General features: G+C 40.7%; 57 protein-coding genes and 2 pseudogenes (1 of these 59 running past the window's edge). 48 read left to right on the plus strand and 11 right to left on the minus strand.

All coding sequences use genetic code 11. From position 1 onward, the window contains the following. Nucleotides 1-257 precede the first annotated feature (257 nt). From P0M11_RS12590 to xerA, 3 genes are all read right to left on the minus strand, one after another. Nucleotides 258-1,118: an AadS family aminoglycoside 6-adenylyltransferase gene (locus P0M11_RS12590; protein WP_025069680.1), complete on the minus strand. Its 861-nt coding sequence runs from the start codon at nt 1,116-1,118 to the stop codon at nt 258-260. A gap of 172 nt (nt 1,119-1,290) precedes the next feature. Next, nucleotides 1,291-2,877 (minus strand): ribosomal protection-like ABC-F family protein, encoded by a 1,587-nt coding sequence (gene abc-f, locus P0M11_RS12595; protein WP_275625997.1) that lies wholly within the window; start codon nt 2,875-2,877, stop codon nt 1,291-1,293. Nucleotides 2,878-3,143: 266 nt separating this feature from the next. Next, nucleotides 3,144-4,187 carry a site-specific tyrosine recombinase/integron integrase gene (gene xerA / locus P0M11_RS12600; protein ID WP_275625998.1) on the minus strand — a complete coding sequence of 348 codons (1,044 nt, stop codon included), beginning with the start codon at nt 4,185-4,187 and terminating at the stop codon, nt 3,144-3,146. Nucleotides 4,188-5,235: 1,048 nt separating this feature from the next. On the opposite strand from xerA, the gene P0M11_RS12605 reads away from it, so the two are divergent. The 6 genes from P0M11_RS12605 to P0M11_RS12630 all read left to right on the plus strand — a co-directional run bounded on the left by P0M11_RS12605 (nt 5,236) and on the right by P0M11_RS12630 (nt 10,024). Further along, the gene (locus tag P0M11_RS12605) at nt 5,236-5,751 is read left to right on the plus strand and encodes a hypothetical protein (protein WP_275625999.1); all 516 of its coding nucleotides are present in this window, start codon (nt 5,236-5,238) and stop codon (nt 5,749-5,751) included. A 245-nt stretch (nt 5,752-5,996) separates the two neighbouring features. Next, the gene (locus P0M11_RS12610) at nt 5,997-6,755 is read left to right on the plus strand and encodes a ParA family protein (RefSeq protein ID WP_275626000.1); all 759 of its coding nucleotides are present in this window, start codon (nt 5,997-5,999) and stop codon (nt 6,753-6,755) included. Further along, the gene (locus P0M11_RS12615) at nt 6,752-7,306 is read left to right on the plus strand and encodes a hypothetical protein (RefSeq protein WP_275626001.1); all 555 of its coding nucleotides are present in this window, start codon (nt 6,752-6,754) and stop codon (nt 7,304-7,306) included. Before P0M11_RS12610 ends, P0M11_RS12615 begins: the two co-directional genes overlap by 4 nt. Nucleotides 7,307-7,388: 82 nt before the next feature. Beyond that, nucleotides 7,389-7,643, plus strand: a complete 255-nt coding sequence (locus P0M11_RS12620) for a hypothetical protein (protein ID WP_158065589.1) — start codon at nt 7,389-7,391, stop codon at nt 7,641-7,643. Then, nucleotides 7,640-8,770: a hypothetical protein gene (locus tag P0M11_RS12625; RefSeq protein ID WP_275626002.1), complete on the plus strand. Its 1,131-nt coding sequence runs from the start codon at nt 7,640-7,642 to the stop codon at nt 8,768-8,770. The genes P0M11_RS12620 and P0M11_RS12625 overlap by 4 nt, the downstream gene beginning before the upstream one ends. A gap of 699 nt (nt 8,771-9,469) precedes the next feature. Further along, nucleotides 9,470-10,024, plus strand: coding sequence for a recombinase family protein (locus tag P0M11_RS12630; RefSeq protein WP_275626003.1), 555 nt, complete (start codon nt 9,470-9,472; stop codon nt 10,022-10,024). Between the two features lie 144 nt (nt 10,025-10,168). Here P0M11_RS12630 and P0M11_RS12635 read toward each other — a convergent pair whose 3' ends face one another. Then, on the minus strand, nt 10,169-10,402 hold the full coding sequence (locus P0M11_RS12635) for a hypothetical protein (RefSeq protein WP_275626004.1): 234 nt from the start codon (nt 10,400-10,402) through the stop codon (nt 10,169-10,171). After that, nucleotides 10,402-10,626 carry a hypothetical protein gene (locus P0M11_RS12640; protein WP_275626005.1) on the minus strand — a complete coding sequence of 75 codons (225 nt, stop codon included), beginning with the start codon at nt 10,624-10,626 and terminating at the stop codon, nt 10,402-10,404. Before P0M11_RS12640 ends, P0M11_RS12635 begins: the two co-directional genes overlap by 1 nt. 112 nt (nt 10,627-10,738) lie before the next feature. Between P0M11_RS12640 and P0M11_RS12645 the strand changes: the two genes are divergently transcribed. The 6 genes from P0M11_RS12645 (at nt 10,739) to P0M11_RS12670 (ending at nt 17,749) form a co-directional block, all read left to right on the plus strand. Then, complete coding sequence (locus tag P0M11_RS12645) at nt 10,739-11,104, plus strand: hypothetical protein (protein ID WP_275626006.1); 366 nt, start codon at nt 10,739-10,741, stop codon at nt 11,102-11,104. 68 nt (nt 11,105-11,172) lie between these two features. Continuing rightward, a complete protein-coding gene (locus P0M11_RS12650; RefSeq protein ID WP_275626007.1) occupies nt 11,173-11,433 on the plus strand; it encodes a hypothetical protein in 261 nt (86 codons plus the stop codon). Between the two features lie 1,276 nt (nt 11,434-12,709). After that, nucleotides 12,710-13,669 (plus strand): zincin-like metallopeptidase domain-containing protein, encoded by a 960-nt coding sequence (locus tag P0M11_RS12655; RefSeq protein WP_275626008.1) that lies wholly within the window; start codon nt 12,710-12,712, stop codon nt 13,667-13,669. Between the two features lie 351 nt (nt 13,670-14,020). Next, entirely contained in the window at nt 14,021-14,599 is a 579-nt protein-coding gene (locus P0M11_RS12660; protein ID WP_275626009.1) for a hypothetical protein, read from the plus strand. Beyond that, entirely contained in the window at nt 14,599-16,026 is a 1,428-nt protein-coding gene (locus P0M11_RS12665; protein WP_275626010.1) for a DUF5712 family protein, read from the plus strand. The genes P0M11_RS12660 and P0M11_RS12665 overlap by 1 nt, the downstream gene beginning before the upstream one ends. A 148-nt stretch (nt 16,027-16,174) precedes the next feature. Beyond that, the gene (locus tag P0M11_RS12670; protein WP_275626011.1) at nt 16,175-17,749 is read left to right on the plus strand and encodes a type IV secretory system conjugative DNA transfer family protein; all 1,575 of its coding nucleotides are present in this window, start codon (nt 16,175-16,177) and stop codon (nt 17,747-17,749) included. Nucleotides 17,750-17,899: 150 nt separating this feature from the next. Here P0M11_RS12670 and P0M11_RS12675 read toward each other — a convergent pair whose 3' ends face one another. The 5 genes from P0M11_RS12675 to P0M11_RS12695 form a co-directional block, all read right to left on the minus strand. Beyond that, a complete protein-coding gene (locus P0M11_RS12675) occupies nt 17,900-18,127 on the minus strand; it encodes a hypothetical protein (RefSeq protein WP_275626012.1) in 228 nt (75 codons plus the stop codon). Between the two features lie 335 nt (nt 18,128-18,462). Then, the gene (gene merA / locus P0M11_RS12680) at nt 18,463-20,115 is read right to left on the minus strand and encodes a mercury(II) reductase (RefSeq protein WP_123248687.1); all 1,653 of its coding nucleotides are present in this window, start codon (nt 20,113-20,115) and stop codon (nt 18,463-18,465) included. Further along, nucleotides 20,112-20,471 (minus strand): heavy-metal-associated domain-containing protein, encoded by a 360-nt coding sequence (locus tag P0M11_RS12685; RefSeq protein ID WP_027375686.1) that lies wholly within the window; start codon nt 20,469-20,471, stop codon nt 20,112-20,114. The genes merA and P0M11_RS12685 overlap by 4 nt, the downstream gene beginning before the upstream one ends. Nucleotides 20,472-20,518: 47 nt before the next feature. After that, nucleotides 20,519-21,124 (minus strand): mercuric transport protein MerTP, encoded by a 606-nt coding sequence (gene merTP / locus P0M11_RS12690; RefSeq protein ID WP_275626013.1) that lies wholly within the window; start codon nt 21,122-21,124, stop codon nt 20,519-20,521. Further along, on the minus strand, nt 21,121-21,498 hold the full coding sequence (locus P0M11_RS12695) for a metalloregulator ArsR/SmtB family transcription factor (protein WP_027375684.1): 378 nt from the start codon (nt 21,496-21,498) through the stop codon (nt 21,121-21,123). Before P0M11_RS12695 ends, merTP (P0M11_RS12690) begins: the two co-directional genes overlap by 4 nt. A 538-nt stretch (nt 21,499-22,036) precedes the next feature. Between P0M11_RS12695 and P0M11_RS12700 the strand changes: the two genes are divergently transcribed. The 11 genes from P0M11_RS12700 to P0M11_RS12750 are packed head-to-tail and all read left to right on the plus strand — an operon-like array spanning nt 22,037 to nt 30,771. Then, complete coding sequence (locus P0M11_RS12700; protein WP_275626014.1) at nt 22,037-22,327, plus strand: hypothetical protein; 291 nt, start codon at nt 22,037-22,039, stop codon at nt 22,325-22,327. Nucleotides 22,328-22,334: 7 nt separating this feature from the next. Next, nucleotides 22,335-22,598, plus strand: coding sequence for a hypothetical protein (locus P0M11_RS12705; protein ID WP_158065549.1), 264 nt, complete (start codon nt 22,335-22,337; stop codon nt 22,596-22,598). Next, nucleotides 22,588-25,005 (plus strand): TraG family conjugative transposon ATPase, encoded by a 2,418-nt coding sequence (locus tag P0M11_RS12710; protein ID WP_275626015.1) that lies wholly within the window; start codon nt 22,588-22,590, stop codon nt 25,003-25,005. The genes P0M11_RS12705 and P0M11_RS12710 overlap by 11 nt, the downstream gene beginning before the upstream one ends. A gap of 20 nt (nt 25,006-25,025) precedes the next feature. Further along, on the plus strand, nt 25,026-25,484 hold the full coding sequence (locus tag P0M11_RS12715) for a hypothetical protein (protein WP_275626016.1): 459 nt from the start codon (nt 25,026-25,028) through the stop codon (nt 25,482-25,484). A 3-nt stretch (nt 25,485-25,487) separates the two neighbouring features. Next, nucleotides 25,488-26,288: a hypothetical protein gene (locus P0M11_RS12720; protein ID WP_275626017.1), complete on the plus strand. Its 801-nt coding sequence runs from the start codon at nt 25,488-25,490 to the stop codon at nt 26,286-26,288. A gap of 6 nt (nt 26,289-26,294) precedes the next feature. Next, nucleotides 26,295-26,993 (plus strand): hypothetical protein, encoded by a 699-nt coding sequence (locus P0M11_RS12725; RefSeq protein WP_158065541.1) that lies wholly within the window; start codon nt 26,295-26,297, stop codon nt 26,991-26,993. Between the two features lie 2 nt (nt 26,994-26,995). After that, complete coding sequence (gene traM, locus P0M11_RS12730; RefSeq protein ID WP_275626018.1) at nt 26,996-28,039, plus strand: conjugative transposon protein TraM; 1,044 nt, start codon at nt 26,996-26,998, stop codon at nt 28,037-28,039. A gap of 6 nt (nt 28,040-28,045) precedes the next feature. Further along, entirely contained in the window at nt 28,046-28,597 is a 552-nt protein-coding gene (locus P0M11_RS12735; RefSeq protein WP_275626019.1) for a DUF4138 domain-containing protein, read from the plus strand. A 12-nt stretch (nt 28,598-28,609) separates the two neighbouring features. Beyond that, the gene (locus tag P0M11_RS12740) at nt 28,610-29,179 is read left to right on the plus strand and encodes a hypothetical protein (RefSeq protein ID WP_275626020.1); all 570 of its coding nucleotides are present in this window, start codon (nt 28,610-28,612) and stop codon (nt 29,177-29,179) included. A 26-nt stretch (nt 29,180-29,205) separates the two neighbouring features. Further along, on the plus strand, nt 29,206-30,282 hold the full coding sequence (locus P0M11_RS12745; RefSeq protein WP_275626021.1) for a hypothetical protein: 1,077 nt from the start codon (nt 29,206-29,208) through the stop codon (nt 30,280-30,282). 24 nt (nt 30,283-30,306) lie between these two features. Continuing rightward, entirely contained in the window at nt 30,307-30,771 is a 465-nt protein-coding gene (locus tag P0M11_RS12750) for a hypothetical protein (RefSeq protein ID WP_275626022.1), read from the plus strand. Between the two features lie 49 nt (nt 30,772-30,820). Here the strand turns inward: P0M11_RS12750 and P0M11_RS12755 are convergent, their stop codons facing one another. Beyond that, complete coding sequence (locus tag P0M11_RS12755) at nt 30,821-31,738, minus strand: lytic transglycosylase domain-containing protein (protein WP_275626023.1); 918 nt, start codon at nt 31,736-31,738, stop codon at nt 30,821-30,823. Between the two features lie 172 nt (nt 31,739-31,910). Between P0M11_RS12755 and P0M11_RS12760 the strand changes: the two genes are divergently transcribed. The 25 genes and pseudogenes from P0M11_RS12760 to P0M11_RS12880 all read left to right on the plus strand — a co-directional run. Then, nucleotides 31,911-32,135: a hypothetical protein gene (locus tag P0M11_RS12760; RefSeq protein ID WP_275626024.1), complete on the plus strand. Its 225-nt coding sequence runs from the start codon at nt 31,911-31,913 to the stop codon at nt 32,133-32,135. A gap of 935 nt (nt 32,136-33,070) precedes the next feature. Next, nucleotides 33,071-33,457, plus strand: a complete 387-nt coding sequence (locus P0M11_RS12765) for a hypothetical protein (RefSeq protein WP_034871896.1) — start codon at nt 33,071-33,073, stop codon at nt 33,455-33,457. 19 nt (nt 33,458-33,476) lie between these two features. Next, nucleotides 33,477-34,100: a DUF3347 domain-containing protein gene (locus P0M11_RS12770; protein WP_123266438.1), complete on the plus strand. Its 624-nt coding sequence runs from the start codon at nt 33,477-33,479 to the stop codon at nt 34,098-34,100. A gap of 14 nt (nt 34,101-34,114) precedes the next feature. Then, nucleotides 34,115-35,398 carry an efflux RND transporter permease subunit gene (locus tag P0M11_RS12775; protein ID WP_089819482.1) on the plus strand — a complete coding sequence of 428 codons (1,284 nt, stop codon included), beginning with the start codon at nt 34,115-34,117 and terminating at the stop codon, nt 35,396-35,398. Between the two features lie 2 nt (nt 35,399-35,400). Beyond that, nucleotides 35,401-37,353 (plus strand): efflux RND transporter permease subunit, encoded by a 1,953-nt coding sequence (locus P0M11_RS12780; protein ID WP_275626025.1) that lies wholly within the window; start codon nt 35,401-35,403, stop codon nt 37,351-37,353. A gap of 17 nt (nt 37,354-37,370) precedes the next feature. Further along, nucleotides 37,371-38,618 (plus strand): TolC family protein, encoded by a 1,248-nt coding sequence (locus P0M11_RS12785; protein ID WP_275626026.1) that lies wholly within the window; start codon nt 37,371-37,373, stop codon nt 38,616-38,618. Next, complete coding sequence (locus tag P0M11_RS12790; RefSeq protein ID WP_245169167.1) at nt 38,615-39,865, plus strand: efflux RND transporter periplasmic adaptor subunit; 1,251 nt, start codon at nt 38,615-38,617, stop codon at nt 39,863-39,865. Before P0M11_RS12785 ends, P0M11_RS12790 begins: the two co-directional genes overlap by 4 nt. 11 nt (nt 39,866-39,876) lie before the next feature. Next, nucleotides 39,877-41,082 (plus strand): efflux RND transporter periplasmic adaptor subunit, encoded by a 1,206-nt coding sequence (locus tag P0M11_RS12795; RefSeq protein WP_089819485.1) that lies wholly within the window; start codon nt 39,877-39,879, stop codon nt 41,080-41,082. 1 nt (nt 41,083) lies between these two features. Continuing rightward, entirely contained in the window at nt 41,084-41,545 is a 462-nt protein-coding gene (locus tag P0M11_RS12800) for a heme-binding domain-containing protein (protein WP_072997246.1), read from the plus strand. A gap of 120 nt (nt 41,546-41,665) precedes the next feature. Then, complete coding sequence (locus P0M11_RS12805; RefSeq protein WP_059333873.1) at nt 41,666-42,235, plus strand: helix-turn-helix domain-containing protein; 570 nt, start codon at nt 41,666-41,668, stop codon at nt 42,233-42,235. A gap of 332 nt (nt 42,236-42,567) precedes the next feature. Continuing rightward, nucleotides 42,568-42,819, plus strand: coding sequence for a heavy-metal-associated domain-containing protein (locus tag P0M11_RS12810; protein WP_209816070.1), 252 nt, complete (start codon nt 42,568-42,570; stop codon nt 42,817-42,819). 502 nt (nt 42,820-43,321) lie between these two features. Beyond that, nucleotides 43,322-43,393 (plus strand): four-helix bundle copper-binding protein, encoded by a 72-nt coding sequence (locus P0M11_RS13330; protein WP_236628125.1) that lies wholly within the window; start codon nt 43,322-43,324, stop codon nt 43,391-43,393. Nucleotides 43,394-43,493: 100 nt separating this feature from the next. Next, entirely contained in the window at nt 43,494-44,567 is a 1,074-nt protein-coding gene (locus P0M11_RS12820; RefSeq protein WP_275626027.1) for a hypothetical protein, read from the plus strand. Between the two features lie 67 nt (nt 44,568-44,634). Beyond that, nucleotides 44,635-45,666, plus strand: a complete 1,032-nt coding sequence (locus tag P0M11_RS12825; protein ID WP_209816072.1) for a type II glyceraldehyde-3-phosphate dehydrogenase — start codon at nt 44,635-44,637, stop codon at nt 45,664-45,666. 152 nt (nt 45,667-45,818) lie between these two features. Further along, entirely contained in the window at nt 45,819-46,880 is a 1,062-nt protein-coding gene (locus P0M11_RS12830) for a class I fructose-bisphosphate aldolase (protein WP_209816073.1), read from the plus strand. A 26-nt stretch (nt 46,881-46,906) separates the two neighbouring features. After that, a complete protein-coding gene (locus P0M11_RS12835) occupies nt 46,907-47,749 on the plus strand; it encodes an ATP cone domain-containing protein (RefSeq protein WP_031502521.1) in 843 nt (280 codons plus the stop codon). A gap of 13 nt (nt 47,750-47,762) precedes the next feature. Further along, on the plus strand, nt 47,763-49,136 hold the full coding sequence (locus P0M11_RS12840) for an MBL fold metallo-hydrolase (protein ID WP_209816074.1): 1,374 nt from the start codon (nt 47,763-47,765) through the stop codon (nt 49,134-49,136). Between the two features lie 9 nt (nt 49,137-49,145). Further along, nucleotides 49,146-49,706: an ATP-binding protein gene (locus P0M11_RS12845; protein ID WP_209816075.1), complete on the plus strand. Its 561-nt coding sequence runs from the start codon at nt 49,146-49,148 to the stop codon at nt 49,704-49,706. Between the two features lie 83 nt (nt 49,707-49,789). After that, nucleotides 49,790-50,416: pseudogene (merTP, locus tag P0M11_RS12850) on the plus strand (mercuric transport protein MerTP); the annotation flags it as partial. Between the two features lie 15 nt (nt 50,417-50,431). Continuing rightward, on the plus strand, nt 50,432-50,641 hold the full coding sequence (locus tag P0M11_RS12855) for a GDCCVxC domain-containing (seleno)protein (protein WP_245169168.1): 210 nt from the start codon (nt 50,432-50,434) through the stop codon (nt 50,639-50,641). Nucleotides 50,642-50,683: 42 nt separating this feature from the next. Then, nucleotides 50,684-51,247, plus strand: a complete 564-nt coding sequence (locus P0M11_RS12860; RefSeq protein WP_227587135.1) for a DUF305 domain-containing protein — start codon at nt 50,684-50,686, stop codon at nt 51,245-51,247. 37 nt (nt 51,248-51,284) lie between these two features. After that, nucleotides 51,285-53,411, plus strand: a complete 2,127-nt coding sequence (locus P0M11_RS12865) for a heavy metal translocating P-type ATPase (protein ID WP_245169169.1) — start codon at nt 51,285-51,287, stop codon at nt 53,409-53,411. A gap of 43 nt (nt 53,412-53,454) precedes the next feature. After that, a pseudogene (locus P0M11_RS12870) lies at nt 53,455-54,045 on the plus strand (heavy metal-binding domain-containing protein); the annotation flags it as partial. 75 nt (nt 54,046-54,120) lie between these two features. Further along, nucleotides 54,121-56,334, plus strand: a complete 2,214-nt coding sequence (locus tag P0M11_RS12875) for a multicopper oxidase domain-containing protein (protein ID WP_275626030.1) — start codon at nt 54,121-54,123, stop codon at nt 56,332-56,334. A gap of 634 nt (nt 56,335-56,968) precedes the next feature. Continuing rightward, nucleotides 56,969-57,671 carry the start of a CusA/CzcA family heavy metal efflux RND transporter gene (locus P0M11_RS12880; protein ID WP_209816076.1) on the plus strand. The gene runs 3,626 nt beyond the window's last position, so the window shows 703 of its 4,329 coding nt (coding positions 1-703); the start codon lies at nt 56,969-56,971; its stop codon lies beyond the right edge, outside the window.

Consider the following 57,671-nt stretch of genomic DNA (forward strand, 5'->3'; position numbering starts at 1 on the left):
TTTGCCAATCCGCAGATGTGTTGAAGGTTTTTGCGACAGCGAAAACGCTTTGACACAGCTGCGGATGTAATCCGCGCTTCGATGTGCAAAAGTTGGAGCGGAGCGGAAACTTTTGCACATCGGTTTGGGTATTGCCGAAGGCGGGGATTTTTAGCACAAAAGTTCAATCGAAGAACGAAAGTTGAACCTTGCACAAATCTCCAATCGAAGCACTTCAGCCCCGCTTTTGGCAATACCTTGTTGTACGACGTAGTTATTTATTTAGTTTTTAATTCGTCCAAATATTTTCGTATGTCTTTTTCTAATTTTTTGGGATAATCATAATTTAGTTTTTTCGATAATTCAGTTCCAATTTTTGAAACTAAATCAGCCATTGCAAATAAAGCATCCCAATTATCATTTTTTTTACTTCCTGAAAATGTTTGTTCTATTGTTTCCCACAAATCGGTAGTCAGGTATTTTTTAAAAAGTCTGCCGTATTTATTGGTTGTAATATTCCAATTATGTTCGCTTGAAATGTACCATTCGATTAAAGGGATTAAATAGTCTGTTCGGATATTATTTTCAGTCATAAACTTTGTATAAAACAAGTCATCCCTAATAATACATTTTGCGGTATGAGCAATGTCCCACCAAAAGTCATTTAAAACTTGTTTGAATTTTTTTTCTGTAGGTTTTTTTATTATAAAAATCTGGTGAGTAGGCTTTTTTAGACTATTTGTTAGCCCTTCTTTATCCACCAAAACTTTATAGCCAATATCCCAATCTTCGTGTAATTCATTTTTTTTTGCGTCAAGTAAAAATTCGGGTTTGCTGTATAATTTGAAATCTACTTTGACATAGTCAGCATATAAAACCATTTTCATAGCGTGTTTACCTTCGAAATAGGTTTCGTCTTCTTCAACCATTGCAATTGGATTTCCAAAATTTTCTGTCCAAGTATTGTCTGAAATATATTTGGCGTTATTTTCGAATATAAGTTCAATGTCTAAGTCGCTAAAATCGTCAACAGGTGCTAATGGATTTACAAGTGAACTTGTCAATAATACTGCTCTTATGTCTCGGTTATTTTTAGACCAATCAATTATTGCTTTTAGTTTTTCGTCACGAACTTTCATTTTTACGAGGTGGGTTTTACTATGTCGTACAACGGTTCGCGGCTTTGCGTTCGGGCGGGATTTTTAGCACTGCACTTGATACGAAGAACCACAGTTCAAATTTAGCACAAATTTTCATACGGAGAACGTCAGCCCGCCTGACGCAAAACCGATGTTAGCGGCTGTACTTTTGTCAGAGTTGAATTGTCCGTTCTATGTTTGTCTGCTCTAAAAAGGTTTCATCGTGCGAAACCACAATCAATGTCCCCCGATATTCGTTAATAGCTCTTGTCAAGATTTCAATGTTTTGTATGTCCAGATTGTTGGTTGGCTCGTCCAAAATAATAATGTCAGGCGATTGATTATTGATTGTTAAACAACACAACATTAAACGCATTTTTTCTCCGCCACTCAAAGCGTTGCAAGATTTGTCCCAATCTTCTTTGGTAAACAAAAATCGGTTAAGCCTGATTTTGATTTCGTGTTCCTGTAATGCCGAAGTATTGAATTGTTCGGCTTGTTCGTAAACTTTCAGTTTGTCGTCAATCAGCGAATAGTCTTGGTCAATATAAACCGATTTGTTGTCTGCTCTGTAAACTGTTCCTGTTTGTGGTTCTATGTTGCCTAAAATCAGTTTTATCAAGGTTGTTTTACCTGAACCGTTTTTGCCTTTTAAAGCAATGCGTTCGCCACTTATGATTTTAAAATTTAGGTTTTCTGTCCAAAGCGGTTGTGTGTCGTAACTGAAATTGAGGTCATTAGCCGTAAATAGAATTTTGCCTTTGTGCAATGCAGAATTGTCAAAGCCGAATTTCATTTTGTCAATGTCTGGCAACGAAGAACGTAGTTCCTGCAATTCCTGTGAAACACTACCGATTTTTTCAGTGTGAACACTTTTCATTTTTGATGTGCTGTTTTCGGCATTGTTTCGTAATGTGTTCATCATAATTCGGGCAACACCTGCTTTTTCCTGTTTCTTTTTTCCACGACTGTCTAATTTTTGTTGCCGTTCCAATGTTTCCCGTTCTTTTTCTTTGGCTTTTCGCAATGCTTTTTCCTTGCTTTGTAGTTCCTGATTTAAAGCATTGCTTTCTATTTGTTTTTGCTCTGTGTAAAAGTCATAATTACCGCCATAAACAGTTATTCCACGTTTGCTCAATTCGCAAACCGTGTTCAAAAGGTTCAATAATTTTCTGTCGTGGCTCACTGCAATTAAAGTGCTTTGTGTAGATTGAATAAAGTCATACAAAAGTTGTCTACCCGAAATATCCAAATGATTACTCGGCTCGTCCAGTAAAACAAGTTCAGGTTCGTGAATATAAATACCTGCAAGGAAAACTTTTGTTTTTTGTCCACCGCTTAGGGTTTCCATTTTTTTCGACAAGTCTAAATCTTTAAGTTGCCAATAGTCCAAAGCGTTATTGCAACGGTCTTCAATCGTCCAGTCATCGTCAAGAAAAGTATAGTTTTCTTCCGTTACATTTCCATTTAAAATTTCTTTCAAAGCATTGACCTTGTTTTCAATTCGTAACGCTTGTGCTACGGTCAGATGATTGTATTGTCCAAAAATCTGTGGCACATAATACGGTTTTGTATCAACACTTAATTGTCCGCCCGAAAGTTGCAACTCGCTGGCAATAATTTTCAGCAAAGTAGATTTTCCTGAACCGTTGTTACCTATTAAGGCTATTTTGTCGTGATTGTTTACTGCAAGGTTGATGTTGTCAAACAGTAAATCTTTGTTGGGGTGTATGTATGAAATATTCTGTAAAATAAGCATAATTTCTTTCTTTAAAGATTAATGAAATGGGTAAACCGCTTTGCGGATTTCCGTCTTTAATTGTCTGAAAGAAATTATATTTTACATTCTTGTCTTTAAGTTTTGTACCCGCAAATATACGAAATCTTTTTCGGATGCGGTTCATCTGTATAGCCGCTAACTTGTTTATATGTCTGACTCCGTCAGACAAATACAACGGATTTTGTAGGGATTTGTCTGATTTTTGTGAGACTTATTTTATGCGCACTAAGATATATTTTATTTCTTTACAAGTCATCAAACGGACTTTTTATCTGCTGTAAACTTTTTGTGCTTACATGCGTGTAAATCTCTGTGGTTCTGCTGCTGTTATGCCCCAATAACTCCTGAATATAGCGCAAATCCGTTCCGCTTTCCAGCAAATGGGTGGCGTAGCTGTGCCGCAGCCAATGTAAGGTTACAGGCTTTTGTATGTTGCATTTTTCTAAGGCATGCTTCAAAACACTCTGAAGGCTTCTGGGAGAATAGACCGTGCCAGCTTCCTTGCCTTCGAATAAATAGGTTTTGGGTTTGTATAGCTGATAATACATCCGCAGCAAATTCAATATCTTCGGAGATAATGGCGTAATTCTGTCCTTTTTACCTTTCCCCTGCTTTATCAGAACTATATTTCGTTTAGAATCAATGTCCATTGGTCTTAAATGAAGTAATTCGCTGCAGCGCAGACCACAACTGTAAATTAAGCATAGCATGGTCTTGTGTTTCACATTGGAATGTACTTCTAGAATGTTTTTCACCTCTTCTTTACTCAAAACATTCGGCAAAAGTTTGGGTTTTTTTGGCCTGTGAATTTTTTCAATATCAATTTTAGTGTCACGAACAGTTTTAAAGTACAGTTTTACGGCGCTTGTAATTTGGTTTTGGTAAGAAGCTGAAAAATTATTTTTTAAAATGTGTTCAGTATTAAAGTAAAGAACATCATCATTTGTAATTTCGGCAATATCTTTTTCTTTGAAAAAAAATAAAAAAGAACGGAGTGCCTCCAAATAGGTTTTAATGGTGTTTGGGCTGTACCTTTTGGCAGAAAGCCACTGATCAAATTTAGCAAGGTGTTCGCGGCCTTGGGGTGAAAGCTCCAGATCCTGTTTCTGCATTATTTTAAAGCGTTTTCGGTTCTCCAAAGTATCCGGAATGTGCCAAAGCTTTTTCTGCTGGCTCCACCTTGCGCCACTGATCATTTTTATGCGGCGGATCAGCTTCTGATCGTTTTCAAAAACAACACCAATTCGATTGTCCTCTCCATGCTTTATTAGTTTTGCAGACCAAATCATAATGTTCTGATTTTGAGAAATAAAGATAATCAAATTTGGAACACTAAATCATTTCATTAGTTTTTTTGTAGTGATGTAAATTCTGTCAATAGCGTGTGTAATATTGCATTTAATTCATAAACCTATTTGGATAGTTCTTCAATCGCAAATCACGAAATTTTATTACTTTGTAAATATTCTACCGACTACTTTTCTTCCCTCCTATTTCCGGTGTTTTTTCTGTATGCAAAACTAAAAAGGGCTGTTCTCCTAAAAAAATGAATTTGGGAATCCGTCAGCCGTTTCCTGCTGACAAACCCACCCAGGCCGTGCGGGCAAATTCATTTCGGGCTTTCATTTCATTACAGTTTTAGTCACTCTTCCCTTTTTATGTTCATTTAGCAAAGAAAGAGACACCTCCATTAAACGGATAAAGACAACAGCAGAGCGTTCTTTGACATTTCCGATAAGCTTCACATTCCCCGGAAAGTTTTCGCGATCACTTCAGAAACTCCATCAATTAAAAGAAAAAAACGTGTCCTCATTACCAAATAAATACATAAAATAATAAATAAATAATAACATAATGGCTTATCAGTATAAATCTCATAAAAGAATAATTAACTAATTAAATACGAGGACAATATACCTTACCACTACCCTACATCATTTCCTGCAGTGCAATCGTGCGTTTTGGATGGCGGAATTCATTTTGCAAATGCAAAGCAAACCTGAAGTTATTGCAGAAGCTTCTTAGGTTTGGAAATTTCTACGCCTCCAAACTCTCCATTTCACATAAAGTTGGAAGGCGGAAATCGGAACATTATTATCATTCATCACAAGCATTGGGAAGTCCCCAGTATTTACGGGTGTGAAATTTAGTTTGAAAATAACGTACTGTATCTCCCGCATGAGCGATGACTCCGAACAGATTGAATGTAATACTATACTAAAAACCTAAATACACATTATACTAATCAATCAATTAACTAAATAACTAAAGAAATAAGAAGCTCCATTTTATATATTGCGTTGAGATCAATATATTTAACCCACAAAACATTTTCTTATGAAGACGTTCACATCATTTACAGAAAAGAAACGAACAAATCAAGCAGTGCTGATTTCTGCGTTTGTTGAGGAAACTGGGAAAAATGAATCTTTTTTCCTGCCTCTCTCCGTTACGAAGATTGAGGGCAATACTCTATCCGTTGATGACGACTTTTGGAAAGCAAAATTGGTGGAAATGCAAGATCCAACAACGGAGAAGTTAGTGGCAATCTCTACGGCGCTTTACGAACCTGGTGAGAAATCAACTAAAGTTTCTGTGAGTGCCAGGTTAAAGAGCTTAGACCGAACAAACGAGATCTGGCTTTTTCTGCCCAACAGTAAAATTCAAGATGTTACCGGAACGCAAAATGAGGACGGTGGAACGAACTATACCATCAAAGTTCCGCACTGGGTCTACGAAAGTGCTTTGAAAAATGCGCTCGAGTACCAATTAAACAATTTCTGGAATAAAGACAAAGAACCTCAGGAGCATTATACGGCCGAAGACTTCACCGTTTTAAATGATATTAAATAATTGCAAAGACACGGATCTTTAAATTCGTGTCTTTATTTCATAATTAACTAAACAAATAATATCACAAATACACAATTGCATAAAGGTTGAACAATTCTATAAGCAGTGTGAAAAAACTTTCTCTGAACCCGACTAATCATAGGTGCAGTAAGGAAAAACTATTAAATAATTAACTAAACGAATAATTAAAGAATGAACTATTTGCCTAAAAACATTATCTTTACCATTCAAAATGAAAATGAAACATGAGCACAAAAGTGATATCAGTTTTAACCCAAAAGGGTGGAGTAGGTAAAACAACTACAACCATTCACCTGGCAGCCGGCTTCGCTAAGAAAGGAAGGAAAGTGCTGGTCATTGATTTTGACAGTCAGAAGAATCTGTCGCTTGGGTACAAGCTTGATGATGATACGCCATATACAGTCGTGGACTTTCTGGAGCAGAAAGAAGGCCTTGAGTTCACACAGAAAGGTGAACACAATAATATATATGTGCTGGCCGGCTCCGAACAGCTGGAAAGTTTTAAATTGGGGCGGTATGCTTTAAAGGAAAGTCTGGCGCTGCTGGAAAATTTCTTTGATTATGTGCTGATTGACTGTCCGCCGAAGCCATTGAGCGAAGGACTGACTCTGGGAGAAGTGGCCGTATGTGCGTCGGACTATGTTTTGAGTCCTATTAAGGATGATGAATATTCGTTGGCGGGAATTACTTCGTTAATTCCTTCACTGTTGAATCTCCGGGAGCGACAAAATTTAAACTTCGAATACCTTGGGTTCTTCTTCAACGCCGTGCTCGTGAACTCCAGCGACTTCCGGGCCTATTACAATGACTTTCTGGAGAATGAATTTACAAAGGATTATTTGCTGAGAACATTCATCCGTCAGGACATCAACATTAAGAAAGCCATCAAGGAAGGTAAAACCATTTTCCAGATTGATAATAAGAGCCGCGCAAGCAAGGATTACAAGAATTTGGTAAAAGAATTAAAAGCAAAAATGTTATGAAACCATCTGTGTTGAGCAACTTCGGGAAGAAAAAAGAAAGTAGTGGACAGTCTCAAAAACTGCAGGATGCATTCCAAAAAATGCAGAAAAAGGCAGCGGTTGAACCGAGGCCTGAACCTGCAGAACCTAAAACGGAACAGAAAAATGAGGAGAAGGTAAAGTCTAAGAACTATAATTTCTCGTTTTCGTCTGAGGCTGAAAATATGAATTATATTCGTGCGCTGGAATTTGAAAAACGGCGCCAGGATGCAGAGTTTTTTCAGTTCACGGCTTCGGATGTGGTAAAAGAAGGAGTGGAGCTCCTGCGGCAGACTGGCCAGCGGCTGAAAAAACGCCCGGCCGGTATGATTCCAACGCGCAGAGGCCGTGTTATGAAAGGATTAGAACTGAATAACAGGGTTAGGACTTCTTTTAGTCTTACGGAAAGTGATGTAGAGTTTATCTATGATTATATTTATACCAAGAGCGGGAATGTCCTGGGCGCTTTTACAAAGGAGGATTTTATGAATGATATGATCGGTGCACTGAAAGCCAAATATGGAGAACTGTAATAAAAAAGGGCATCTGAAAAAATCAGACGCCCTAAACATATTTCTATGTTTTTTCCTACTTCAAATCTAGTAAAAAAATAATATGAAAACAAGAGAAAGTGAAGGCTTCTTTTGTGTCGTGTATTTTTCGGACACTAAAAAAACCGCGTATTATCATAAGGTATATACTCCAAGTAAACTGGCATCTACTCTCCAAAACTGGCTTTGGATTAAAGTATTTATCGATAAAAGTATCTACTATGCAGATAGAAAAACTACCGATTATCACTGTATATTTGACAAGAACAATCCGGTTACTGAATTCTCCTTCCGGCCATTTCTAAAGAAATCTCAATGAAAGCGAAAGATAAAAGCACAGGCATAACAAAGACCTTCGACAGTTATGAAGCACAGCTGGTAACTCTGTATCCAAATGAACTGATTGATTTTCTGGGGGGAATAGAACCCCTGAAAAAGATCAATATTTTCGGTCATAGAATCATTTTTGTAATGATGGAGATGCTTAAATCAACGCAGGTTCATAAACTCTCCGTGGATGAAACAAAAGACATTATATCTAATGACTTGATGGAACGGGACGGCCGCTTTGTTTCGCTACAGGATATAAAAATGGAAGAATTGGAAAAACGCCGGTTGTTGGAGTCCGGAAAGAAACTGGCGGTAATAGAAGAAAGTTATTTTGCCGACAATTTCAGTATGTTCCAAATGATTATTCCCACTAAAGCGCTGAATGATAATGGTAACATTAAAGTTAAGGATAACAGTGTTTTTCATGAACAGCTAAAGATTCTGAAGTCTCTAGGAAACCACACAGTAAAATCCAATATCGGAGAGGAGTATCTGATCACAAATTTCATTGAAACACCGATCTTTAATAAAGGACAGAATTACATTCGATTCTATATATCAAAGGCCACGGCAAAGATGCTTCTGAACAATATAGATGGATACTCGAAGGTGTACAGAAGTATTTTATTTTCTACACCATCCACAATGCCGCTAAACGTCTACCTGTATTTGAAAAAGAAATTTGGGAAAATGAATGGGGGTAATATAAAAATCCAAAAGTTTATAGGAGACTTGTCTTTGGCAAGTCATTATTCAAAAAAATCCAAGTTGGCTGTATTCCTGGATGGTATCCAAAAGAAATTGAATGAAATTGGAAATATATCATTTGGATACAAGATCGTGGATGACAGCATTGTATTCTCTCTCTATGAGACAAAGAATACAGTGTTTATAGAGCATCAAAGTGTAGATGATTACAGGGCGAAAAACGCTTTAAAATATATTAAAAAATCAAGGAAACTAACGGATAGACACATGATTTACATCAATGGAAAGATGAAGGAGCATGGTTATGAAAAGATGAGTGTGGTGACGCGTAGTCGTTTGGATGTGAGTATTGTAGGCGCAGATTACTTGAAGTGGTTTGTTGATAAATGCGCTGAGCTAAATCTCTAACTTATATTACCCCCACCGAGTGTCCCATGAGTTTCTAATGTAGCGATATGTTTAAGGCAAGATGCTCAATTTAAAGGAATTATAATCTAAACAGTTTATTACCCCCATTAAGTGTTCCTAACAATGTTACCCCCATCGAATATCCGGAGAGGATTATTACCCCCATTGAAAGTTCCTAACTATAATTACCCCCATTGGATTTCCTTATTACCCCCATTGAAAGTACTATTACCCCCAGCAAAAGTGCTATTACCCCCACCCAATATCTCTATTACCCCCAGTAGGAATGCCCGTTACCCCCATTCAGTTTCCCCGTATAATCGTACAATACAGCAGCTGAAAGGCATTTCATGGATTTTTTTCGGCTAACTAATATTATAAGTATTATAATAATATAACTATATAAAAGATAATAAGGCGTTAGCCTGTAGCTAACCATCTTTTTATTGGATCTTAATTTTACTTTTATAGTCGGAAAAAACATTCAAATTTTTTACAAACCCTTTTTTAAGAAAAAGTTGCGCAAAAAAGAAAAATTTTAGGATTGCAAAAACGTTCAATTATGCGACTATTTTCCGGATTAACAAAAATGACGCTTTTTATGGTCGCAATAATGTATCGCAAAATAAAATAAATTTGCGATACGTTTGTGCGATATTGGAGACTTGTTTGTAAATTGCTGAAAATAAATCTTCAATTATGTTAATAGGGTACGCACGGGTTTCAACGCAGCTGCAAGATAATGCCAGCCAGATTGAGGCACTGAGGAATATTGGTTGCGAAACAATCTTTGAAGAAACAATTTCCGGTGGCCGATGGGAGAGGCCGAAACTTCAGGAACTGCTGCATTATGTTCGAAAAGGAGATACAATTGTTGTGTGGAAACTTGATCGGTTATCGCGCTCATTGAAAGATTTACTTTTTATTATGGAGCAAATTGAGAGTAGGGGGGCAGGTTTCAGAAGTCTTACGGAATCGATCGATACAACCACATCCGCCGGAAAAATGATGATGCAGATGGTGGGAGTTTTTGCAGAGTTTGAAAGAAGTATGCTCAAAGAACGAACGATAAAAGGTTTGGAGTATGCAAAAGGTCAGGGTAGAGTAGGAGGCAGGCGCCCTAAACTGAAACAGATCCAGGTTCAGGAAATCGTGCAGCTATATGCCGGTGGTAAATCCGCCGTGGAACTTGCGCAGCTTTTCAATGTCCATAAAGCGACAGTGTATAGAGTGATAAATAGCAGTAAGGAATAAAAACATTAATGACTAATTGCATAATATTTAATATAATGCAATTAAGTAGCCTTTATAATACATCACAATGGGCATTACGGTAATTTCCGTATTTAGTTTTTTCCTCCTTCTCGCTGTCTAAATGGACATCAAGTTTAGCATCATTTATCTGCTTCGATGGCCGCAACGACCTCCAGCAGGGTAAGTTGGCTGAGAAGCTTCGCAATGTCTACAGGGAAGCCACAAATTGTCGCAGGTTGATTCCGATTTATCCTCCTCATAACCGTGAAGGAATTTATCGTCTACGGCAAAATGCTTGACGGTGATGCTGGCCAGGCGGTCCGCAGGCTTGGTAAGACCGTCCACCTCCGGAAAGAAATGCAGGTTGGTGGTTTTCATCAGGAAATCGGCATGCTCTGCCGGGCTTCCACGCTTACCTTGCCCAGGATCCTGTACAGTTTAGTACGTTCGGCACTGCTGGGCTCGGACTGCAGGAGTATGAAAATCATCTTTTGGAAGGCGGTGCTGAAGTCTGCGGGATCTGCATTAAGGTACAGATCGGCAATTTCGTCAAGCTGCCATTCGGTAAGTTCGCGCCAGAATTGAGGCATGGTGATTTTCATACCGTGAAATTGGGGAAAGAAAAGAAGGGATGAAAGGACAGTTTTTTTAAATAAATTTGTTATATTAGACAGTAAGCGCGGTTTAAATCATAATTCCGATGCTAATATAATAATGAAAAATAAAAACATCACACTGGTAACTGATCCAAGATTAGAGGCGGCACTTGAAAAAATGCGTGAATTTAGCGCAAACTTAAACTCAATATTATCCCCGATTCAACTAAGCGGTGAAATTATGCGCTCAATTAGTGATCTCACTAAAATCGCTATACAGGGACAGTCTGGATTAGAAAAAATAGCAGAATCAATTCCTGATTTTAAAGACCTTTATTACTCCTCTGTGATTAAAGCTGTCACACCAAGTAACAATCAAGGATCGGGATATATTAGTGCAGGACCTATTTCTCTCCCATCATTTGTTCCTGAAGTCAATTACATCAGTTCTCCAACCACAATCGTAATTGAGGTGATTGATTAATATGCTACAATTTATAGCAGGATATTTTTTGAGAATACTCTAAATTGTATCAGCTTTGCAAAATGAAAATGCGAACCACTATTGTTGAAGAAGTTCAGCCGGACGGAACATCCGTTATTATGCAGTTTGAAGCTGATTCGAAAAAGCAGCATTTTGAAGTGCACTTCCGGGACTGGAATCCTTACCGCAACAAAATGCGGAAATGGGATTTATGGGAATTAAAGATTACCTGGGAAGCGGAAATCTTTGAGGATCCTAAAGGCAAGAATAGTTACTTCACGCATTTGATCGGGAATAATGCGGTGAAGATTTCCGGCATTATGGATTAAAACCCCCGCAATCGCAGGGATCAAATACTTATTCTCAAAGGTGGCACCTTTATAATTTTATGGGCGGTGCCAAATTGCGATTTTATACAGGTTGCTTTCCAGGCTCCTTTTACATTCCTTAAAACTTTTTAAGCGCTCCTCTTTTGTTCCGTTGCAAGTAAATAGTTTACGAACGGATGACTGTCCCTTCTTGGACTTGGGAAGTGTAAGTGAAAAAACATAAATGTTGCTCAATTTTATCACGTGTACATCGTGATTCTGCTCTCCGAAACTCATCTTTAAAATCATCTTTTTAGGTTTTGTTTAAATTAATAATTACAAATATAGCGTGCGCGATACCTCAATGTTGATTTGCTGCCTTATGCCGAAGTCAGCAATTTGAAAACAGCACAAAAAAGCCCCTAACTCGTAGGGGCGCAGATATGAACTTCTCATTTTGCAAGATTGATTTCCCCCCCCGTGTCTTAAACTAAATTATTCCATGTATGGGTTCAAACTTAATTATGACCGTTAGTTAACTGTGGACAACTGCTTTTAAGTATGTCTTTTCCGACTATGACGCGGGAATAGAAGAACATTATAGCCCATCAGTACCTATATCTCCGCAACTGAAGACCTTCAACATTCCACGGAAGTTTCATTTATTCAGTACTTCATTTGTGTTTTACAGAAGCTAGTTTCACTTTCTTTACGCCAAATACACATTAGCCTTCGCCCTGTTGCAGCTAAAAAGTATCCGGCTAAAAGTTTACTATCTCCGTAAATTTCCAGCGCTTTCCTGTTGGCAGCCATCCCTTTCAATGGAATTTATATTTTTTTTGAAGAGTTTCTTGTGACCGGAACTTTCCACGGTAGGTGAAAGCTTGCGAAACCGTAGAACGCAACAGCTTTGCTTTATTCGATTTCCGGTGTTTTTCTGTATGCAAAATTAAAAAGGGCTGTTCTCCAAAAAAATGAATTTGGGAATCCGTCAGCCTTTTCCTGCTGACAAACCCACCCAAGCCCTGCGGGCAAATTCATTTCCAGCTTTCATTCTATTCCAGTTTTAGTCGCCCTTCCCTTTTTATGGTCATTTAGCAAAGAAAAAGACACCTCAATTAAACGAATAAAGACAACGGCAGAGCGTTCTTTGACATCCCGACAAGCTCAATTATTCCTTGGTAAAGCCTATTCCGAACACTTCAAACCCCATTCAGTTAAAAGAAAAAGCGTGTCCTCATTACCAAATAAATACATAAAAAGATAAACAACTAAATAACTAATTAAATATATTTTTATGAATACAACAGCCCCTAAAAGTCAAAAAAGAAGTTCGAACCAGTCAGTTAAAGGCCAGGACAAATTTATTACCCGTATAGTTGAAAACCTTGACAAAGTAAAAGCAAAGGATTGGGAAGTTTACACTAACTATAAGTTTCAGACTCCGCGCAACCTATTTAGTCAAAATGAATATAAAGGATTTAATTTGCTTGCGCTGTATATTGACACACTGACCAACGGTTTCACAGGCAGTTTATATGCAACATTCAATTCCATTTCAAAAGCTGGTGGCAAACTCAGAAAAGGTTCTAAAGGCGTTATAATAGAGTTTTTCACCTTCGTATACAAGCATAAAGAGACGTCAAAAATTTACTCATTAGAACAAGTTAAGAAGATGCCTCCAGCCGATATTGAAAACTTGTCAAAAATGCCAGTGATCAGAAATTATGTGGTATTCAATTCTAATCAAATTGAAAATTTGGAGGAACTAAATCTAAATATTGCGACGGACGAACCTGAAGAACTTGACTTTGAAGAACGAAACAATTGCGAGAAATTCATCAATGGTCTTACTGATCACGCATCTTTGAGGGTGGAATATTTGAAGACCGCCCACGGCAGCTATTCGCCGGTTCTGGACATTGTAAGGATGCCGCTTCGAAAACATTTTATTTCAGAGGATAAGTTTTATACCACTTTGTTTCATGAAATCATTCATTGGACAGGTCACGAAAAACGATTAAACCGAAACCTTCACGAAGGCTTCAACAGCAAAGAAAAATATTCTTTTGAAGAACTGATTGCAGAGATGGGTTCGATGTTACTGGCGCTTCAATTTGGAATTACCAGCGAACTTTTAAACTCGATTCGCTACCTGAAAGGTTGGTCCGATACGAACAAAGAAAACAGAATTGAATGCATTAAAAGTGCTTTCATTTTCTCCAAGAAATCGAAAAAATATTTGGAACAATTTTAAGCGAAAACCCTTCACAAAGTGAAGGGTTTTTTGTGTTTGAAAGAACAGCAATCGAATAAAGTTTAATATTAAAACCGAAGGATATGCCAACAGTAACGACTAATTGAGAAATGCAGTTTGTACTATTAACAGCAAATTTGTATTTTGACCTTTGATACTTAGCTTTTTCGCCTAATAATTTTCAGGAAAATGTTTTTCCTGCAGAAAATTTACGTGTTGGAATGGAAAGCAAGAGGAAACGTGTCTTAAAAGACAACGTTCAGGCAATCAAGCACATAGTGCTTTGGAAGGTTATTAACTAGACTATAATGTAGCCTATTAAATTTGTAAACAATTTGTTATCAATAAAGTATGGATAAAAAAGTAGACCAAATAACATCCTATTCAAAGAAAATGTATGTTTCAGAACATACATTAGAACAGTTTCGTGAGATAAAGAAAAATCTCCGATTTAAAACCGATAATGAACTTGTTCTGTACCTCATTTCTGAGAAGAAAACAGAAGTGGAAGAGTTTATAAAAATTACCGAAAGAGAGAAAACGGTAGCTGAAATGGAGAAGCACATTTTTGCAAGAATTGAAAGTGTGCAGAAGCGACTTTCTAAATATGCTACCCTGTATTTTGACAAAATAATTGACGGGTATAACCTGCAGGAAAGATCTGTTGTGGAGATCTTAAAAGCAATCAATAATTCAGATTCCGGGGAACAAAAAGTTGCACCCCCAGTAAATGACCAGGCAATCAATAAATTGGAAAATGAAAAAGCTGAGCTTCTGGAAGAGCTCCTGCAGAGTAATCAAACTATACAGAATTTGGAGAAGAAAATAAATGTGATTAAGGCAAGATTCGAATTAAAGTCAGGCGCTTTTTCCAGATCATTTGAAGCCAGGTTGAGTAGAGACGATTTTGAAAAAATATTTGAAGGCTGATGCACATATCCTTTACTAAACATAATCCTGATCTGTCTCCATCCTGTAAAAGCGTGACCGAATATCTTGATAAGGAAAATTACGGCAGGGAGCAGGTGGTGGAGGCTTATTTCCAGGAACTCGAAGATCTTTCCGGAAACAACTTCGATGATAACCTGGAACGGCAGAATTTATTTTTTACCAACGACAGAGAGCAGGAGGAACTTTTTCTTTCACAGGAAGAAGCCACAGATTTGATTGACAATAATTCCGGAAGCCGACATCGTCAAACCCAGAGCAATTTTTTCATACTTAATATTTCCCCCAGCAAGGACGAACTTGATCATTTAGAAGCAGTTTCGGAAAGAGAATTGAAGAATAGGGGATTCGGGGAAAAGGAACGTAAAATACTGGAAGCAACAGAGCGGGGTAAACTGCAGTATGAAATTATGAAGAATGATCTGATGCATCAGATGTTGCGGGAGTACGCCAAGGATGTGATGAGAGATTATGCCGAAAACTTTGAGAGGAAAGTCTATCTTAATCCTGAGAATTTGCCTTCGCAGAAGGAAGAAAAAATTATTAATCAGGAAACCAAAAAAGAATTGAGACGCTTGGGGCTTCAGATTGGTGACAAAGAATACGATGAAAATTACCAGAGGGTAAGAGAGGAACAAGCACGTGAACTGGGCCGGGATCTGCGTATGAGGCCACTAACTGAGCAGGATCTTGCGTGGGTGGGAAAAATTGAGCAGGAGAGGACTTACAAAGCCAATGATAAATGGGTAATGAACAACCGCAAATATGAAAAGGATATCGCCAGGATTCAGCAGGACACAGTCCTTTCGTCAAAGCAAAAAGAAGAGCAGTCAGAAAAGATTAGGTCACGCATGCACAGGGACGGTGTAACCGGTGAGATCGTGAGGGAAGGCATGAAAAAAGGAGGAAAACAGTACCATATACACATCATAGTGTCCCGATACGATAACTGTCCCAATAGACGATACAAAGGTTCCATTTCACCACTGGCCAATCACCGGAAATCAAAGATGGCAAATAAAAATGCGGTGGTGGGCTTCAATAGAGACCGATTCTTCAGCAAAACGGAAGAAAGTTTTGACCGAAAATTTATGTACGACCGGCCACCTGCCCATAGCTATAAAGGCTATAAAGAAAGAAAGCAGGAAAGAAACCGTACGCACACTACTGTATCCTCAGTTAGTAACTATACCCGCAAAACGGGGCAGGCACTGATTCGGCCTCTCATTGAAGAATCCACACGAAATACCGGAGTGAATGAGATCAGCAAACTGAACATGCTGAACAACATCAGCCAGGAGTTAGGTTTCCGCATTCCTATGAGTGTTCCGAAGACCCCAATGGAGACTGCAGTAAGAATTATCCGAATGGCTACAGGAAAACTTCAGGACGCGTCACGAGGATTTTAAATACTGCTTTGAAATTAGTAGACAAAATTAAAGGTAAGAACAACCGAAGTTAGATTTTAATATTCAGCACGATAGCATGGAACTTTATGATCTCACATTAAGAAACTGGCTCATTATTATTACTGTGATAATCGCGTTAAGCGTTCTCTTGTTTACGTTATTCAAGTCTAAGAAGATCGTTAACAAAGGGCTGGCTGGGGTTATTTATATTTCGCTTACCATATCGTTCGCGCTGATTTTACAAAATTGGTCGTATACCGTACTTTACCTTTTACTTCCATCCCTTATACTATCATTGGTGTTGTATGCATGGACGTACCGCAAACCTGCCGATCCAGTCTGGGATATAGAGTTTGTAACATCTCAGGGGAAAAAGGTTGTACGGGGAATTCAGCGCGGTGTGGCTATCTTCGGTGCCGCAGGCTCCGGAAAAACAGTATTAATTCACTCCCTGTTTATGCGGCACTTTGCCAAGGCGGGATTCGCAGGAATTATCTATGATTATAAGGACGGCGAACTCACAGAACTTGCCCTCCCTTTGTTTGGGGATAGGTTGGAGGTGATTGCGCTGCATCATCCTGAAAAGAGTATCCGTGTAAACCCGATTCACCCCGATTATATTCAGGGTGAAAAGGATGTAAATCAGCTAGTAAAAGTAATTCTGGACAACCTGATCAATACCGGATCGGCCAAAGGTGATGATTTCTTTAAAGATAGTGCCAGTTCACTACTATCCGGAGTAATGCTGAAGTTCTGGTTTGACCACAAAGAGTATTGTACCCTTCCTCACATCATATCCTTCATCCTGGCGGTAGACTTCAGTATTCAAACGGAACAACATGATAGATTCGCTGACGATGCTACAGAACAGTTTGCCAAACTTAAAGCATTTCTGACCTCAAATGTCAGAGTGGCGGTCCAGGGATCCACTTTCCTGTTAGGTTTGGGATCAGCGAAGCAAACTGCATCAGTAATTTCTACGCTTGCGAATGCACTGCGAAAAGTGGCTTTCCCGGAGGCCTTTTATGTGCTTTCAGGCAACGATATCGATTTTAATATCAACGCTGAAAAGGTGGATATTGTAGTGTCGGTCATAAACGAACCTAAGAGTGCGGAGTTCTTAAGTCCTATAAATGCTACAATCATTCATACGATTACAAAACAGATGATGAGCAGGGGAAGGAAACCCAGCTTCGTGTTGCTGGATGAAGCGCCCACAATTAAACTGCTGAACATGGCTCAAATTCCGGCGACAATGAGAAGTTTTGGAGTTTCGGTGATTTATTGTGCGCAGGACATAGTGCAGGGGGTGGTACAGTATGGCCGGGACGGATTCCGCGAGATTATTGCGAATTTATCTACTCAGTTTTTCGGGAAGGCCAATGATAGTGAAACCGCAAAGTTCTACGAGAGTTATTTTGAACTTGTTAAGGAACAAACCAGATCTACTACGAAGAAAGGGTCAGATGGGAATCTGTTCAGCTGGGGTGAAAAAAGCACCACCGTAGGGGAACGGGAAGTCGCGAAACACCGTGCACATGAGTTTACGAGACTTAAAGTAGGGCAGTTTGCCTTTCTGTCCGATGGAAATAACCAAATAGTAAATATTACTGCTTCCAAAGCGGAAAGTCATTCTCTCCGCACTCAGAACAGAATTAGTGCGCGGATTCTGGATGAAAACTATAACAGAATTTTGAGGGAGGCGAAAAGTGTGTTGGAGTGAATACATTAGGGTAAAGGCAATGTTTTATAAATATAGCTCAATATGCCATTCTCAACAAGTTAACTATTTTCAAAACATCTATCGAGCTATAATCGCTGATACCATATTGCGGAATGTTCTACCATACGTAGCGAATATCACCCAAAAGGCTCAATTGAAGTGAAAATGCGCAATATCAATTTTATTAAAGGCAATATTTTCTCTTTCTGCTTCAATTGATTTTAAGCCGTAATCTTCTTTGAATAATTGATATGTTGTGTCAACTAAAGCGTCATTTACATCCTCGCCTTCCAAAAGTTTGTTGCCTGCATATTGAAACCAATAGTCGTAACCTTTAAGCCACGCAATAATTTTGTTTTTTAAAGGTATTTCTGCCATTTGTCGATTTATGAGTTTTTAGTAAATGTATGTTTGTTGTTGTTTTGGAGTGTCGCAATAAGGTTGCCGCTAACGGTTTCGTGTATGAGCAGTAGCGGATTTGAAAGTACAAACCTTTCAGTTTAGCACAAAGCTTATTAAAAGCACAGACCTTGATTTTACCACTTCACCCGCTATTGCTTATACACAATGTTGTGCGTTCGCCCTTTATTTTTAGTCGGTTTAGTCAATTTTCAAAGGTAGGATTTTTTGGGGTAGGGAAGGCACTCTCTCTTGCAAGTTTTGGTCAAGCGTTGGCTGGTGCGACTTGCAAGAGTGTGTGCCTTTGGGGCGGATTAACTGGCACAGCAACTTAATTTTGATACGTCTTTTCCGAAAGTTATTGCTGCTAATTTTATACCTTCTCCCAAAGTCAAATAAGGGTAGAAACTGTCTGCTAAGTCTTTCACCATTATTCCGTATTTGATTGCCATACTTAATTGTTGTATGAGTTCTCCACCTTCGGGTGCGACTACTCTTGCACCTATAAGTTTGTCAGTTTCCGAGTTACGAATGAGTTTGATGAAACCCCTTGTGTCGTTGGCTGCTATGGCTCTCGGTACGTCTTTCAATTCCAATTTTGACACTTCAAACGGAATGCCTTTTGATTCTGCCTGTGCTTCATCTAAACCTGCCCCTGCAATTTGTGGGTCAGTAAACACCACCCAAGGTAAAGAAGAATAATCGGCTTTATTATCTGTTCCTGAGAACGCATTTTCAACGGCAATTTTACCTTCAAAAGCGGCTGTATAAACAAATGCAGGGGTGTTGGTTACGTCACCTGCTGCGTAAATGTTAGGTAGATTGGTTTCCATTTTTTCATTTACAGCGATATGTCCGCTTTTGGTGAGTTCCAAACCAATGTTATCTAACCCTAATTGGCTTGTATTGGCTTTTGTGCCTGTGGCAATTACTACCTTACCTTTTTCTATAATTTGCGTAAATGAACCGTCAGGACATTTACAGTGAATGATGGTTTCATTCGCTTGTTTCTCGAATTTCACGGCTCTGAAATTAGGTAAGATTTCAATGCCTTCTTTTCGCATTTGGGTTTCCAATGCTTCACTGATGTCTGGGGTTTGTGTCCGTAGAACACGGTCGGTAAATTCAATGATTCGGACTTTAACGCCTAAACGATTGTACGCCATTGCAATTTCCAAACCTATGTAACCTGCTCCCATAATGGTCAAGCTTTCGGGTTTTTCTTCCAAGTCGAAAAGGGAAACGTTGGTCAAGTAGTCAATTTTGTCCAATCCTTCAATAGTCGGAATGTTGGTCGTAGCTCCCGCAGCAATTAAAAATTTGAAGGCTTTGTATTCCTTGCCATCAACCAAAATGGTTTTGTTGTCTTTGAATTTTGCCCAACCTTTTAGCATAGTCAGGTTTTCAAAATCGCTTACCACATCCATATATTTTTTCTCTTGAAGTGTGGCTACTAATTTTTTCTTGTCTTTGATGATTTGAGCGAAATCAATATCAACTCCTTTTGGCTTGATGCCTTCAAAGTTGGAATGTGTAGCGTGATAAGCCGACTCGCCTGCACGAATAAGATTTTTAGAAGGCACACAACCCACGTTGACACAAGTACCGCCAAAGTCCAAACCACCGTTTACCATTAAGGTCGATAAACCTAAACTTTCGGCTTTGATAGCTGCCGAAAATGCAGCCGAACCACCACCGATAATTATTAAATCAAATTGATTATTCCTACTATTTCCATTTTCAGAAATTTCACTTTTTACACGATAGTTTTTTGTGCCGTTAATGGTATTGATGATTTCTTCTTTACTTGTTTTGGTAGGGTCAAAAGAACATTCACAAGTAGCTTTTGGATAGCTCACATTTGCTTCTTTTACACCTTCGTTTTTGGAAAGTAGTTTTTCAATGCCTGTGGCACAATGGTCGCAGGTCATACCTGTGATGTCTAGTTTTATTATTTCTTTGTTCATAATGATTTCTCTTTTTGATTTTCCTTAATGATTTCGGCTTTATAGCCTGTCTGCTCAATAACCTTGATGATAGCGTCAGGATTTGTTTTCTTTGGGTCGTATTGGATGGTTGCCAAATCGCCCGGATATTCCACTTTGTGTTCAATAATGCCGTCCACTTCTTTGAGGGCATTTGAAATATGGTTGGAACAACCTGCACAAGTCATTCCCGTGATTTTCAGTTGCAGGGTCTTACCTTCTTGCTGTGTTGTATTTGCTGTTTGTGCTTTATTGTCAGTCGGTTTGCAACATTGTGCATTGAGCTGAGCAATTCCAATTAGGAACAAAGCACTCAATAGAATTAAATTCTTTTTCATTGTGTAATTATTTAATTAAGTTCTTAAATACAAAAGGCAAAAAAATACTATTTCTTGCCAACCACTTTGTAACCTGTACCGTTGATGGCTTCTTCAATTTGAGCGATACTCACTTTGGTTTGGTCAAATTCTACTTTGGCAATCGCTTCTTCATAAATCGCATCTACCTTAACAATGCCTGGCAATTTGTTCACATCATTTTCTACGTGTGAAGCACAACCATTGCAAGTCATTCCTTTTACATCAAAAGTTACCGTTTGGATGTCAGAAGCATTGACGATTACAACTTCCTTGTTGTCGTTTGAAGGATAGAAAATGTGTGCATAGTTTGGAAAAGCGAGCATCAAGGCTGCAAACACGGTTACAATTCCCAAGAATGTTTTGGTCTGCATAAAGGGTTTTTTTTCGTCTTCTTCGCAATCACATTGGATTTCTTCGGCTGTTCGTGGTTTGAGTTTCTGATACAAAGCAAAGCCCAATACCAAAACGGTGATACCGATTAGATAAGGTCTTGCTGGTTCCATCCATGAAAAGGTAGATGCCACTCCTGAAGCTCCTGAAATAAGAGCCAATACAGGTGTAATGCAGCAAAGTGATGCTGCTACTGCCGAAAGCACACCCGCTCCGACAAGTCTGTTGTTTTTCTTGTTCATACTGTTTCCTTTTTTGAATTGTTTATGATGTGTTTAAAAAATGGACGAAGTAAAGTAAGTTGCTCCTGTTTCAAAGAGTAGAAAATGGTTTGTCCTTCTCTTCTACCTTCAATGACGTTTCCGTCTTTTAGTTTTCTGAGGTGTTGCGAAACGGCAGGGATGCTCATTCCGAGAATGTCTGAAAGGTCGCAAGGACAAAGTTCGTTTTCTTCTTCTAAGAGAAATAAGATTTTTAACCTTACTTCGTTTCCTGCCAATGCTAAAAGTCCACTCAGTTGACTGAATGCCTTGTCGTTGGTTTGAAGTATTTCTCTACAATTGTCTATTTGAACCTTGTCGGCAAACACACGGATACACGATTGATTGTTTTCCATAATTTCCTTGTTTAGGATTTAATAACGCAGCAAAAATACAAATAGTTTTCTTATTTAAGCAAATACTTAATTATAGTTTTTAACAATTCTTCTTTGTCAGCGGTGGGTGATTTAGCTCTTTTGGTTTTTTAGCGTTGGCTTTGAGTGTCGGAAAAACCAAATGTGCTAAATGTGCGGTGGGTTTTTAGGGTGACGCACAACTTGTATATATGTATCACAAAAGTATACATATACAACCCTCATGCGGGAGATATGTATGATAAAGTGATACTTATCTTTCAAATATAAATAAATTAAGACGGTAGTACTATAATCCTGTCCATACTCTGCACTGTCTTTCCCGAATATTTATTGAGTCTTTTATTACGAATGCTGCCAAGGTATAAAGTACTGAATCTGAATGCCTTCATACAGCGGCCTAAAAACATCATTTGCTCTACGATTATTCTTTTCCCCCTGGTAGTAATTATTAAAATTTGTTAAAAAGTAGCGTATAGTTGGAAAAAATAATATATTCGTTGCATAACAAGGTATTGATATGTTAAAACCTAAAATCTTTTTACCCCTATTTACATTCGGATTTTCGGCCTTAAGTTATGCTCAGATCAACTTAAAAGGACCGGCTCAGCAACTTGCCAGTGAAATAAAAGGGATCTTTCCTTTTGTGGCTGTTGTCATCTTTATTGTGGTGGTATTCGTTAATCTTGGCCACTTTGTGAAAGACAATGGTGACTGGCGAAAGGGAGTAACCAATATTGTGCTTTTTGCGGCTATTCTGGGGGCAGTGGTAGGACTTATCAATTATGTGGGAAGCATAAATTTAAACTAGGATATGGATGAAGAAGGTAAAGAATCTGAAAGGATATCGACAAAAGCCTACCATTTATGGCCTTAACACCCTCGGCTTTTTGGTAACCACCATTGTAAGCCTCTTTTCCATTCTCTCCTTTCTTTCCGGAATTTCCCTTTTCAAAGTTATACTGGTTGCAATAATCATTGCAGTAACCTACTTCACCTCTTTGGTCTTATCGGCCAACAAAACGATTAATGAGTGGCTTTTTGACGAAAAGCTACCGGAAAAGTTTTCAGATGATGAATAAGGTATTTCTACAGATTGAAGATAACAAAGCAGTTGGAACGAACGGCGTTTTTGCCATGGGATATGAATTTGATCTTGCAGAAAAATATACGCTGGGAGCTGATGATTATGAGGCTCTGGACGATCTATGGAACCGTGCTCTTAAGGAGATGCCAGCGGGCTCAATTTTCCTGAAACAGGACATCTTCCTGCAAGCTGAATTTGACACAGGCCGCTTTCCGGCCGGAAACTACCTGCAGAAAGCTACAAAGAAGTATTTCAGTCAGCGGCAGTTCCTGTCTCACCGTTGCTATGTGTTTTTTGTACTTCCTCCCGGCGATATCTTCACTACAAAGATTACCAACCCCTTTCAGCGACTGAACAGGAAGAAATTCGAAAGGTTTGACGACCAAATCAACCATTTTACTAATACCGTGGATCAGATTGCCACATTTCTGGGTAACGGAAAAGTAAATAGTGGGAAGGCATTTTCGATTAGACCGCTTACCGCAGAAGAAATGTTTGAACATTATGACTACTATTTTAACAATTTCCAATACGATTTTGTTACCGACCGGGAATTGAAAGGGGGATACATGCAAATTGGTGATCGCATGCTGGGAGCTATCTGTACCCGCGACGAAGAAAGTATGCCGCAAAAGTTCAGTGCGCTCCATGCCGATCGCGAATTCACGACGGCTAAATATAAATTCTTCCAGAACATAGGAGATCTGTTTTCGTTTGGGCTGGATTTCGACCATGTGTACAACCAAATAATTTATTTCGAAGATAATCAACAGCAGCTTGCTAAACTGCGCAAGCGGCATGATTTACTGAAGAAATCTGCGAGCTTCGATCCTAATAACAAGACTAATGCTGAAAAACTGGATGTACTGATAGAGAGTATTGCACATGATATAGACAGTGAAAGAATTATAAGGGGACATTTCAATATTCTGTTCCTCGCAGACAGCGAATCAGAAATCAGGCGGTGTAGAAATGCAGTTATAGAACGGTTCCGTAATATCGATGTAAAAACCAGGCAGCCTGTTGGAAACTTTTTGAATTCTGTTTTTTGTAATTCATTTTACCTGTTTTCGCACTGCTTCTCCGAGAAACAGATGTTCTACGGGAATCTAAGCCTGGCAACGCTCTTTCTGAACAATTGTACGAATTATAAAAGTGATCAGGCTGGGATATACTTTAATTCGCGGATTGGGAATGTTCCGGTAATTATTGACAACTGGGATGAAGAGAAGAGATATGTGAGAGCGAGAAACTTCATGATTTTCGCACCTACAGGATATGGGAAATCGTTCCTGGCCAACCATATCTTCCGACAGGTATTTGAAGACCATGCAAGGATTGTAATAGTAGATTTGGGAGGATCCTATCGGAAACTCTCTGCACTGTATCCGGAGGACAGTGTATTTGTTCATTACAGAGAGGGAGAAGCTATTGGACTCAATCCCTTTGATCTGCAGGGAGACGAAATTACGGTGTCCAAAATAGAAGACCTGACGGAATTTGTGCTTACCCATTACAAAAGGGACCGTAAGGCCACCGAAAATGAAAAGACCGCCTTGAGGAAGATCATTGAAGCGTATTACCAGCAGGGTGGAGATCAAAGCCTTTTGAAATTTATTGGGGCTGTCCGCGAGAATAAGGATACACTGCTGGATGATCTGCAAATAAAGCCGGAGTTTTTTCATATCGAAGAATTTCTCTTTGTCATGTCCGAGTTTGAAAACGGAGGGATCTACAGTTTTCTTTATTCTGATGAAAGCAATGCGAATCTCACCAGAATCAGAGACAAAAAGATCATCGTGTTTGAACTGGATGAAGTTAAAGACAATGAACTGTTGCTGTCCATCATGCTACAGTTGATCTCATCAGTAATCAACGAGACAGTCTGGAAAGACAAAAGCACACGCGGATACATTTTCTTTGATGAAGTGGCCAAGCAATTTAAGTTCAAAGGAGTTTTGGAGAAGATAGAATACTTCTTCCAGGCTGTCCGGAAACAGAACGGTGCGATTGGAATCGTTCTGCAGGCGGTCTCGCAACTCCCTCAGACTGGAGAGTCCGGGCAAATTGCCAAGACCATCATTGAAAACACGCAGGTTCTGTATGTGCTGAACGCAAAAGATTACCGGGCACTACAAAGCCGTTTCGGAATGAGCGAGCATGCCTTTAACCAGATGAGTTCTCTGACTTCCAATTTTGAAGGTGAACGTAAGTATTCAGAAGTCTTCATCATGCGGGGTAACCATCATCAGGTATATCGCTTGGAAGTCCCGGAACAGGTTTACTGGGCCTACCAAACAGAGGGTGCCAAGAATGAAGAACTTATGAAAGTGTACGACGAAGTTGGCGATATGGAGACCGCAATAAATAATTATATCAACCGCAAAAATCAATATGTATGAGGAAGATGATATTAATACTAATGATGATTATAGGAAGTCTGCTGTACGGCCAAATACCTGTAACCGACGCTACGGCAAATGCCAACCTGGGAATTCAGATTTCGCAGTCTACCCAGCAACTTACCCAATTGCAGCAATCCTATAAACTGATGAAGGAGGGGTATGAAAAATATAAAAAAGTGAATTCGTATGTCCGGCAGATGGGTCAGCTTCAAAACATGATTAACCATCAGAAGCAAGCCATAAACAACGCCAATTTATGTTTGCGTAAAGCTAAAGGCGGAAGATTCAGTCTGAAAGAAGTGGAGACCAACCTCCGTCAAATTTCCGGAAGCGTAAAGACTGTTCAGGCCCTTCTTAACGATAATCTTTTTGAAATGACCGACGGTGAGAGGATCCAGATTATGGAAAACGAATTAAAGAAGGTAAAAACAGCAAATGCAGAAATAAGAGTTAAACTTATTAAGATGAGCTATTAAAATATGGATTACTCCTGGCTGATAGACCTTAATAAACTAATATCGAGCACTACCCTATTCAGTGTCACGGTTGTTGGTGCCAAGAGTTTGGCTATGACAATCATTCTGATTCGGGTAGTCAGCAATTTTCTGATTACAGGTGAGAATCCGGAGGCGCCTAAGATAGGTGGTATAATGAATATCATTGGTTACGGGTTACTCATTGTGGGGTCGGACTGGATCGTAAATGCTATAGAAACGATGTTTGCGGGGATAGATTTAAGCCTTACCACACCACAGGCTCTGCCAGACGGCGCAATTAAGCAATACTTATCTAAGATTGAAGAAGGCGTTTCGGAAATGGACGTATTCGATAAGATGTCATTCTATATTTCGCTGCTTCCTCTTTATTTAACCGCGGGACTGATGACTTTCTTCCAGGAACTGCTTCGAATTCTGGATATGGGTGTGGTTGGGATGTATCTGGTGCAGAGAGTATTCTTGCTTCAGCTGTTTAAGGTGATCTTCCCCTTTGCAATTGCTTTCTCCACTATTAAGAATGACCCGGATATGCTGCTGCGGTGGGTTAAAATATACATAGGCCTATTTTTCCTGGGAGTTGCGTATACCGCGATATTAAAGTTTACGGATACCATATTTACATTCGTACAGGAACGTATTGGGCTAACCATCAATCAGATTAATTATGATACCGATTTGCGACTGCTTTTTGGTTACTCCATAGGTGCGCTGCTGATATCATTCATGGTGAAGTTTTCACTCTTTGCCATAGTGACCAGGGAGGTAAGAAACTTTTTTAATTAAGAGCAAATGAAAAATGACAAAGCAGAGATAAAAATCGGTAAGGACATTTACAGTGAGATGCGTAAGAACCACCGGACGGTTTGGGGGGTGGTCATTGTCAGCACTATTTCAGTTCTTTCAATGCTGTATGTATCCCTGGCTATTTACTCAGACAGCACCAACAAAATATTCACTATCAATAACAGCGGAGATCTTATTCCGCTCAGTCTTGTTTCTAGCCGAACAGACAAGGTAAAAGTGTTGAAATCCAACGCAGATTATTTTGTCAAGAATTTTTATGATCTGGATCAATACAGTATTAAAGAGAAAAAGGAAAAAGCTCTTTGGCTCGTTGGCGAACAGCCGACCAAAATTATAAAGGACAAAGACAATAAAGGTTATTACAATGATTTTCTTTCCATTAACGGCTTGGTGCAAAAGGCCGAGATTCTTCCCGACAGCTGGAATATTAGCAATATTGATGACAGCCCGAATCTGGATTTTTCTGTCCTGGTAAAAAGGGTAAACGGAAGAAATGAAGAATTCTACAGGGCGGATGTACAGATGCGAATGACTAAAGTGAACATCAACTATCCTTACAACCCGTTTGGTTATCTAATAACCAATTTTGTAGAAAACCTTGTAAAGGTAGACCCTCCGACCGAGCAACAAATACAGATCCAGGACAGTATTAGAAGAGAACATATTAATCCTACAATTCGGTGAAGATGGATAAGATAAAACACTTTTGGAGAGGTAAATCCGAATTGGAAAGACGGAAGATCATTGTGTATTCGGTGGCGGGTCTGTTTTCCTTCCTACTTATTCTTGGAGTTGTAGTGTGGAGTGGCAATGATATGGAACCCAATGTGGCTGAAATAAGCAATCCGGATGCTGCGGAAGCAAAAAAGTACAATAGTAGAACAGAAGCCAATCAGTTAGGAAGAAAAGACACTTCATCGCTTAATTCAACCCTGGATCATCTTTTTGGCAGCTCCGAATCAGATGGCTCTGAAGATACTCCCACTGCTCTTTCTGGAGGTACTTATCAGGAATCAACGTATTCTGAACCCGTGTACAGCGTTCAGCCCTCCTCGGCCGCACGTTCAGGAGGAAATAATTATAATTCCCACAGCACCTATGGTGATTATTCTATGTGGCAAGGGCAGGAACCCAAGAATAACTCCATTGGCTACACTGAAATAAGGAACTATCAAGCTCCCAAAGAAGAAACAGTCTCCCCGTTATCTGATGATCAGCATCCTGTTAAGAATAACGGTTACGTGCAGCCCTTTTCATCTTATCCTTCGGAAAAGAGAATAACTGATGGTAAACAGGTACGTGCAAAACTTATATCGCATGGATATGCGACTCCGGGCAGAAGTCTGTCTTTTGTCCTTCTGGAGCCGGCTGTAATCAACAATGTGGAAACAGCAAAGGGACAGATTGTAACTGGTGTTGCCAGCGAGAATAACGGCAGACTGGATGTTAATTTCTCTACAGTTAAGATCAAAAATAAGATTATCCCCGCCCAACTCCAACTCTATGGCTCAGATGGTATGTTGGGACTCCCAATTTCCGGAGGTATCAGCAGTGATAATACAACCAGTGCTGTGGGTAACAGAGCCCGAGATATGGTAGGAAACCAAGCGAGCAGGATACCGGTTCTAGGCGGAATAATAGGTGGAACGATAAGCAGTTCCGGAAGCAGATCTTCCGATAACCGAATCAAGCTTTCAGCGAATATTGAATGTACAATTGTAGTTTTTTAGTAAACCATGAGAAAATTAGCCATAATTCTTTTTTTTAATTGTGCCGTTTATGGTATTGCGCAGCAAAACCAAATAGACTCAACCACTGGAAAGGACTCCGCGGGGTCTCCAGATACTTCTCAAAAGCATGAAATCATAGCCAGAAATGTCCTTAAGGAAAGGGGCTGGATCAAGAACAGAAACAGCGCATTGGTTCGGGGAATTGAAGGATATGTGAAGGGTGTTTATACCGGAGCGGGCAAAATATATTTACTGTTTGAGATTCAAAACAGGAAAAATATAAGCTATGATATTGAAAGCATTTCGTTTATCACCAGTCCCCTAGAAACACGGAGAAGAGAGATTGAGACGGAAGAGAAAGTATATGTCCCAATTTACACTAACCAACCCCAAACTATAAGTAAGAAAAGCTCGCAGAAGATAGTTTATGTCTTTGACAAATTTACCATTGCCGACAATAAAAATCTCCTGTTCATTATGACGGAAACTGACGGTGAAAGGACAATCGTTTTAACGGTGACTCCAAAGCAAATTTCGCAGGCAGAATTTGTAAATTAATAATAGTAAGATATGAGAGAAAGAATAATAGTATTGACTTTGATTCTTCTTGGAATTACAATTAACTCACAGGGGCGGCGTGACGCCCAGTCATGGATTCATGCAGAGTACGGAATTATGCCGGGCCAAGATGATCTTTCAGTAGGTCCCATGGCTAAGTTAGGCTATGGCAAAGTGATCGGCTCCAAAGGAATACTCGGGAAAGCAGAGGCTTTTTACCATAATTATAGTGTAGAAATGTTTGATCAGCAGTTCCTGCCCTATCAAAAGTATGGACTTAATGTAGCAGCGGGATACAGTTACGAAGGACTTTTTCCCGTGCTCCTTAATGGATGGGCCGGGGCTTATGGGGCTTACGAACAAGTTAATAACGGTATTACAAGAAGCCCCCTTTATAGCTCAGTGATCCCGGGCGATATAAAAGGGTTTATCTACGGTTTGTCCGGAAGTGCAGAACTGGAGATTTTCCTTGCCAGAAAGGTTTCGCTATTGGTCAATTACACTCAGTATTACGATTTGAAAAGCAGTTTTTCCAAGAGCAACTATGGTGTTTTTGGCGGACTTAAATATTCATTCAATTAAAATATTAATTATTAAAAGGAGACATTATGAAGAATATGGGAGTTACTTTTTTAGCCTTTTTACTTTTATTCATATCCTGCAGAGAGGACAGCACGATAACCGACGACAGCGCCCAGTTTAGCTTTAAGGTAGAGAGAGACTACAATTTTATTAAAAAGAATGTAGGAGATTTAAACACTTTGAAGATGAATATTATGCCGGATTATGCATTTTCCAGCCTAGATACATCTTTTTCTTTCTCGTCCGATAAGAACGGGGTTCTGAAGCTTAATGGAAATACCCTGAATCCTAATACCGAATATGAGTTGATCAGCCAGAACAATACTTTTGAATACATCGGCACCGAGCAGGGAATTCACAATCTGAAATTCATCATTAAGAACAGTAAAGGATTTTCCAAAGAGGAAATTTTCGAACTCGAATATGTGCAGGTTCCTGATTTTAATTTTTCAGCCAATGCTACCTCTACCGAAAAGGATATTAATATGTCAGACGTTATTACTGTCGTTCTTGATGGAGGAAACACTACCCAATCTTTTCACGTGAAAGCCGAATTGATGGATGGGCAGGGTACTTTTAACATTCCACTAAACACCTATTCTCCCTTTCAAAACGGCACTAGTATTCTAACCTTTACCCCGACATCGGTGGGCTTGGTGAAGGTGAAACTGACAGCAAGGAATAACTACGGTTTGGAGAAAGAAATTTTAATTAATTATACTTCCAGTTTCTTTGGCTTCATAAGCCCACCCTTCTTGGTTGTGCAAAAATCCCAGAGTGGTTGCTGTCTCTATGCTAACCATGCTACTTTAAATTTACAGGCAAAGACAAGGGAGAATGCTCAGATTACCGGTATTGAGCTGGAATACTACAGGCGTAACAGTAATTCTAACGGTCCCAGCTATGCTATTGTGACTAAAACGTTTCACTATACGCCACCATCTCCTCAACAGGTTATTAACCTGACCAATTGGTTTAATAATATTGCAGACTTTCAGGCGGGTAATGGGATCAACCTTCTTGAAGAAAAATATACGGTTACTTTTTTCGATACGCAGGGCAATTCATTTTCGCAAATAGTTACACCAAACATCATTTTTTAATTTAAATCCTTTCAATTTAGTCTTATGAAAAATCTAGCATTTGTTCTTCTAGCATTATTGTTTGTCACAACCTCCTGCAGAGAAGATTCTGGCGAACCGGTATTAACGGATTATACCGAAAATTTTAACGTACCACAGTCGCCGATTGAAGGAGTTATGTACTTTCAGAAATCTGATAATGACAGATTATACCTAAAAAAAATTAATTTTTCCGGTACGCTCACAGAGCCATACCCCATCACGAAGATTGATATGGTAGTTAAAGCAGAAAATGATAATCCGCACGGAAGTCCCTTCAATGAACCTATTTATAATTATACCTTCATTCCGACTACTCCTGTGAATAGCCTTGATTTTGACCAATTAGATGTCCAACCTCAGTTGTTTGTGGGTAGAAACGAATTTCCGATGAAGAAGCTAAATATCACAATTAATGTAGAGAAGCAACAGGGGGCCCCTACCCTGTTGGTATATACGAAGAACTATTAATTACTTGACAATAAAACCAAAAACGGGAGGAGAAAATATCTTCCCGTTTTTATTTAACATAAACAATGCTGCCTGCTGGTATATGATCTGAGCTGAACTGTGGGTTCGCAAACCTTAAAATATTTATATCGAATTTCCTGGAAAGTTCCTGAAAGTTTGTGTCCGCATGTACTTTGATAATTTTCAGGTCAAAGAAACTGTATTTGAAATAGTTCGGTTGCATCTGATGCGCTCTGTAAAAATTGAAGATGTAATTAACCGCAATAAACGAAGGTAAATAGGCTTGAGTTTCTTTTGGAAGATAAGGGCGAATTTGCCAATAGTTACGGCTACCTGCTTTTTTTATAGCGCGGTTTACATTGCCCGGACCGCAATTGTAGGCTGAGATGGCCAGGTTCCAGTCTTTATATATTTTATGTAGGTCACGAAGATAGCGTGCTGCAGCATCTGCATTGCTCATGGGGTCATGGAAGGTGTTTACATATTGGGTTCTCCGCAATCCATATTCGGCTCCGGTGGCGGGCATAAATTGCCACAGCCCAGAGGCACCTGCCCAGGATCCTGCTCTGGGATTTAATGCGCTTTCTACTACCGCCAGATATTTCAGTTCTCGGGGTACTCCATATTTGTCTAGTTTGCTTTCGAACAGTGGAAAATAATAGACAGAAAGCCCAATAATTTTAGGGTACCAACGATAGGAAAGAAACTTTTTCACATACGTGTAGGTCACATTGTTATAATCAATGTTTAATGCGGTGTTCTGATTCAGAAATTCAAAACGTTCTTTAAAAGTAAATAAATTGAGGTGGCTTTCGAAACTCTCACTACTTCCATTTAGGCGGCCCAAGTTTCTTATGAAGTTGTGATCATGCTTTATGAATGCTTCACCATTCTCAACCACAATAAGGTTCTGGGCGGATATTGTAGCAGAAAACAAAACTAAGACGGTAAACCAACTATTCTTCATGATGCTTTTCCAAATATAGACAACTTTACTCCATTTTAGGAGGTAAAAAATGCTATTTTTGAAACTAAGTATTTTGAAATGAGATTTTTTTCTACTTTTACAAAGGGATTTGCGGGACAAATAATTAGTATTTGGTTTTCAGATCTACTTAAGATCTACAAATACTTTAAAGATGAGTGGAATAAAAATGCGTAAGTTTTTAAACTTCAAGGCTAACCTGGGAGAATTAAGCAATTACGTAAAATGTAATCCTAAAGGTGTTTATTATATAGAAAACTCTTTTTTCAAAAGCAAATCTACCCGGTACTTCATGTACCTTCGCAAGCAGGGACTCGACATGAATCAGGCATTCGATCATCTGTTGGGAGAGGAAAGTAAAAAGAGTATAGACCCATAATACTCCTTATCTTTATTCTTTGTGGTATTTACGATGAACGACGCGGCAACGTAGGCGAAAAAAGTTTGTCAGACTCAGGGTGTTTATCTGGCACACAGCTAGGATCAACACGGTGATCTTTATTCTTTTTTCCGAGTTTGCAGTTTGTTGTGGTACGTAGGCGTGGTCCTTCTTGCAATATTTAAATGCAGTAGGGATTTATAAAATGAAATTTTAAACAAAGCGGGCTTCCGTTCGCTTTTTCCATCGAAAAGCTTTATTAAGGTGAAAATAATTCCCTATCTTTGTGCTGTTTACTTACAATGGTCGGAAATTTTAAAATACTGTTGCTTTCCCTTACACTCGCGTTATTTCTGGCGCCAGGGATTTCTCAGGCTTGCAGTAAAAAGGAGAAGCAGGTTATTAAAACCGCGACCAGTTCGCAAACTTTCATAAAACAGTCATTCGCACAGATACAGCCGTCTTGCGACAGCGGGGATTGCAAAGAAGAATGCTGTCACCCAAAATCACACAATTGTCAAACCGATGGATGCTCAGGAAATTGCAGCGGTAACCTTTGCAGCACTGCTCAGTATACCATTCTAGCATACAGCAAATTTTTAGAGGATTCTAAAAACGAAGCGTCCGGTTACGATGACAAAAATTCTAATTTCTTTTATCAGAATCCCCATTACTCCGGTGGATTCCATACCATTTGGGAACCGCCCAAAATAGGTTAAGATCTTCTTTTACAGCCCGAATTGTGTCTGGTCGTGAAGTGTTTATGACACTTTCCGCAGATTATTTAGCGGTGCTGAATGTCCCTTCGAACTTCCACTTCTCGTTTAAGTAATCTTTTAGAAAAGAATGTTCTTTAAAGAACAACTTGAAGATCAGGATTTTCGTACACAGTCTCTCAAGACGGAGGCTCAAAATTAACCTTTAACGATAATTTAATGAAGAATATTCTTTTAGGAATACTGGCTTTTGTAGCAGTGTTCCTCGTTTCCTGCACCAATTCAAAAGCAGAAACTACCCAAATTACCAATGCACAGTTCAAGACCGGCGATATTGTCCCCCACGACCAGGTCTGTATGGTAAACAACGCCTACATGGGCAAAAAGCAGCTCGAAGTAAAGCATGACGGCAAAACCTACTACGGTTGCTGTGAAAACTGCAAACTCAGAATCCCACAGGAAGAAAATGCCCGCATGGCGTATGATCCGATATCTCATCAACTCATCGATAAAGCAACCGCAATTATTGCAATCTCTGATAAAAATGATAATGTCGTGTACTTCGAAAATAAAGCAAACTACGAAGCCTTTTTTAATAATAAATAACCTTTAAACTTATAAAATAATGAAAACAATACTATTCAGCCTTTTGGCAATCTGCACTTTTGCACTCTCTTCCTGTAAAGAAAACAAAGAACAGAAAAAATCCACTGAAACATCAATGCAGCATGATATGAGCACGATGTCGGACAGTTCAGCGATGGACAATATGGCAATGGATGCTAAGGTAACCGTGACCGCCGCCAAAAAAACTACCGCTGACCTTACGGAGCTCTATTCTCATTACACCCACCTTACATTCGCGTTGTCCGGTGATGATGATAAAGAAGCGGTGAGTGCAGCCAAAGGGATCCTCGCTTCTTTTCCCAAAATAGACATAAACGGTTTTTCTGCTGAACAGAAAAAAGAATTTGCTGACCTCGAATCAAGCATCAGTGAACACGCCGAGCACATTGCAGATAACGCCGGAAAGATTGATCATCAGCGCGAACATCTGGATTTAATGAGCGCAGATTTTTACGACCTGCTGAAAGATTTCGGAACTCCAAAACCGGTGTACAAAGTATTCTGCCCGATGTATAATGATAACAAAGGGGCCTTCTGGCTTAGCGATTCACGTGAGGTGAAGAATCCTTATTACGGCAAAGAAATGCTTTCATGTGGCGAGGTTCAGGAAGAAATTAAGTAAAACCGTACAGAACCATGATTCAAAATTTAATCAAACTGTCCCTCCGCAACAGGTATTTCGTTTTGCTGATAGCAATCGGCCTTTTTATCTGGGGTATTTTTGCGGTAAGGGACAATCCCATCGATGCAATTCCGGATCTGAGTGAGAACCAGGTCATCGTTTTTACGGAGTGGATGGGCAGAAGTCCCCAGATTATTGAAGATCAGGTGACTTTCCCGCTGGTCAGCAACCTTCAGGGCATTCCGAAAATCAAAAATATCCGGGCTTCCTCTATGTTTGGGATGAGTTTCGTGTATGTCATTTTCGAAGATAATGTGGACATATATTGGGCCAGAACCAGGGTAATGGAACGGCTCAATTATGCGCAGCGCTTACTCCCGCAGGATGTTACCCCTACTCTCGGACCGGATGGCACCGGTGTAGGTCACGTCTTCTGGTATCATTTCGATGCACCCAAAATGGATTTGGGAGACCAGCGTGCCCTTCAGGACTGGTATGTAAAGTTTGCGCTTCAGACGGTTCCCGGTGTGGCGGAAGTAGCCTCCTTTGGCGGCTTCGAAAAACAGTACCAACTCATTGTAGATCCTGTAAAACTCCAGTACTATAACGTATCCCTCATGGATGTTATGAACAAAGTGAAAGCCAACAATAATGATGTGGGCGGACGTAAATTTGAGATGGCCGATATGGCCTATATCATTCGCGGCCTGGGTTATATCAAGAACGTAGCCGATATCGAGGAAATTGCTTTGGGAAATTACAACGGAATTCCTGTGCGGGTGAAAGACATTGGTTCTGTACAGATGGGTGGTGATTTGCGTCTGGGTATTTTTGATGCAGACGGTGAAGGCGAAGTCGTGGGCGGTATCGTAGTGGCAAGGTATGGCGAAAATGCAGATAAGGTCATCAACGATGTGAAAGAGAAAATGAAGGACGTTGAAAAAGGACTCCCTGAAGGCGTCACCTTCAAGACATCGTACGACCGCAGTACCCTTATTGAAGGGGCAATAGACAATATCAAAACCAAGCTGATCGAAGAGATCATCGTGGTCGCCATCATTGTTATTCTGTTCCTGTTTCACTGGCGAAGTGCATTCAGTATCATTATTCAGATTCCGGTCACTATTGCCATCAGCTTTATTCTGCTCAATGCGTTTGGACTTTCATCCAATATTATGTCGCTTACCGGAATTGCACTGGCAATTGGGGTGATTGTAGATAACGGAATTATCATGTCCGAAAATGCCTATAAAAATCTCTCCGATTGGCAGAACCATCAACAAAATAAAAACCCATAACAATGAAAACCAACTGGTTTAAAAATATATTCAGAAAAAAAGACAAAGAGAGTTACGTTAAAATTCCCGAAGATATTCGGATGAAGATTATCGAAAAATCATCCTTACAGGTATCCAGAGGGGTCTTTTTCTCTACGGTGATTATCGTGGTTTCCTTTCTCCCCGTATTTATGTTGACAGGTCAGGAAGGTAAACTTTTTCACCCGCTGGCGTACACCAAAACCTTTATACTGATCGTTGATGCGATCCTGGTACTTACCCTTGCGCCGGTGCTTATCTCTTTTTTCATGAAAGGAAAGTTTAAGGATGACAATAAAAACCCGATAAACAGAGGGCTTGAGCGGATATACGAACCCATCATTCGCTGGTGCATGGAATGGAAAAAAACAACGCTTGGCATTAATATTCTTGCCCTTCTTATCAGCATCCCTTTAATTATGAACCTCGGCCGTGAGTTTATGCCGCCCTTAGATGAAGGCTCACTACTCTTTATGCCGGTCACTTTGCCTGATATTTCGAACTCTGAAGCCAAAAGATTACTTCAGGTGCAGGATAAAATCATTAAAGGAGTTCCGGAAGTGGATCATGTCCTCGGAAAAGCCGGAAGAGCAAACACGGCGACAGATAATTCACCCATCTCCATGATTGAAACCATTATTCTGTTGAAACCTCAGGACGAATGGCGCGACGGCCTTACAAAAGACGATCTTATTAATGAATTGAATGCCAAACTGCAGATTCCCGGCGTAACAAATGGCTGGACCATGCCGATTTCCAACCGGATCAATATGCTTTCAACAGGGATTAGAACGGATGTGGGCGTAAAAGTGTACGGACAGAACCTGGACAGTATCGCCGTCCTTTCCGAAAAAATAAAAAAGGAGCTCACCGGTATTGAAGGAATTAAAGACATGTACGTAGAACCCATCACCGGCGGGAAATATGTGGATATTGAAGTAAAACGCGAAGAAATAGGAAGATACGGGCTAAGTGTGGATGATGTAAATGCCGTCGTGGAAAGTGCCCTCGGCGGAATGAAACTCACCACAACCGTTGAAGGCCGACAGCGCTTTTCGGTAAACGCCAGGTACGGCCAGGATTTCAGAAATAATTTGGAGTCACTCAGAAGGCTGCCCATGCAGACGATGGAATTTGGTTCCATTCCGCTGAGTGCAGTGGCGGACATTCGCCTTACAGAAGGTCCTCCAATGATCAATTCTGAAAACGCAATGTTGCGCGGAACCGTTCTGTTCAACGTCCGTGACCGGGATTTGGGCAGCACCGTAGAAGAAGCCCAGGCAAAACTCAATAACATGGTGAACAAAATGCCCAAAGGCTATTTCGTGGAATGGAGCGGCCAGTATGAAAACCTGATTCGCGGCGAGCAGACCTTAAAGATGATTATGCCACTGGTATTAATCGTGATCTTTCTTTCCATGTACTTTGCATTCAATTCCTACCGCGAAGCTTTCTTTAATCTCATCAGTATTCCTTTTGCCTTAATTGGCGGTGTATTCATGATTTCGCTTTGGGGTGTTAATCTCTCCGTAGCAGTAGCAGTCGGATTTATTGCACTGTTCGGACTTGCGGTAGAAACCGGAATCGTGATGGTCATTTACCTGAACGATGCCATGATTCAGCTTACCACGAAGAACGGCAACTCACGGGAGACCATTACCAATGAAGAACTTCGGGAGTACGTCATCAATGGAGCAGCGAAAAGATTAAGACCTAAAATTATGACAGTGTGTGTTACCCTTTTTGGACTGGTTCCCATCCTGTGGAGTCACGGCGTTGGAAGTGATATGATGAAACCAATCGTATTACCGATGGTGGGTGGCGTTTTTACTTCCGCAATTCACATCCTGTTGGTAACCCCAATTATCTTTTACATGCAGAAAGAATGGGAACTGAATAAACTGGGGAAAATTGACGTCCTCGACGCTTCCCATTAATCCTTAATTATTACAAAATGATAAAATTCATAATAACAGGAGTACTTGCTTTGCTCTGCACCACCAGTTATGCTCAGCGGATGCCGTTGCCGGCAGTAATGGACAGTATTGCAGCCAACCATCCTGTGGTTAAAATGTATAATGCGGAAGTGCGGTCAATGGACGCTGCGGCCAAAGGCGCAAGAAGCTGGATGCCACCAACCGTTGGAGCCGGGTTGTTTATGACACCTTATAATCCAAAACTCTGGCAACGCGATGGCGATATGCTCGGTATGGGCTCAGTAGCAGTTTCGGTAGAACAGATGTTTCCCAACAGAAAGAAACTCGATGCCAACGAGAATCTGATGAAGGCAATGTCTTCCGTAGAAAAGGAAAAACTCTATGCCGCCCTCAATGAAAACTTTCAGGATGCAAAAAAACTGTATTACAGTTCAATAGTCCTGGATAAAAAGCTGAAGGTCGTAAAGGAAAACGAAAAGATGCTGGATTTCATGATCAGAAACGCCGAGATCCGATACAAAAACGGGCTTTCCAAAATATCTGCCTATTACAAAGCCAAAGCCGCCATCGGAAGCGCCAAAAACATGCAGCTCATGTACGAGAATGACCTCCGCGTCAACCGGATCCGGTTGAATGCCCTCATGGGAAGAGATGCGCTCGCACCGCTGGAGATTGAACCGGAATACAACCTAAATGATTATTCTCTCGAGGCATTTGGTCAGGATCTCTTTTATCAGAACAGAAGTGATCTCCGCGGCATCGACCGGGAAATCAATATTGCAAAACTGAAACAGGATCTCGAACAACAGAATCTGAAGCCGGAATTCGGCGTGCGGTTCGAAAACATGTTCGGTTTTGGCGGCCAGCCCATGCAGTTTTCCCTGATGCTGATGGCAAAACTGCCGTTTGTTTCCTGGGCTTCAGGCATGAATAAAGCCAATATTGAAAGCCTCAAACTGAAAGAAGAAGCCTTGCAGGCACAGAAAGAAATGATGGTCAACGAATACAGCGGAATGGCCTACGGAATGCGCAATGAACTGGATCTGAATAAAAATCAGCTCAAACTCTATGAAGACACTATCATTCCGGCCTTAAAAAACAACTACAAATCCATGCAGTTGGGCTACGAGCAGAATACGGAAGAACTCTTCATGTTATATGATGCTTGGGAACAGCTGAATATGACCCAGTTGGAATATTTAGAAATCCTTACCAAAGCACTGCAGACGCAAACTGAAATTGACCGCTTAATTGAAAGAAGATGAGAAAAATTATAATATTCACCATGCTTTTGTTGGGTTTGACGGCGTGTGATAAATTAAAGTTCTGGGAAGATAAGCACTCGGCAGAAGCTGCAATGCATACTTATACCTGTCCGATGCATCCGGAAGTGATCTCAGACAAACCTGGCCAGTGTCCGAAATGCGGTATGGATTTGGTCCTGAAAGATGCCCCTGAAAGAAAGGAAGAGGGGATTAAACTCGACGATCTGCTGAAACCAACCAATGAATTTGTTGTCTCGGAATTGCCGGTCGTAAAGTTAAAAAAGGAAAACATCCCGACCACGGTCGATGCTTTAGGGACGGTAGAATACGATACTCGACAGATTGGCAGTATTTCCTCACGCGTTGCGGGCCGTATCGAAAAACTCTATGTGCGGTATAAATACCAGAAAGTGTCCAAAGGCCAGCGCATTTTAGATATATACAGCCCGGAACTGTTAACCGCGCAGCAAAACCTACTCTTTGTTCTGAAAAATGACCGCTCAAACAAAACGATGATTGATGCTTCACGCCAAAAACTCCTTCTTTTGGGAATGCCGGCTTCACAGATTCAGAAAGTCATACAGAGAGGAAAACCTGATCTCACAGTTCCGGTTTTCAGCAATTACAGCGGACACATTCAGCAGGCAGGATCGGCAGGATCCATGGCTTCAGCACAGCAACCCGCTCCCGCAATGGCTTCAAATACGGCAGTTACCGCTGAATTACCTCTGAAGGAAGGAATGTATCTTCAAAAAGGACAGAATATTTTCAGTGTCTTCAATCCCAACAGAACCTGGGCCCTGATCAATATTTTTTCTGAAGACATCGCGCTGGTCAGCAAAGGACAGTCAGTCATGATCATCCCGGAAGCCAATCCGGATAACCGCTTCAAAGGAACCATCGGTTTTATTGAACCCTTTTTCAGACAGGGCAGCAAAACCGTAACGGCGCGCGTCTATTTTGATAATTCCACCGCAAAAATTCCTGTCGGAAGTCAGGTTAAGGCGGAGATTATGAGCCACAATAGAATGGCAGACTGGCTGCCGAAATCAGCGGTGGTTTCTTTAGGGATTGATAAAATCGCGTTCAAAAAAGTAGAAGGCGGTTTTATTGCCCATAAAGTTGTTACCGGCGCGGTGGTAGGCGATAAAATTCAGATCATCAGTGGTTTGCTTCCTGAAGATGGAGTTGCCGAAAATGCACAGTACCTGATGGACAGCGAAAGTTTCATAAAAATTAACAGATAAAAATTGATAAGATGAAATTCAATATTTTAATGCTGGCCTTGCTGGTTTTTCTTTACTCCTGTAAAAAGGAGGAAGATCCTCATGCCGGCCACGATATATACTACACCTGTTCCATGCACCCACAGGTAGTCTCCGATAAACCCGGAAAATGCCCGATTTGTCACATGGATTTGGTGCCTGTCGAGAAGAAAAAGAATGCTGATCCTAACGAAATTATTTTGAATGACGAGCAGGTTAAACTTGGGAATATCAAAACAGTCGCGCTATCAGATGGGTCTATGGCTGATAAACTTACGCTGACCGGAACACTCAATTTTAATCAGTACCAAATGCAGGCAGTAAGTTCAAGAGTAATGGGTAGAGTTGAACGGTTGTATTATAAAAACATTGGCGATTTTGTTCCGAAGGGGGCGCCGTTGGTCGATATTTACAGTGAAGAACTCAATAATGCAAAGCAGGAATATTTGCTGGCATTAGAAAGACGCAAGCTCTTCGTCGGCAATACGTCCATTGATTTTGACCAGCTGCTCCAAAGTTCCCGAAACAAGCTTTATTTATGGGGAATGTCGGAAAGCCAGATCAAACAGCTGGAAAGATCAGGAAAAGCCACACCTACCACCACTGTGTTCAGCAATGCAGCCGGTTACATCACCGATCTGAGCATTGCCGAAGGCGATTATCTTGCAGAAGGTGGCACCATCGTGAATCTGGCAGATCTTTCATCGCTGTGGGCGGAAGCGCAGGTCTATTCCTCTCAAATGGCTCTCCTTCAGAAAGACAGCAAAGTTACCGTGTATATTCCCGATCTGGATAATTTGAAGATTAATGGGAAGATTGATTTTACAAACCCAGAAATCAGCGCTTCCAGCAGGATAAATCTGGTTCGCGTTTCCGTGCCTAACAAAGGAAATCTGCTGAAACCCGGAATGCCGGTATATGTTCTGGTGGAAAACAAATCCCGTGATGGCCTTTCCATGCCTGTGGATGCGGTGATTAGAGATGGTAAATCCTCCACGGTGTGGGTGAAAACCGCGAAGAACACCTTCGTCAACAGAATGGTGGAAACGGGTCTGGAGTATGAAGACAGAATAGAAATTACCTCCGGAATCAAGTCGGGTGACGAAGTAGTGGTTTCCGGGGCCTATCTGCTGAACAGTGAATATATATTCAAGAAAGGGGTCGATCCCATGGCGGGTCACGATATGAGCACAATGTAATATGAGAAAATTGAATATGATAGGCTGGCTGGCGGTGCTAGTGGTGGCTATTGTTTTAGTCATTCAGGTCATACCGGTGGAGCGTAATGTCTCCACCGTTCCGCCCGGTCAAAGTTTTGAAAAAACCGAAAAGGTGCCCGCCAACGTGGCTGCTATTCTGAAAGTTTCCTGCTATGACTGTCATTCCAACAACAGCCGATATCCGTGGTATTCAGAATTGCAGCCCGGCGCTTGGTTTATGGCGCAGCATATTAAAAAAGGGAGAGACGAACTCAATTTTGATGAGTTCAATAACTATTCAAAAAGACGGAAAAAAGCGAAAATAAAAAGCATCATCAGCCAGATTGAAAAAGACGAAATGCCTTTAAGATCATACCGCATGATGCACGGAAACGCCAGATTATCAGCGGATGAAAAAAAAGAACTGTTAGATTTTTTTCGTGACAACGAATATAGTAAGTAACGCAGAACATAAGAAATGACGCTCGCCTGTGGTCTTTAGAGTATCAGAAATGGTCGTTTAGAATAAAAAAGGATCGGAAAAGACTGTGCTGTAGAATCAACAAAAATTAAAAACAACGTGATGAAATTAAATATTAAAAATATGGTTTGCAGCCGATGTCTCAAAGTGCTTAGGCAAGAGCTTGAACAACTGGGAATTAAGGTTTCATCAATTGAACTCGGGGTATTGGTAATCGACGAGATGGCTGGTAATCATACTGAAATCTTGGCGAAAATTGAAAGCGTTCTCCATACCAATAAATTTGAAATAATCCATAGTCCAGAGGAAGTGCTCGTCGAAAAAATTAAACATTTTTTGCTTTGTAAAATAGAAGAGCCCCCTCTCGATTCCACGGTAAACCTATCTCAAATTTTAAGCACGGAGTTCAACCACGAATATAAGTCACTGAGCAAGTTGTTCTCACACTTTGAAAATACAACGCTCGAAAAATATTTTATTAAATTAAAAATTGAGAAAGTAAAACAACTTATTCAACTCAGGCAGTACACCTTTTCAGAAATAGGGCATCTCCTGGATTACAGCAGCGTCAACCACCTATCTAGACAGTTTAAAGAGATTACCGGAGAGAGCATGACTGAGTATAAAAATGCTGAACTAGCCAATCGAAGACCCTATGATGAAATTAGTTAACCTTAGAACTTAGGCGTATGAAATTATAAATAGGAAATAGTTGCGAAATAGAAACGGCAATCACAGGGACGTTTGCGCAACTCTCGATAAACTTCAGGTATAGTTTTGATGTTACTTGGCCTTTTTTTCAAAGCGAAATTATACAGAAACTAACGAAAATTATGCAGAACATCCGTTTAAGAAACTTGTACTTTTACAGTAGTAATTACAACCAGCTCGCTTTCAAAAACTACTTTATTGCAACACGAGTTTGGTCAAAATACGGCTCACAGAACGTATTTTAAACGGATAGTGGGAAATTTACAATGTATAAAATAATAAAATCAACCAAAATGAAACAACAAATTGAAATAACAGGAATGTCCTGCGAAGGCTGCGTTAAAAATGTCGAAAAAGCGTTGAAAGAAATTGATGGCGTACAGAATGTAAAAGCGAGTCTGCATCCACCGAGCGCAGTTATTGAAGCAGAGAAATCGATTAATACAGCGCAGTTAACGCAAGCCTTGGCGAAAGTAGGTTATAGTATTGCCGGCGCTTCCGTAGATGAGAATTTAAAAAAGTCTGGCGGCTCCTGTTGCTGTTGAAAAGTATGAACTGCGCGGGCAAGTATAATGTTAGTACTATGGGAACGATAACGGTAGAAATGCTCCGCTAAAAACTATGTGAAAGAAGCAACTAAATTTTTTTTTAAAAAAATCAAAGTAGCCAGCAATGGCTTGGCTGATCAAACGCACTTATGATTGCGACAGTATTAGCGCAGGAACTGCATATTTATTGAAAAAACCAACCTATTTATTAACATAAAAACCAACAATTATGACAGGTTATCACACGTACCAAAGTTGTATTGAAGCATGTTTAAAATGTGCTGCAATATGTAATCACTGTGCTTCATCATGCACTCAGGAAGAAGATGTAAAAATGATGGCGAGATGCATTCAGTTAGACATGGAATGCGCAGCGATCTGCTATGCATCAGCACAGTTAATGAGCCTCGGCAGCGACAAAGCAAAAGACATTTGCCGTATTTGTGCCGACATCTGTGAAGCATGTGCTGCAGAATGTGAAAAACATGCACAACATGGAATGGATCATTGCCGTGAATGTGCAGAAGCTTGCAGAAAATGCGCCGAAGAATGCCGGAAAATGGCAGCGTAATTTAAAACGGGTGGTGATTTAAATGATTGCCACTCTTTTTTATCTACATCCTAACGACCAAATTAAAATCTATTAAATAAAAAAATTTTTTACCCCGACATTGGTTGTCATATTGACCATGCTATTTGTTATGGTCAGCAGTTGCGGCAATAACGATAATAGCAATACCAATAGTAGTAATACTGATAAACCATCTTCATTGCCAAGGGCTAAAGTTTATGTAGCCAATGAAGCCGGAGGCAGTGTTTCAGTTATTGATCTTCAGGATAGCTTAAAAACTACAAGCATTGACTTAAGTGATAGCGCCGGAACTATGTTTATGGCCCATAATGTTCAGGTGGCCCCCAATGGAAAATCTGTTTGGGTGGCGGCAGCAGGTATGGACAGCAGTAAAACAAATTACTTAATAGTTATTGACCCAAACAGCGGTACAATAAAAGAGCGTGTGCTGTTAGGTAAAGATCTACACGTGGCCCATGTAGTTTTAGACGATCAATCAAAGAATGCATTTGTAACCGCAGGTGCAACGAATGAGGTCATACAAGTAGATGCAACGACCTATCAGGTGGTACGGAAGTTTGATTTAGGTGCAAAACATGCACCACATGGTTTGCGCTACGCTAATGGCAAATTGTATGTAGCCAATATGGACGGAAAAAGCATGTCTGTCATTACTGTAGCTGATGGCAAAGTAACTGATATTCCTCTTGGCGGAATAGCTCCACAGGTGGCAGTTACCCGTGATGATAAATTTATTTTCATCTCTTTATACGACACAAAAGAGGTGATACAGTATGACCTTAAAAATGGTCAACTAAACAGAATACCATTACCTGCTACTGCTCAAGGTCCAATTCAGTTGTATGCTACCCCTGATAGTAAGTTACTGTATGTGGCTGACCAAGGAGAGTTACTCGGAAGACCGGTTTCAAACGAGATTTATGTAATAGACATACCAAACGCAAAAGTGATAAGTACCATTAAAGTTGGTAAGAAGGCACACGGTGTTGTAGCAAGCAACGACGGCAAATCAGTTTATGTAACAAATACTATAGACAATACAGTTTCTGTGATTGATGTGGCAAGTCAAAAAGTAATCCACACAATCCCGGTTGGCAAAGGCCCTAATGGAATAAGCTATTGGTTTGAAACTGGCGGTATGCCAGGATATTAAAGGAAATAGATATCAAAGAACGTTCTAGTAATATCAATTTATATAAATTAAGCTAAATAAATTTATTATGGAAAAGATTAAAGTAGCCGTAAACGGATATGGTGTCATTGGCAAACGGGTTGCCGATGCCGTACAGATGCAGGAAGACATGGAACTGTCAGGTGTATGTGATGTGGTAACTGACTGGCGCATTCAAATGGCGGTATTAAAAAAATATCCTGTGTTTGCTTCCGATGATACTTTTCAAATTAAGATGAACGAAGCCGGAATAAATTCATCAGGCACAGTGAACGACCTGCTTGCATCATCAGATATTATTGTGGATTGCACACCCAAGAAAATCGCTGCTCAAAATATAGAGCTTTATAAAAAACTTGGTAAAAAGTTTATTTTACAGGGAGGTGAAAAGCATGAAACAACCGGTCATTCCTTTAGTGCCGAAAACAACTATGCCACTGCACTTAACCTTGATGCTACAAGAGTAGTTTCCTGCAACACTACATCCATTGTGAGAACATTAACCGCCCTGAAGAATGCAGGCTTGCTCTTAAAAGCAAGAGGTACTCTACTTCGTCGTGCAACCGACCCATGGGAAAGTCATTTGACCGGGATTATGAATACCCTGGTTCCCGAAAAAGATATACCAAGTCATCAGGGGCCGGATGCGCAATCCGTTGACCCCTCTTTTGACGTTATCACATCAGCAGTTAAAGTACCGGAAACGTTAAGCCACCTACATTACTGGAATGTACAGTTGACCAGAAAGGCCGATAAGGAAGAAGTTTTGGATGCGTTCAATAAATCTACCAGAATTGCAATGATTAAATACAGCGATGAGTTAGCCGCTAATAATACAGTTAAGGAATTAATGCTTGCAATAGGCCGCCCTTATGGAGATATGTATGAAGTAGCCTTGTGGCAAGACATGCTGAAAGTGGTTGGAGATGAAGTGTTCTATGCTTACCTAGTCGATAATCAGGCTATCGTAATCCCCGAAACCATTGACGCAATCCGTGCCTTAACCGGAATTGAACCAGATGCTGAAAAGTCAATAATAAAGACCAACGAAAGCCTTGGAGTTAAACAGAGTTTTTATTAGGAGTAAGCAAAAAGTAAATTTTCAAATTAATAAAACGGAATGTTAAGGAAAATGGTTTTGTACCCTGCAAATATTTGTAAGACGCGCACTTCCGCAAATGTCTATTTCTAAAACAAATAGAAATTTAGGGATTAAATTAAAGTTTAAAAAAAATGAAAATGAACGATAACATTGCAGACCTATTAGGCAAGAAGGCCGCCTTCTATTTGGATCACGTTTGCCAAAAAATTACAAAAGATGAACTGCTGACTCCAGGCAAATACAGTCTGGAAAAGGTTTTTGGCGATAGCAACAGAAACCCGCAGGTTCTGCGGAGTCTCGCTCAACTTTACGGTCAGGGAAATCTTGGCGGCACGGGTTATCTGAGCATTCTTCCTGTTGATCAGGGTATTGAGCATAGTGCTGTATACTCATTTTATAAAAACCCCGACTATTTCGACCCTGAAAACATTTTAAAACTTGCACTCGAAGCCGGCTGTAACGGTGTGGCTTCTACCTTCGGCGGGTTAGCCTTGAATGCCCGAAAATATGCGCACAGAATCCCTTTCATTGTAAAGATTAACCACAATGAATTACTGAGCTTTCCAAATAAATATGACCAAACGCTATTTGGAAAAGTTAAAAACGCCTGGGATATGGGGGCCCTTGCCATAGGAGCAACCATCTATTTTGGTTCCGAAGAAAGCGACAGACAGATCAAAGAAATTGCCGAGGCGTTTGAGCACGCCCATCAGCTCGGTATGGCGACTATATTATGGTGCTATCTTCGAAATGAGGCATTTAAAACAGCAGATCAGGATTATCACTCCGCTGCGGATTTAACAGGACAAGCCAATCATATCGGAGTAACAATTCAAGCTGATATTATTAAACAAAAATTGCCGACAAATAATTTTGGATTCAAAAACATTAAATTCGGTAAATACGATGACGCGATGTATGAGGCATTAACAACTCCCCACCCGATTGACCTCTGCAGGTTGCAGGTAGCGAACTGTTACATGGGCAAAATCGGATTAATTAACTCCGGTGGCGATTCAAAAGGTGAGTCAGATCTGGTTGAGGCCATTACAACAGCGGTCATCAACAAAAGAGCGGGCGGCACTGGACTGATTATGGGTCGGAAGGCATTTCAGCGCCCGTTTAAAGACGGTGTGAACTTGCTACAAAGGGTACAGAGTGTATATCTCGATAATAAGATAACAGTTGCCTAAAATAAGTTTCAACAAACTATCAGAAAATGAAGATTCCCATTAGCATCGTAAAAAAGTCCGGAGATATTGTCGCATTTGATGTCGAAAAACTCATTAATTCACTTAGGCGCGCGTCTGCTGGGGAAAACGTCATTCAGCAAATCGTTGGTGAGGTTCAGTCCACGATTTACGAAGGCATGACCACCACAAAGATCTATAAAATTGCTTTTGATTTGTTAAAAAAATATTCCCGCGTAAGTGCTTCAAAATACAAACTTAAAAACGCACTCTTTGAATTGGGTCCCTCCGGTTTTCCCTTTGAAAAATTAGTGGGCAAACTGATGGCTCATGAAGGTTTTTCCACCCAGGTTGGGGTCATTGTTCAGGGAAATTGCGTGTCGCATGAAATAGATGTCATCGCTGACAAAGACGACCAGCACTGTTTTATTGAATGTAAATTTCACAGCGACCAAGGGAGATTTTGCAATGTAAAAATTCCTCTGTATGTCAATTCCAGATTTCTGGATGTAGAAAAACAGTGGAAAAAACAAAAAAGTAACGAAGGAAAAATATCTAAAGGAGGTGTGTACACCAATACAAGATTCACTTCTGATGCCACACAATATGGGAAATGTGCAGGTTTACTAATGGCAAGCTGGGACTATCCTTTTGGGAACGGTTTAAAAGAGAGAATAGACAAATCCGGTTTGCACCCATTAACCGCATTAACGACCCTGACAAAAAACGAGAAAACAAAATTGTTAGACCTTGGTGTAGTTCTTTGCAGAGAAATTTACGAAAACCCGGGGGTCTTAAACCAAATCGGACTTGCAAAACCACGCCATAAAAACATTATCGAAGACGCAAAAGAATTATGCACTCAACACTAAATCAATCTGACCAATGAAAAATACAAAAATTACCATTCATTTTTTGGGCGCTGCGGGTACAGTAACGGGTTCCAAATATTTAATCGATACAGGAGCACATCAACTCCTAATCGACTGCGGAGTTTTTCAAGGATTAAAGGAATTACGGCTTAAAAACTGGGAATATCCGCCTGTGGACGTTTCAGCCATTGATGCCGTTTTATTGACTCATGGCCATTTCGACCACACAGGATACCTTCCCCGATTGGTAAAATATGGTTTTAGTGGATTAGTTTACGGAACAAATCCAACTTTGGATATTGCCACAATCATTCTGAACGACAGTGCCAAAATACAGGAACAGGAAGCAGCGCGAGCCAATAAGGAAGGCTACTCCAAACACAGTCCCGCAGAACCGCTGTACGGCCTGAAGGATGTAGAAAAAACATTGCCCCATTTTAAGGAGGTTCCGCCATCACAGTGGATTCCTTTGTTTGATGGTATCAATGCACGGTTTCAGTACAATGGGCATATTTTGGGTGCAGCTTTCATTGAGTTGGATGTACATGGCAAACGTTTTGTTTTTTCCGGAGATATTGGACGTACCAATGATCTACTGCTATATCCACCCCTGAAACCCGAAAAGGCGGATGTTCTTTTCATAGAGTCAACCTACGGAGGAAGGTTTCATCCGGATGAAGTGGAAGCGGTTCTGGAGATTGAAAAATTAGTCAACGATACCATTAACCGTGGAGGCAGCGTGTTTATTCCCAGTTTTTCGGTTGAACGTGCTCAACTGATGATGCTTATTTTATGGAGGTTGCTTAACGAAAATAAAATACCCAAAGTACCGATAATCATGGACAGTCCGATGGGAGCCAGCATACTCGATCTGTTTTACCGTACCAGAGATTGGCACCGGTTAACAACCGACGAATGTGATGAAATGTGCGATCATTTCACGGTGGTCAGCAGCTATCAGGAAACCATGGAGTTGCGTTCCGACAACAAACCAAAAATTGTTATCGCCGGCAGCGGGATGCTCACCGGTGGCAGAATGCTCAACTATCTTGAAACCCAGGCACAAAACCCTGATAATACCCTGCTTTTTGTCGGCTATCAGGCCGAAGGAACCCGTGGAAGAAAACTATTGGATGGTGAGAAAGAACTAAAAGTGTATGGAAAATGGGTTCCTTTCAATATGGAAATAGCGGAAATTGAAGGACTATCTTCACATGCAGACCACAATGAACTCATTGGTTGGATGAATGAAATAACAAATATTCCTGAAAGAATTTTCATCGTACATGGGGAAAAGGAAGGCGCAGAAGCGCTGCAGCTGGGCATAAAAGAAACCTACGGCTGGGATTCGCAAATACCGCAACTTTATGATATTGAAGAATTATAATTTGGAGAGATGAATCATATAACGGACAGTAAAATCAAGCATTCAAATGAGACCAACTGGTATGTGATTACCGGCGGACCCAGTACCGGAAAAACAACGACCATTGATTTGCTTCAGAAGCAAGGTTACCTTACGACAATTGAACACGCCAGGCATTACATTGATACCATGCATAATGAAGGAAATTCTGTTGAAGAAATCAGAAGCAATAAAAAGAAATTTCAATTGGGAGTGTTAGAGATGCAGATCGCGGAGGAAAGATTGCTCAAAAAAGAAGATATGGTTTTTTTAGACCGGGCCATCCCGGATGCAATGGCGTATTATCAATTTTTAAATTTGGATTATGATGAAAAGTTACTGGATGCTGTAAATGGGGTTTCCTACAAAAAAATATTTATCTTAGATCGATTGCCTTTTGCCAAAGACTACGCGAGAACCGAAAATGAAGACGATCAAAAACTAATTCATCAGTTGATAATAGAAACATACACCAACCTCGGTTTCATTATCGTTTTTGTTCCTGTTTTGCCTCCACCTGCAAGAGTGCAGTTTATTTTAAATAATTTATGAAAGAGGTAAAACACTCCACAGAATCGCATGCAAATTATTATTACACTGCAGTAAGGTTTCAAATAGAATCTTAAAACCAAAATGAAACAGACAAAAAATTAATCAGCACAGGTCTGCTGGCTGCGTTCACCGCCTCATTATGTTGCATTACACCATTATTAGCTTTCATTGCAGGAACAAGCGGACTGGCTGCAACTTTTTCCTGGATCGAACCTTTAAGGCCTTATTTAATCGCGTTAACAGTTTTTGTTCTTGGTTTTGCCTGGTATCTTAAATTGAAACCCAAAAAACAATTAGACTGTAACTGCGAGAAAGAGGAGAAAATACCATTCACACAGTCGAAAATGTTTTTGGGAACCGTAACCCTGTTTGCAGTCGTGATACTTGCCTTTCCATACTATTCAGGAATTTTTTATCCAACTACAGAAAAGCAAATTATTATCGTGGACCAATCTAATATCCGTAAAATAGAATTTACAATTAGTGGTATGACCTGCGCAAGTTGTGGGGAACATGTCAACAGCGAAGTAAATAAGCTGTCGGGAATTATAAGTTCAGAGGCTTCATACGAAAGCAGAAATGCTATGGTGAAATTTGATGACTCAAAAACAAACATTGATGAAATCGAAAACGCCATAAACGGTACCGGGTATGTAGTAACCGCCAAGAAAGAATATCAATTGGAAACCATTGGTCGTGAAAAACCATAATAAATAATTAAACAGATGAGTACAGTTAAATTACAGTCAATAGTCACTTGTCCCAATTGCGGACACAGGGAAGAGGAAACAATGCCTACAGATTCCTGCCAATATTTCTACGAATGCAAAAAATGTAAGACCGTTTTAAAACCAAAACAGGGCGATTGCTGTGTATATTGCAGTTACGGGACAGTGCCGTGTCCACCTGTCCAACAGGACAGAAAATGTTGTTAAAGATCTGTTGTTTTACATATAGCTAAATTAAAAACCAATTTAATGAACAATTCAAAGCACAGCCACAAAGTTTCTCCGGACCATAGCGCTTCGGGGAAAACTCATTCCGCACACGATATGGATTCAGAACAAAAAAATGGACAAATGGATCACGGCGGCGCGTACAAAAAGTTATTTTGGATGCTTCTGATTTCCTTTATTTCAATGTTTATACTAATGTATGCGATGGTGGACAAGCTGGCTAACGTAATTCCAAACATAAACCAGTTATACATGGCAGGCCTGATGGCTTCTCCTATGTTGATCATCGAACTGCTGTTAATGGGGAAGATGTATCCCAACAAAAAACTCAATAAAATTCTTATGGGCCTCGGAGTGCTGATGATGGTGCTGTTTTGGTCCGGGATTCGGCAGCAGACAGCCGTGGGAGATGTCCAGTTTCTAAAGTCCATGATTCCACACCATGCAGGGGCTATTCTTATGGTCGAAGAAAGTAATCTGGTCGATCCGGAAGTGAGAAAGTTGGGCGAGGAAATTATCAAAGCACAGGAGGAAGAAATTGCCGTCATGAGGGCGAAAATTAAGGAACTTCAAACCCGGAAGTAATCTCAAATAGCAGAATTTAACGCAAAAAAATTGAATTATGAAAAAATACACCTGTCCCATGCATCCCCAGATATTGAAGGACGAACCGGGGAAATGTCCACTTTGCGGAATGAACTTAATTCCCTTGGGAGGAACCGCCCGACCTGAAAAAGACGAACACAGCCATCATCATCAGAATCATGATCATCACTCAGAATCTGATAGTTCAGCGGCGGGATTTGACAAACATGCAGGTCATCATACTCCGGATTTTCTAAAAAGATTCTGGATTACACTGGTACTTTCTGTCCCGGTGCTGCTGCTTTCCCACATGATTCAGCAGTGGCTTGGTTTCACCATAGCTTTTCAAGGCGATAAATACGTGCTGTTGGTTTTGGGAAGTATTATTTATTTCTACGGTGGAATGCCTTTTTTCAAAGGGTTTTTGGGCGAAGTGAAAGCCGGAGCTATTGGGATGATGACGCTCGTTGCTTTGGCGATTACCGTAGCTTATGTCTATTCCGTTGCCGTCGTATTCGGGCTGCCGGGCATGGATTTCTTTTGGGAGCTCGCCACCCTAATTGTCATCATGCTTCTGGGTCATTGGCTCGAAATGCGTTCACAGATGGCAGCTTCAAAAGCGTTACAATCCTTAGTGGCATTGCTACCAAATGACGTAACCGTCGAGCATAACGGAAGTCCGGTTAAAATAAAACTGGAACAGCTGAAAAACGGAGATACCGTAATCATAAGACCGGGCGAAAAAGTCGCCGCTGACGGTCTGATTGTCGAGGGCAGTTCCTATTTAAATGAAAGCATGCTGACCGGAGAAAGTGTTCCTGTAAGAAAAGAGTCCGGTGGAAAGGTTATCGCAGGGTCTATCAATGGAGACGGGGCTTTAAAGATAAAAGCAACAGGGGTTGGAAAGGATTCGTACCTCAATAAGGTCATTAATTTGGTTCAGGATGCGCAGGCAGCAAAGTCGAACACTCAGAATCTGGCGGATAAAGTAGCCAAATGGCTTACTATAGTAGCAATTGTGGTGGGAGTAGGAACTTTCGCTTACTGGTACATCACCATGGGAGATTTGGCTTTTGCTCTGGAACGGATGGTAACGGTAATGGTAACGGCCTGCCCTCATGCTTTAGGAGTGGCAATCCCTCTGGTGGTGGCCATTTCCACTACACTTTCAGCGACAAATGGTTTACTCATCAGAAACCGCACGGCTTTTGAAACCACCAGAAAATTATCGACCATTATTTTCGATAAAACCGGCACCCTTACGAAAGGTTCCCACACTGTGCAGAAAATCATTCCTCTAACGGAACACTATTCGGAAAACGATTTACTCCAGTATGCAGCAGCAGTGCAGCAGAACTCCGAACATCACATTGCAAAAGGAATCATGCAGACCCTTTCCGAGAAAAAACTGGAGCTATGGAAGTCAGACAGTTTCCGCTACATGCAGGGAATTGGAGTGACAGGAATCGTAAACGGTAAATCGGTTGTCGCAGCTGGTCCTAATTATTTTGTTCAAAACAATAAACAGGTACCTGCCATTCCGGAAGAAATCAACCAGGATGCAGAAACAGTGAACTTTATTTTGATTGATGACGTGCCCGTGGGTATTGTTTCTTTAGCAGATACCATTCGCGAAGGCGCAAAAGAAGCTATTGACCAACTTCGAAGCATGAACATTAAATCATTCCTGCTTACAGGTGATAACGAAAAGGTAGCGGCGGCGGTGTCAAAGCAGTTAGGAATGGACGGATATTTGGCAAATGTACTTCCGCACCACAAACAGGAAAAAGTAAAAGAATTTCAGGATAAAGGAGAAATCGTTGCCATGACAGGAGACGGCGTAAATGATGCACCGGCTTTGGCAGCAGCAGATGTAGGCATTGCAGTTGGCAGCGGAACTGATGTTGCTGCCGAAACCGCAGATATTATTCTGGTCAACAGTGACCCTCGAGACGTGGTGAAAATGATAGATTTTGGAAAGAAAACCTACAGCAAGATGATCCAGAATCTCGTATGGGCAGTGGGCTACAACGTCGTGGCTATTCCACTTGCTGCGGGTGTTCTGTATCCTACATTTGTCCTGAGTCCCGCCATGGGCGCAGTGCTGATGAGTGTCAGTACCATCGTGGTCGCACTTAATGCAAGTTTGTTAAAAATTAAATAATCACAGGATGAAATATATATTTTCGCTCTTTCTATTTATGGCAATGTCCATAAACAGTTATTCACAGAGCACCAAAACCGTGTACACCTGCCCGATGCATCCGCAGGTCGTGAAATCAGCACCCGGTAACTGCCCCATTTGCGGTATGACCTTGGTGAAGAAAACCGTTACTGAGAAAAAAACGGCGGCCAAATCCGCGCCCGCTCCTAAAAAGGCCACCGTAGTTAAAAAAACTACGGGTAAGAAACCTGAAATTACCGCTGCAAAAACAAAGACGGTAACGGAAGTTAAAAAACCGGTGATGCCAAAGACTAAAGCAGTACCGAAAGACCCAGCGAGCATCAAAACGCCGGAACATTCAACACCTGCTCTACATCAGCATGAAGCAGCGCAAAAGATGTACACTTGTCCGATGCACCCCGAGGTGGTTTCGGACAAACCCGGAAAGTGTCCCAAGTGCGGTATGAATCTGGTCCCTCAGAAGGAAAGCGGCCGGCATCAGGCTACCGGCAAAACCCCGGAACATCAAACTTCAGATGCGCATCAGCATGAAGAAGCGCAAAAGATGTACACCTGCCCGATGCATCCCGAGGTGATATCGGACAAACCCGGAAAGTGTCCCAAGTGCGGTATGAATCTGGTGCCTCAAAAAGGAAAGAAGGAAGATCATTCTGCACACGGAAACATGCAGATACATGGTGAACACAAAATGGTCATGCCCATGCCCGAAAAGCACCTAAAAGGCGGACGCAAAGTGACCTACCATCTTTATGTGAAAGACACCCTGGTAAATTTCGCGGGCAAACAGAAACGCGCCATTGCCGTAAACGGGCAGATTCCGATGCCAAAGCTGGAGTTTTATGAGGGCGATACGGCGGAAGTGATTGTCCATAATTTAATGGACGAAGAAACTTCTCTGCACTGGCACGGTCTTCATCTTCCAAATAAAGAAGATGGGGTTCCCTGGCTTACCCAGAAACCCATTCCACCACATTCAACCTACACGTATTCGTTTCCGATCATCCAAAACGGAACCCACTGGTATCACTCACATACTGGCCTGCAGGAGCAGATTGGAATGTATGGGATGATGATTCTGAAAAAACGTCCCGAAGATCCTACTTTCCGGCCGGGGATTGATGATTTGCCCACAGAGCACCTTATCCTGAGCGAGTGGACAAACCTGAACCCCAATAATGTTCAGCGGATGCTTCACAACGCCAATGACTGGTTCGCAATAAAAAAAGGCAGTACTCAAAGTTATGCAGAAGCCATAAAAGAGGGACACTTTAAGACAAAACTCACCAACGAATGGAAGCGGATGCTTGCCATGGACGTGAGTGACGTGTATTATGACGCCTTTCTGATTAACGGTAAAATAGAAAGCCAGCTCGCAGGATACAAAGCCGGTGACAAAGTGCGGCTTCAAATTGCCAACGGCGGTGCTTCCTCCTATTTTTGGCTCAATTATGCAGGAGGAAAAATTAAAGTAGTGGCCAGTGATGGATTGGACATTGAACCGGTAGAAGTGGACCGTCTTATTCTGGCAGTTTCTGAAACAGTGGATATCGTAGTGGAAATTCCTGAAAGAAACACCTCCTACGAGCTCCTTGTTACGCCCGAAGACCGCACAAAATCGGCTTCCGTTTACATTGGCGAAGGAATTAAAAAAGCCCAGGCACCATTACCCAAACTCAAATATTTTGAAGGAATGAGGATGATGAATGACATGATGAAGATGAACGGTGACATGAAGGATATGGGCATGGAGATGAGTTACCAGACTATGGATATGAATCAGGTGATGTACCCTGAGATTATTGCTGAAAACAATGCAGCAATGCCGATGAATACAATGGACAACAGTGATGCGGAAATGGATCACTCAAAGCACCAGATGCCTGCTTCCGGGATTACCACATTGAATTACGGAATGGTGAAGTCGCCTTATGACACTTCGCTTCCGAAAGACAGTCCCGTGCGCGAGCTCAAGTTTACCCTTACGGGAAACATGAACCGCTACGTTTGGAGCATGGACGATAGAGTCCTGGCAGAATCGGACAAAATATTGGTGAAGAAAGGGGAAATTCTCCGCATTACCCTTTTCAATAACTCAATGATGCGTCACCCGATGCACCTGCACGGATTTGATTTCCGCGTACTCAACAAAAATGGTGTTCAGGCACCCCTCAAAAATGTGTTGGATGTTATGCCCATGGAAACCAATGTCATAGAATTTGAAGCAAAAACTGACGGGGACTGGTTTTTCCACTGTCACATCCTCTATCACATGATGGCGGGGATGAACCGTGTTTTTGCTGTTGGTGATTACCAGAATCCTTTGCTGCCCGATAAAGCTTCAGCTTACAAAAAGCTCCAGCGCGAAAGTAACATGTGGCACCTTATGGCCGAAAACGATTTTGCTACTAATGGTAACGACGGGATGGCGAGGATCTCGAATGCCCGCTGGGAATTGGGAACAGAATGGCGTTTAGGTTACAATCCCCATCACGGCTACGAGGTGGAAACCCAACTCGGCAGGTATGTGGACCGTATGCAGTGGCTGAAACCATTTATCGGATTTAACTATCATTATAGAAAGATTGACAGGAATAATATCGAAAAAAACCTTTTTGGACAGGCATCTACTAAAGATGAAAGAAAAACTTTCAGCGCTGGTATCATGTATAAACTCCCGATGTTGGTGGACCTGCAGGCAGAAATATTTACAGACGGAATTGTAAGGTTCCAGCTGAAACGTGAAGACATTCCGTTGACTGCGCGTTTGCGCGGGGCATTCATGGTCAATACCGACAAAGAATATATGGCAGGTCTTAAATATATCGTCACAAAAAATATCGGAATCTCAACCCACTACGACAGCGATATGAGCTGGGGTGCAGGGATTACACTGAACTATTAAAGGAGTTTTTAGTGTGTCAATTTTAAAGAGTGCAGCTGCCAAATAAAGACCGGTTGCACTCTTTTTTACAGCGTATAACGACCGCCGTAAACACAGATTCTCATGAGGCAAACAATACCAGCCTACAACCTGAGGAATCATTGCAGTAATATGAGCTAAGACATAAATTCAAGTAAATATATTTTTATTAAATTAGCACCGTGAAACTTTTGGCCTTCTTTTTATCCCTTTTCTTTATGGTGCTTACGATGGTGCCATGTAACGATGCGGCAAAGGGTTTAAGCGAAAAAGTTTGTCAGAATCAGGATCTTCACCTTGAACAAAGCCAGGATCAACACGCTGATCTTTGTTCTCCTTTCTGTGTTTGCAATTGTTGTGGTATGACTTTGTCAGTTTCACAAATTAATACCTTACTTCCTGAACACAACGAGGTTGTAATAAAAGATGTTCTTCCTGAAAGGAAATACAGGCACAAGATCCTCCTCCCTGCCGGCATCTGGCAGCCCCCAAAAATAAGTTAATTAAACTACCGTAGGATTCTTCCTCCGGGACACTTCGGCTATGCAATAGTCGCAAATTTTCGTATTCAATACGGAAGTTGAATTTTTCTGTCAATTAACTTAAATTTTTACGAATGCTTTATAAAATTATACAGTTTAGTGTAAAAAATAAGCTCATCATTGGGCTCATGACATTTGCACTGATCCTTTGGGGTATATATAGTGCTACCAGACTCCCCTTGGATGCCGTACCCGATATCACAAACAATCAGGTACAGATTATTACCAGCACACCCACATTAGCTGCTCAGGAAACGGAACAGTTGGTTACTTACCCAATTGAACAGAGCCTTGCAAATATTCCAGGTATTACCGAAATGAGGTCCATCTCAAGATTTGGTCTGTCTGTAATTACTGTAGTTTTCGACGAAAGCGTGGATGTATACTTTGCACGGCAGCTCATCACCGAAAAGCTGAAAGAGGCCGAAGAAAATATTCCACAAGGTATCGGCAGCCCCGAAATGTCCCCGGTTTCTACTGGCTTGGGAGAAATCTATCAGTATGTTATTCACCCTAAAAAAGGTTCCGAGAACAAATACTCCGCTACGGATCTGCGTACCATGCAGGATTGGGTCGTGGCAAGGCAACTTTACGGGACACCCGGAGTAGCTGAAATTAACAGTTTCGGCGGGAAACTTAAGCAGTATGAAGTCGCGATTAATCCCTATAGGCTTAAAGCAATGAATGTTACCATTGCAGATATTTTTGCTGCACTCCAGAAAAATAACGAAAATACCGGCGGCGCTTATATCGATAAAAAACCTAATGCCTATTTTA

The sequence above is a fragment of the Kaistella sp. PBT33-4 genome (assembly GCF_029194425.1).
In the GTDB taxonomy this organism is placed as follows: domain Bacteria; phylum Bacteroidota; class Bacteroidia; order Flavobacteriales; family Weeksellaceae; genus Marnyiella.

Bases quoted from the DNA above. Each gene is read 5' to 3' on its own strand.
- P0M11_RS12590 (WP_025069680.1), bottom strand. From the start codon at position 1,118: ATGAAAGTTCGTGACGAAAAACTAAAAGCAATAATTGATTGGTCTAAA.
- abc-f (WP_275625997.1), bottom strand. From the start codon at position 2,877: ATGCTTATTTTACAGAATATTTCATACATACACCCCAACAAAGATTTA.
- xerA (WP_275625998.1), bottom strand. From the start codon at position 4,187: ATGATTTGGTCTGCAAAACTAATAAAGCATGGAGAGGACAATCGAATT.
- P0M11_RS12605 (WP_275625999.1), top strand. From the start codon at position 5,236: ATGAAGACGTTCACATCATTTACAGAAAAGAAACGAACAAATCAAGCA.
- P0M11_RS12610 (WP_275626000.1), top strand. From the start codon at position 5,997: ATGAGCACAAAAGTGATATCAGTTTTAACCCAAAAGGGTGGAGTAGGT.
- P0M11_RS12615 (WP_275626001.1), top strand. From the start codon at position 6,752: ATGAAACCATCTGTGTTGAGCAACTTCGGGAAGAAAAAAGAAAGTAGT.
- P0M11_RS12620 (WP_158065589.1), top strand. From the start codon at position 7,389: ATGAAAACAAGAGAAAGTGAAGGCTTCTTTTGTGTCGTGTATTTTTCG.
- P0M11_RS12625 (WP_275626002.1), top strand. From the start codon at position 7,640: ATGAAAGCGAAAGATAAAAGCACAGGCATAACAAAGACCTTCGACAGT.
- P0M11_RS12630 (WP_275626003.1), top strand. From the start codon at position 9,470: ATGTTAATAGGGTACGCACGGGTTTCAACGCAGCTGCAAGATAATGCC.
- P0M11_RS12635 (WP_275626004.1), bottom strand. From the start codon at position 10,402: ATGAAAACCACCAACCTGCATTTCTTTCCGGAGGTGGACGGTCTTACC.
- P0M11_RS12640 (WP_275626005.1), bottom strand. From the start codon at position 10,626: ATGAAAATCACCATGCCTCAATTCTGGCGCGAACTTACCGAATGGCAG.
- P0M11_RS12645 (WP_275626006.1), top strand. From the start codon at position 10,739: ATGAAAAATAAAAACATCACACTGGTAACTGATCCAAGATTAGAGGCG.
- P0M11_RS12650 (WP_275626007.1), top strand. From the start codon at position 11,173: ATGCGAACCACTATTGTTGAAGAAGTTCAGCCGGACGGAACATCCGTT.
- P0M11_RS12655 (WP_275626008.1), top strand. From the start codon at position 12,710: ATGAATACAACAGCCCCTAAAAGTCAAAAAAGAAGTTCGAACCAGTCA.
- P0M11_RS12660 (WP_275626009.1), top strand. From the start codon at position 14,021: ATGGATAAAAAAGTAGACCAAATAACATCCTATTCAAAGAAAATGTAT.
- P0M11_RS12665 (WP_275626010.1), top strand. From the start codon at position 14,599: ATGCACATATCCTTTACTAAACATAATCCTGATCTGTCTCCATCCTGT.
- P0M11_RS12675 (WP_275626012.1), bottom strand. From the start codon at position 18,127: ATGGCAGAAATACCTTTAAAAAACAAAATTATTGCGTGGCTTAAAGGT.
- merA (WP_123248687.1), bottom strand. From the start codon at position 20,115: ATGAACAAAGAAATAATAAAACTAGACATCACAGGTATGACCTGCGAC.
- P0M11_RS12685 (WP_027375686.1), bottom strand. From the start codon at position 20,471: ATGAAAAAGAATTTAATTCTATTGAGTGCTTTGTTCCTAATTGGAATT.
- merTP (WP_275626013.1), bottom strand. From the start codon at position 21,124: ATGAACAAGAAAAACAACAGACTTGTCGGAGCGGGTGTGCTTTCGGCA.
- P0M11_RS12695 (WP_027375684.1), bottom strand. From the start codon at position 21,498: ATGGAAAACAATCAATCGTGTATCCGTGTGTTTGCCGACAAGGTTCAA.
- P0M11_RS12700 (WP_275626014.1), top strand. From the start codon at position 22,037: ATGTTAAAACCTAAAATCTTTTTACCCCTATTTACATTCGGATTTTCG.
- P0M11_RS12705 (WP_158065549.1), top strand. From the start codon at position 22,335: ATGAAGAAGGTAAAGAATCTGAAAGGATATCGACAAAAGCCTACCATT.
- P0M11_RS12710 (WP_275626015.1), top strand. From the start codon at position 22,588: ATGATGAATAAGGTATTTCTACAGATTGAAGATAACAAAGCAGTTGGA.
- P0M11_RS12715 (WP_275626016.1), top strand. From the start codon at position 25,026: ATGATGATTATAGGAAGTCTGCTGTACGGCCAAATACCTGTAACCGAC.
- P0M11_RS12720 (WP_275626017.1), top strand. From the start codon at position 25,488: ATGGATTACTCCTGGCTGATAGACCTTAATAAACTAATATCGAGCACT.
- P0M11_RS12725 (WP_158065541.1), top strand. From the start codon at position 26,295: ATGAAAAATGACAAAGCAGAGATAAAAATCGGTAAGGACATTTACAGT.
- traM (WP_275626018.1), top strand. From the start codon at position 26,996: ATGGATAAGATAAAACACTTTTGGAGAGGTAAATCCGAATTGGAAAGA.
- P0M11_RS12735 (WP_275626019.1), top strand. From the start codon at position 28,046: ATGAGAAAATTAGCCATAATTCTTTTTTTTAATTGTGCCGTTTATGGT.
- P0M11_RS12740 (WP_275626020.1), top strand. From the start codon at position 28,610: ATGAGAGAAAGAATAATAGTATTGACTTTGATTCTTCTTGGAATTACA.
- P0M11_RS12745 (WP_275626021.1), top strand. From the start codon at position 29,206: ATGAAGAATATGGGAGTTACTTTTTTAGCCTTTTTACTTTTATTCATA.
- P0M11_RS12750 (WP_275626022.1), top strand. From the start codon at position 30,307: ATGAAAAATCTAGCATTTGTTCTTCTAGCATTATTGTTTGTCACAACC.
- P0M11_RS12755 (WP_275626023.1), bottom strand. From the start codon at position 31,738: ATGAAGAATAGTTGGTTTACCGTCTTAGTTTTGTTTTCTGCTACAATA.
- P0M11_RS12760 (WP_275626024.1), top strand. From the start codon at position 31,911: ATGAGTGGAATAAAAATGCGTAAGTTTTTAAACTTCAAGGCTAACCTG.
- P0M11_RS12765 (WP_034871896.1), top strand. From the start codon at position 33,071: ATGAAGAATATTCTTTTAGGAATACTGGCTTTTGTAGCAGTGTTCCTC.
- P0M11_RS12770 (WP_123266438.1), top strand. From the start codon at position 33,477: ATGAAAACAATACTATTCAGCCTTTTGGCAATCTGCACTTTTGCACTC.
- P0M11_RS12775 (WP_089819482.1), top strand. From the start codon at position 34,115: ATGATTCAAAATTTAATCAAACTGTCCCTCCGCAACAGGTATTTCGTT.
- P0M11_RS12780 (WP_275626025.1), top strand. From the start codon at position 35,401: ATGAAAACCAACTGGTTTAAAAATATATTCAGAAAAAAAGACAAAGAG.
- P0M11_RS12785 (WP_275626026.1), top strand. From the start codon at position 37,371: ATGATAAAATTCATAATAACAGGAGTACTTGCTTTGCTCTGCACCACC.
- P0M11_RS12790 (WP_245169167.1), top strand. From the start codon at position 38,615: ATGAGAAAAATTATAATATTCACCATGCTTTTGTTGGGTTTGACGGCG.
- P0M11_RS12795 (WP_089819485.1), top strand. From the start codon at position 39,877: ATGAAATTCAATATTTTAATGCTGGCCTTGCTGGTTTTTCTTTACTCC.
- P0M11_RS12800 (WP_072997246.1), top strand. From the start codon at position 41,084: ATGAGAAAATTGAATATGATAGGCTGGCTGGCGGTGCTAGTGGTGGCT.
- P0M11_RS12805 (WP_059333873.1), top strand. From the start codon at position 41,666: ATGAAATTAAATATTAAAAATATGGTTTGCAGCCGATGTCTCAAAGTG.
- P0M11_RS12810 (WP_209816070.1), top strand. From the start codon at position 42,568: ATGAAACAACAAATTGAAATAACAGGAATGTCCTGCGAAGGCTGCGTT.
- P0M11_RS12825 (WP_209816072.1), top strand. From the start codon at position 44,635: ATGGAAAAGATTAAAGTAGCCGTAAACGGATATGGTGTCATTGGCAAA.
- P0M11_RS12830 (WP_209816073.1), top strand. From the start codon at position 45,819: ATGAAAATGAACGATAACATTGCAGACCTATTAGGCAAGAAGGCCGCC.
- P0M11_RS12835 (WP_031502521.1), top strand. From the start codon at position 46,907: ATGAAGATTCCCATTAGCATCGTAAAAAAGTCCGGAGATATTGTCGCA.
- P0M11_RS12840 (WP_209816074.1), top strand. From the start codon at position 47,763: ATGAAAAATACAAAAATTACCATTCATTTTTTGGGCGCTGCGGGTACA.
- P0M11_RS12845 (WP_209816075.1), top strand. From the start codon at position 49,146: ATGAATCATATAACGGACAGTAAAATCAAGCATTCAAATGAGACCAAC.
- P0M11_RS12855 (WP_245169168.1), top strand. From the start codon at position 50,432: ATGAGTACAGTTAAATTACAGTCAATAGTCACTTGTCCCAATTGCGGA.
- P0M11_RS12860 (WP_227587135.1), top strand. From the start codon at position 50,684: ATGAACAATTCAAAGCACAGCCACAAAGTTTCTCCGGACCATAGCGCT.
- P0M11_RS12865 (WP_245169169.1), top strand. From the start codon at position 51,285: ATGAAAAAATACACCTGTCCCATGCATCCCCAGATATTGAAGGACGAA.
- P0M11_RS12875 (WP_275626030.1), top strand. From the start codon at position 54,121: ATGGTCATGCCCATGCCCGAAAAGCACCTAAAAGGCGGACGCAAAGTG.